Genomic DNA, 56161 nt, shown 5'->3' on the forward strand with positions numbered 1-56161 from the left:
CTCGTCCCCGCGCACACCGGCGCCTCCCGGGCCGTGCTCGCGCTGGTGCCGCGCGAGCAGGAGGGGCTGGTGCTCGCCGAGCAGGTCTCCACCAGTGGGGAGCGGCTGGCCGAGCTGCGCCTGCACTCCGCGCGGATCGCGGCGGGCGACGTCATCGAGGCCGAGGGCGCCTGGGAGTGGCTGCGTGCGCTGCTGGCCACCGGCACCTGTGCGCTGGCGCTCGGCCTGGGCGAGCGCGTCCTGAGGATGACCGGCGAGTACACCGGCAAGCGGGAGCAGTTCGGGTACCCGATCGCGACCTTCCAGGCGGTCGCCGTCCAGGCCGCGGACCGGTACATCGATCTGCGCGCCATGGAGGCCACTCTCTGGCAGGCGGCCTGGCGGATCGCCTCGGGCGCACCGGGGGCGCTGCCCGCCGCGGGTGATGTCGCCGTGGCGAAGATCTGGGCCGCGGAGGGCGTGCGTCGCGTCGTGCAGACGGCCCAGCATCTGCACGGCGGGTTCGGCGCGGACACCGACTATCCGCTGCACCGCTACCACGCCTGGGCCAAGCACCTGGAGCTGGCGCTCGGCCCGGCGGCGGCGTACGAGGAGACGCTCGGGGATCTGCTGGCGGCGTACCCGCTCAGCTGACCGCGCCCCCGGCGGGGCTAGACGATCGCGCCCGGCGCCCCGGCGTCGGTGACCACTGGCCGGCCTGCGGCCTCCCAGGCCTGCATGCCGCCGGCCACGTTCGCGGCGTCGATGCCCTGCTGGGCCAGGTACATCGTGACCTGGGCCGAGCGGCCGCCGGAGCGGCAGATCACGTTGACCCGGCCGTCCTGCGGGGCGGCCTCGGTCAGCTCGCCGTACCGGGCCACGAACTCGCTCATGGGGATGTGCAGCGCCGCTGCAGCGTGACCCGCCTCCCACTCGTCGTCCTCGCGGACGTCCAGCAGGAAGTCGTCGTCCTTGAGGTCCGCGACCTCGACCGTGGGCACACCAGATCCGAATTGCATGTCTCCGACGCTACCTGACAGGCGGCCTGGTTCACCCGTGCCCGAGCAGGCCCGCCAGCTCGGCCTCCCGCTGCTCGATGTCGGCGCGCAGCCGGCCGGCGATCTCTTCGAGCAGGGCGTCGGGGTCGTCCGGGGCCAGGCGCAGCATGCCGGCGATCGCGCCCTCCTCCAGTTCGCGGGCGACCAGCGTGAGCAGTTCCTTGCGCTGGGCGAGCCATTCGAGGCGGGCGTAGAGCTCCTCGGCGGGGCTCGGGCGCCGCTCGGGCGGGACCGGGCCCGCCGCCCATTCCTCGGCCAGTTCCTTGAGCAGTGTCTCGTCGCCGCGGGCGTAGGCCGCGTTGACCCGGGTGATGAACTCCTCGCGGCGCCGGCGCTCGTCCTCCTCCTGTGCGAGGTCGGGGTGCGCTTTTCGGGCCAGCTCGCGGTAGAGCCTGCGGGCCTCGTCGCTGGGCCGCACCCGCTCGGGGGGCCGTACCGCCTGGTCGGTGAGCATTGCGGCGGACTCCGGGAACAGGCCGTTCCCGTCCATCCAGCCGTGCAGCAGCTCCTCGACGCCGGGGATCGGCAGCACGCGGGCGCGGGCCTCCTCGGCGCGGCGGATGTCCTCGGGGTCGCCGGTGCGGGCGGCCTGCGCCTCGGCGATCTGCGCGTCCAGTTCTTCGATGCGGGCGTAGAGCGGGCCGAGCTTCTGCTCGTGCAGCCGGGAGAAGTTCTCGACCTCGACCCGGAACGTCTCCACGGCGATCTCGTACTCGATCAACGCCTGCTCGGCGGCCCGTACGGCCTGCTCCAGCCGTTCCTCGGGCCGCGGTGCCTGGGACTGATCGGCTTCCGGGGTCGTCACGCGACCAGCGTAGGCCACGGCGGGTACCCGGCGCCCGGGGCGGCCCGGCTCAGCCGGCCGGCCGCGCGTCCGGGCAGTCGGCGGGTATCCACTCGGCCTCCAGGTCCCGGCAGGCGACCACGAGGGTGCCGGGCCGGCAGGCCAGCTCGTGGGTGCAGCCGCCGGGGTGCGGAAGGATCTCGTCGAGGATCACGTCGCCGAGGGAGGCCGGATCGCAGACGTCCAGGACGTCCGACTGGAAACGGGAGACGCCCGTGTAGCGGACGAGCAGGTCCTCGTCGTGCTTGAAGCAGTTGTGCCTGAAGCGGATCTCGAGGTCACCGTCGCCGGTGCGGCGCACCTGCTCGGGCTGGAGGTCCTTCACGCACCGTTTGCCGCCGAAGTCGTAGTGTCCGGGGTCGGTGGCGAACGCGCGGGCGCCCGGCGGCAGTTCGGCTGCGAGTCCGGGCAGCCGGTCGAGGTAGGGCCGGGGGTCGATGAACCCCGATTCCTCGCCTTCGCCGCCGGTCAGTTCGACGTACTTCACCTCAGCACCGCCTCTGCCCTCGCCCTGCCGGCACCCGCCCTCACACCCCCGTCTCGGCCGCGATCCGGCCCGACCGCACCCCCGCCACCAGGTGCGCGTGGTCCGCCTCGGTGCGGTCGGCGTAGGCGAGGGCGAAGCCGGCTATCGCCTCGTCCAGCTCCTCGCTCTTGCCGCAGTAGCCGGCGAGCAGGCGCGGGTCCGCGCTGTGGGTGTGGGCGCGGGCCAGCAGGGCGCCGGTCATGCGGCCGTAGTCGTCGATCTGGTCGGCGGCGAGCGCGGCCGGGTCGACGCTGCCCTTGCGGTTGCGGAACTGGCGCACCTGGAACGGCCGCCCGTCGACCGTCGTCCAGCCCAGCAGGATGTCGCTGACCACCTGCATCCGCTTCTGGCCGAGGACCACCCGCTGTCCCTCGTGCGCCACCGGCGGTGCCTCGAACCCGGCCGTGGCCAGGTGCGGGACCAGCGCGGACGGGCGGGCCTCCTTCACCTGGAGCACCAGGGGCTGCCCGCGGTGGTCGAGGAGCAGCACGACGTACGACCGTGTGCCCACGCTGCCCGTGCCGACGACCCGGAAGGCCACGTCATGCACGGCGTGCCGGGACAGCAGGGGCAGCCGGTCCTCGGAGAGCGTCGCCACGTACGGCTCCAGGGAGGCGGCCACGGCGGCTGCCTCGGCGTCCGGTATCCGGCGCAGCACCGGCGGCGCGTCGACGAAGCGCCGTCCGCCGCCCGCCGCCTCCTCGGTGGACTTCGCCGCGAACCGGCCGCTGGTGTTGGCGCGGGCCTTCTCCGAGACCCGTTCCAGCGTGCCGAGCAGGTCGTGGGCGTCGGTGTGGGAGACCAGTTCCTCGTCCGCGATGGCGTTCCAGGCGTCCAGCACCGACAGCTTGGCCAGCAGCCGCATGGTGCGCCGGTAGGCGCCGGCCGCGTCCTGGGCGGCCTTGCGGCAGGTGTCCTCGTCGGCGCCCGCCTCCCGCCCGGCCAGCACCAGCGAGGCTGCGAGCCGCTTGAGGTCCCACTCCCAGGGGCCGTGCACCGTCTCGTCGAAGTCGTTGAGGTCGATGACGAGGCCGCCGCGGGGGTCGCCGTACAGACCGAAGTTGGCCGCGTGCGCGTCGCCGCACAGCTGGGTGCCGATCCTGGTCATGGGGGTGCGCGCCAGGTCGTACGCCATGAGCCCGGCCGAACCGCGCAGGAAGGCGAAGGGGGTGGCGGCCATCCGGCCGACCCGTATCGGTGTCAGCTCGGGGATGCGGCCGGCGTTGGACTCCTCCACCGCGCTGATCGCGTCGGGGCGGGAGCCGTCCAGGTCGAGGGTGCTGTGCGCACTGCGCGGCACGCTGGTCCTGAGTGCCTTGCCCTCTTCCTTGGGCGAGCCCGGCGGCGGCCAGTGGGCGAACCCGCGCACCCGGGGCAGTCTGGGCGCCACCGCCTGCTCCGCCGCTTCCACACCAGCCTCGGTCACCGCGACCGCCTCCCCCGAACACCCGCTCGCACGAAGATCGACTCGAACATCGACTCGTGCAGACGGTACAGCCGGTGCCGGAAGGACGTCATACCCTGTGGACAACTCGGCATCTGTGGAAAACTCCACGCCGCGGGACCGCGTGGCCGCAGCCTCACGCCCGCAGAAACGCAAGCACCGCCGGAGCGTCTCCTCGGCAGGCGGCAGGCGGCAGGCGGCAGGCGGCAGGCGGCAGGCGGCAGGTCGAGCTTGGTCAGGATGTTCCCGATGTGCTTGCCGACGGCCGCCTCGGAGACCACCAGTTGGCGGGCGATGGCCGCGTTCGACCTGCCCTCAGGGACCGGCGCCGGCACCTCCCGCTCGCGCGGGGTGAGCCGCTCCAGCGGGTCGCGGCGGCAGCGCAGCAACTGCCGTACGTCTTCGGGGTCGTCGACCGTGCCGCCGGAGGCGACCTCGTCCAGCGCGGCCATGAACTCCTCGACCTGGCCGACCCGGTCCTTGAGCAGACAGCCGACGCCGGTGCCGTCGCCGGAGTCCAGTAGGTCGGAGGCGTGGGCGCGCTGCACGTACTGGCTGAGGAGCAGCACGCGCAGTGGGGGCCGGCGGACGGCGGCGTGCGGCGGCCACCTGGTGCCCGATCCGGCCGAGCAGCCCGGTCAGGCCCGCCCGCAGCGGCACGCTGTCCTCGGCAAGGACTACGCGGAGCGTCCGGCCTGATCCCGGGGCTGGCCAGGCCGGCAAGGGAACTCCACACACAGCAGGGTCGGTCCGCCCACCGGGCTGGACAGGGAGGGTGTGCCATCGAGCACCGACACCTGGTCGGCGAGCCCGGTGAGCGCGGCGAGCCCGCTGTCCGCACCGGCCCGCGCACCGCTCGGCCGGAGATCGGCGGCACCGTCGCCGCCTGCACGGTGCTCGCCGTGACCGCCGCCACCGTCCCGGCCGCACGCGCGCTGCGCCGCCGTATCCCCTGAGACCTTCCTCACAAAAGAGACATGCCAAAACGACTACGGGCCCATCGTCTTCACGATGGGCCCGTAGCCTCTGTGTGCGCGAGGGGGGAGTTGAACCCCCACGCCCTTGCGGGCACTGGAACCTGAATCCAGCGCGTCTGCCTATTCCGCCACCCGCGCATTGGGTGTGTCTTCCGGCTTCGGCCCTTTCGGGCTGGCCCCTTCCGACATCCAGAACATTAGCACGTCGTACGGGGTGGGTTCACATCCCTTACCGGCCGCCGGGGGCCCCACGCCTACCCACCCACGTATCAGCCAGTCCCTGTTCACGTATCAACCTCGTACCGGTCCCGCTCATCTCCCCAGGAGGCGGACCGGGTCCACAGCCAGGTGCGGGACACTGGTCTTCGACCGCCTCTACGATCCATGCCAGGAAGAGTTCGAAGGGGAGCCGCTGGGGGAACCGGCTGATTGCCGGGCGCGTAGATACGATCAGTAAGCAGTACCAGGCAAGACAGCGGCACAGAGCAGGGCAAGACACAGCGGCAGCGATGGAGGAGGTGCCCCATGGGAGTCCTGAAGAAGTTCGAGCAGCGTCTCGAAGGTCTGGTCAACGGCACCTTCGCCAAGGTCTTCAAGTCCGAGGTCCAGCCGGTCGAGATCGCCGGTGCACTCCAGCGGGAGTGCGACAACAACGCCACCATCTGGAACCGCGACCGCACCGTGGTCCCCAACGACTTCATCGTGGAGCTGAGCACCCCGGACTTCGAGCGGCTCAGCCCCTACTCCGGGCAGCTCGGCGACGAGCTGGCCGGCATGGTGCGCGACTACGCCAAGCAGCAGCGCTACACCTTCATGGGCCCGATCAAGGTCAACCTGGAGAAGGCGGACGACCTCGACACCGGTCTGTACCGGGTGCGCTCGCGCACCCTCGCCTCCTCCGCCGACCAGCAGGGCGCCGCCCCCGCGGCACCGTCCGGCCGGCCCGGCCAGGGCGCCCCCGGCGGCTACGGCTACCCGCCCGCCGCTCCCGCAGGAGCGCCCCCGATGCCTTCCGCGCCGCCGCCCGGCGCCCGCCCCGGCTACCCGCAGCCCGCCGCCCAGCGGCCTGCTGCCGCCCCGGCGAGCGGCGGACGCACCCGCTACTGGATCGAGATCAACGGCACCCGCCACCAGATCTCCCGCCCGACGCTGGTGCTGGGCCGCAGCACCGACGCCGACGTGCGGATCGACGACCCCGGCGTCTCGCGCCGGCACTGCGAGATCCGGACCGGAACGCCCTCGACGATCCAGGATCTCGGCTCCACCAACGGCATCGTGGTGGACGGGCAGCACACCACCCGCGCTACGCTCCGCGACGGCTCGCGGATCGTCGTGGGCAGCAGCACCATCATTTACCGGCAAGCCGAAGGGTGAAGCGGGGGCAATGTCAGAGCTGACCCTCACGGTCATGCGGCTGGGTTTCCTGGCCGTACTGTGGCTGTTCGTGATCGTGGCCGTGCAGGTCATCCGGAGCGACCTGTTCGGTACGCGCGTCACCCAGCGCGGATCGCGTAGGGAGGCCGCGCGCCCGCAGCAGGCGGCCCGGCAGCAGCCCGCGCCGCCGCAGCAGCGCGGCCAGCAGGGCGGTGGCGGCCGGCGCGGCCGTAACGCCCCCACCAAACTGGTCGTGACCGAAGGCACACTGACCGGTACCACCGTCGCGCTGCAGGGCCAGACCATCTCCCTGGGCCGGGCGCACGACTCCACGATCGTGCTGGACGACGACTACGCCTCCAGTCGCCATGCCAGGATCTACCCGGACCGCGACGGCCAGTGGATCGTCGAGGATCTCGGCTCCACCAACGGCACCTACCTGGACCGTTCCCGGCTGACGACTCCCACACCGATCCCGCTGGGCGCGCCGATCCGCATCGGCAAGACCGTCATCGAGCTGCGGAAGTAGTACGACAATGAGCGAGCGGAGCGAGCACGCAGCGGCAGGCCGCACCCCGGTCTCCGGCGCGCTCCCGACCGGAGGGTGGGCAGTGTGGCTCGACACGACCGGCTGTACCCGGAACCGACGGGCGAGGTGCGCATGAGTCTGTCACTGCGCTTCGCCGCCGGATCGCACAAAGGCATGATCCGGGAAGGCAACGAGGACTCCGGTTACGCCGGTCCGCGCCTGCTCGCCATCGCCGACGGCATGGGCGGCCAGGCGGCCGGCGAGGTCGCCTCCTCCGAGGTCATCTCCACCCTGGTCACGCTCGACGACGACGTGCCCGGCTCCGACATCCTCACCTCCCTCGGCACCGCCGTGCAGCGCGCCAACGACCAGCTGCGCGCGATGGTGGAAGAGGACCCGCAGCTGGAGGGCATGGGCACCACCCTCACCGCCCTGCTGTGGACCGGCCAGCGGCTCGGTCTCGTGCACGTCGGCGACTCGCGCGCCTATCTGCTCCGTGACGGCGTGCTCACGCAGATCACCCAGGACCACACCTGGGTGCAGCGGCTCGTCGACGAGGGCCGGATCACCGAGGAAGAGGCCACCACCCACCCGCAGCGCTCCCTGCTGATGCGCGCCCTCGGCAGCGGCGACCACGTCGAGCCCGACCTGTCCATCCGCGAGGTGCGGGCTGGCGACCGCTATCTGATCTGCTCCGACGGTCTGTCCGCCGTCGTCTCCCACCAGACGATCGAGGAGACCCTCGCCAGCTACCAGGGCCCGCAGGAGACCGTGCAGGAGCTGATCCAGCTCGCGCTGCGCGGCGGCGGCCCCGACAACATCACGGTGATCGTCGCCGACGTCCTCGACCTGGACACCGGTGACACCCTCGCCGCACAGCTGTCCGACACCCCGGTCGTGGTCGGCGCCGTCGCCGAGAACCAGCACCATCTGCACGACAACGGCATCATGCAGACCCCGGCCGGCCGCGCCTCCCACCTCGGCCGCCAGGGCCACCGGGCCGGCGGCGGCGAGTTCGGCCCGCCCGGCTCCGGCGACACCACCGGCTACGTCCCCGCCGGCAGCTTCGGCGACTACACCGACGACGACTTCGTCAAGCCGCGCAAGAACCGCGCGTGGCTGAAGAGATCGCTGTACGGCGGCCTCGCCCTGGCGGTGATCGGCGGCGGCCTGTACGGCGGTTACCGCTGGACGCAGACGCAGTACTACGTCGGCGCCAGCGGCGAGCACGTCGCGCTGTACCGCGGCATCAGCCAGGACCTGGCCTGGGTGTCGCTGTCGAAGGTGGAGAAGGACCACCCCGAGATCGAACTCAAGTACCTGCCGCCCTACCAGCAGAAGCAGGTCAAGAACACGATCGCCGCAGGTGGTCTGCAGCAGGCCCAGACGAAGATCGAGGCACTGGCCCTGCAGGCTTCGGCGTGCAGGAAGCAGGCGGAGCGCACGGCCGCCGAGAGCCAGAAGAACGCCAAGACGGGCCAGGGCGAGGCCGGAGGGACCACGGGAACCACCCGCGCCTCCTTCACGTCCAAGGCATCACCGACGCCCAACCCGTCGGGCTCGGCGTCCTCTTCGACGTCCCCCTCGAAGCCGTCGAAGCCCTCGACCCCGTCCACGACCGCCACGCCCCACCCCGGCCCGAGCCTCTCCGAGAATGAGCAGAAGGTCGTCGATCAGTGCGGCAAGCAGTAGGCAAGCCGTGAGAGGCCCTGTCACACGATGAGCAGTACTACGAATTCGACGCACCACACGTCCACGATCGGCGCGATCGGCGCGCCGAGCCGCCGCAACACCGAGCTGGCCCTGCTGGTCTTCGCCGTGGTCATCCCGGTGTTCGCCTACGCCAACGTGGGCCTGGCCATCAACGACCAGGTGCCCGCGGGCCTGCTGAGCTACGGCCTGGGCCTCGGTCTGATGGCCGGCGTCGGCCATCTCGGCGTGCGGAAGTTCGCCCCGTACGCCGACCCGCTGCTGCTGCCGCTGGCCACCCTGCTCAACGGGCTCGGGCTCGTCATCATCTACCGCCTCGACCAGTCGAAGCTGCTCCAGTCGCTGCCCAACTTCGCCCCGGCCGCGCCCCGACAGCTGCTGTACACCGCGCTGGGCATCGCCATGTTCGTCGCCGTGCTGATCTTCCTCAAGGACCACCGCGTCCTGCAGCGCTACACGTACATCTCCATGTTCGCCGCCCTGGTCCTGCTCCTGCTGCCGCTGGTGCCGGGCCTCGGCGCCGACGTTTTCGGCGCCAAGATCTGGATCCGGGTCCCCGGCCTGGGCACGCTCCAGCCCGGAGAGTTCGCGAAGATCGTCCTCGCCGTCTTCTTCGCCGGCTACCTGATGGTGAAGCGCGACGCACTCGCCCTCGCCAGCCGCCGCTTCATGGGCCTCTACCTGCCGCGCGGCCGCGACCTCGGCCCCATTCTGGTCGTCTGGGCGATCTCGATCCTGATCCTGGTCTTCGAGACCGACCTCGGTACGTCGCTGCTGTTCTTCGGCATGTTCGTGATCATGCTGTACGTCGCCACCGAGCGGACCAGCTGGATCGTCTTCGGTCTGCTGATGTCCGCGGTCGGCGCCGTCGGTGTGGCGAGCTTCGAGCCGCACATCCAGACCCGTGTGCAGGCCTGGCTCAACCCGATGCGCGAGTACAAGCTCAGCCGCCAGATCACCCACGACGGCATCCTCCACTCCGACCAGCTGCAGCAGGCCCTGTGGGCCTTCGGCTCCGGCGGCACCCTCGGCACCGGCCTCGGCCAGGGCCACTCGGACCTGATCAAGTTCGCCGCCAACTCCGACTTCGTCCTCGCCACCTTCGGCGAGGAGCTGGGCCTGGCAGGCGTCATGGCGATCCTGCTGATCTACGGCCTGATCGTGGAGCGCGGCGTGCGCACCGCCCTCGCCGCCCGCGACCCGTTCGGCAAGCTGCTCGCCATCGGACTGTCCGGCGCCTTCGCGCTGCAGGTGTTCGTCGTGGCCGGCGGTGTGATGGGCCTCATCCCGCTCACCGGTATGACGCTGCCGTTCGTCGCGTACGGCGGTTCTTCCGTGCTCGCCAACTGGGCGCTGATCGGCATCCTGATCCGCATCAGCGACACCGCCCGCCGCCCCGCGCCCACGCCCGCCAGCAACCCCGACGCCGAGATGACCCAGGTGGTCCGCCCGTCATGAACAAGCCCCTGCGCCGGATCGCGATCTTCTGCGGACTCCTCGTCCTGGCCCTGCTGATCCGTGACAACTGGCTCCAGTACGTCAAGGCCGACGAGCTGCGCACCCAGACGGAGAACCGCCGGGTCGCCATCGAGCGGTACGCGAACCCGCGGGGCGACATCATCGTCGACGGCGAACCCATAACCGGGTCCGTCGTGGCCAAGAACGGCGACTTCAAGTACAAGCGCACCTACAAGAACGGGCCCATGTGGGCACCGGTCACCGGCTACTCCTCGCAGGCCTTCGACGGCAGCCAGCTCGAGAAGATCAACGACGGCATCCTCACCGGCAACGACGACCGGCTCTTCTTCCGCAACACCCTCGACATGATCACGGGCAAGCAGAAGCAGGGCGGCAACGTCGTCACCACGCTCAACGCGGCCGCGCAGAAGGCGGCGTACAACGGCCTCAAGGAAAGGGGCGGCAAGGGCGCCGTGGTCGCGCTCGAGCCGTCCACCGGCAAGATCCTCGCGCTGGCCTCCTACCCGTCGTACGACCCCTCGTCCTTCGCGGGCAACACCAACAAGGACGCCAAGGCCTGGAACAGCCTGCAGAAGAACAACAACCCCGCTGACCCGATGCAGAACCGGGCGCTGCGCGAGACCTACCCGCCGGGCTCCACCTTCAAGGTGGTCACCGCGGCGGCCGCGCTGGAGAACGGCAAGTACACCTCGGCCGACCAGCCGACCGACTCGCCGCTGCCGTGGACCATGCCGGGCACCACCACCCAGCTGAAGAACGAGGGCAGCATCCCCTGCAAGAACGCGACCATGCGGGTCGCGCTGCAGTACTCCTGCAACACCGTCTTCGGCAAGATCGGCTCCGACCTCGGCAACGACAAGATGCTGGCCGAGGCGAAGAAGTTCGGCTTCGCCGCCGAGCAGTTCACCCCGATCCGCTCCAACGCCTCGGTCTTCTCCTCCGGCATGAACCAGTCGCAGACCGCGCTGTCCTCCATCGGCCAGTACAACACCGCGGCCACCCCGCTGCAGATGGCCATGGTCGCCTCGGCGGTCGCCAACGACGGCAAGCTGATGAAGCCGTACATGGTCAGCGAGCTGAGTACCCACAATCTGGACGTCATCGAGCAGACCAAGCCGCAGGAGCTGAGCCAGCCGCTCTCCACGCAGAACGCGCAGATCCTCCAGCAGATGATGGAGACGGTCGTCGAGAAGGGCACCGGCACCAACGCGCAGATCGGCGGCGGCGTCACGGTCGGCGGCAAGACCGGTACCGCCCAGCACGGTGTGGCGAACAGTGCGAACCCGTACGCGTGGTTCATCTCCTTCGCCAAGCTCAGCGACGGCAGCTCGCCGGTCGCCGTGGCCGTGGTGATCGAGGACGAGAGCGCGAACCGCGACGACATCTCCGGTGGCGGCCTGGCCGCGCCGATCGCGAAGGACGTCATGAAGGCGGTCATCGACGCCAAAAAGTGACCCTGCACACGTCCCCTTCACATCGCTGCACGTTGCGATACCGGTCCTGTATCGGGTTACGGGCTTGGCCAGGTCACACACAGCGAGCCGGGTACGGTAGGCCCGGACGGCAGCCTCCGGCCGCACGCACACGGCGGCCGGGACCGACGGAGAGGGCTGGTAGGTAGCTATGGAAGAGCCGCGTCGCCTCGGCGGCCGGTACGAGCTGGGCCAGGTGCTCGGCCGTGGTGGCATGGCGGAGGTCTACCTCGCGCATGACACCCGGCTCGGCCGCACCGTGGCAGTGAAGACGCTGCGCGCGGACCTCGCGCGTGATCCGTCCTTCCAGGCCCGCTTCCGCCGGGAGGCCCAGTCGGCCGCCTCGCTCAACCATCCCGCGATCGTCGCTGTTTACGACACGGGCGAGGACTACATCGACGGGGTTTCGATCCCGTACATCGTCATGGAGTACGTAGACGGCTCCACGCTCCGTGAACTGCTCCACTCCGGCCGCAAGCTCCTGCCCGAGCGCGCGATGGAGATGACCATCGGCATCCTCCAGGGCCTGGAGTACGCCCACCGCAGCGGCATCGTCCACCGTGACATCAAGCCGGCGAACGTCATGCTGACCCGCAACGGTCAGGTCAAGGTGATGGACTTCGGTATCGCCCGCGCGATGGGCGACTCCGGCATGACCATGACCCAGACGGCCGCGGTGATCGGCACGGCCCAGTACCTGTCCCCGGAGCAGGCGAAGGGCGAGCAGGTCGACGCCCGCTCGGACCTGTATTCGACGGGCTGCCTCCTCTACGAGCTGCTGACGGTACGCCCGCCGTTCGTCGGCGACTCCCCCGTGGCGGTCGCTTACCAGCACGTGCGCGAGGAACCGCAGGCGCCCAGCGTCTTCGACCCCGAGATCACCCCCGAAATGGACGCCATCGTCCTGAAGGCGCTGGTCAAGGACCCGAACTACCGCTACCAGTCGGCCGACGAGATGCGCGCCGACATCGAGGCCTGCCTCGACGGCCAGCCGGTCGCGGCGACGGCCGCGATGGGCACGGTGGGCTACGGCGGCTACCCCGACGACCAGCCGACGACGGCGCTGCGTCCGGACGCCGGCGCGGGAGCGACGACCATGCTCCCGCCGATGAACCCGGACGACGGCGGCTACGGCTACGACGACCGCACCGACCGGCGCCGCCCGCAGAAGAAGAACACCACCTCCACGATCCTCCTCGTCGTCGCCGGCCTCCTGGTCCTGGTCGGCGCGATCCTGATCGGGAAGTGGGTGGTCAGCGCGAAGAACACGGACGGGACCATCTCGGCCCCGAACTTCGTCGGCAACAGCTACACCACCGCCCAGAAGATGGCCGAGAACTCGGACCTGAAACTGGCACAGCCCACGCGCAAGCCGTGCGCCGCCCAGCCCAAGGGCAACGTCTGCTCCCAGGACCCCAAGCCGGGCGCGGACGTCAAGAAGGGCGACACGATCAACCTGGTGGTGTCGACCGGCGCGCCCAAGGTCGTGGTGCCGAGCGTCGTCGGCAAGAGCTTCGCCGACGCCGAGGCGACGCTCGGGAGCGACAAATACCAGTTCGACGTCGTGAAAAAGGAAGAGGTGTCCCCAGAGCAGGCAGGCACCGTCCTGAAGCAGGACCCGGTGCTGGGCACGGAGGTCCAGAAGGGCTCCAAGATCACCCTCACGGTCGCCAAGGCCGAGGAGAAGGTCACGGTTCCCGGCGACCTCGTCGGCAAGTCCTGCGACGACGCGAAGGCCGAGCTGCAGAACCTGGGCCTGGCACCGAACTGCGCCGACACGCCGACCAACGACCCCAACCAGGACGGCAAGGTCATCTCGACCAACCCGGCAGCGGGCCAGCAGCTCTCCAAGAACACGCCCATCGTGATCAACGTCGGCAAGGCCCAGGGCCAGCAGCAGACGCAGGTGCCGAACATCCAGGGCCGCAAGCTCAAGGACGCCAAGGCCATGCTGCAGCAGGCCGGCCTGCAGGTCGGCAACATCACGGGCTCGCAGGACGACAACGCCATCGTCTTCTCGTCCAACCCGGGCCAGGGCAGCGCGGTCCAGACGGGCTCGCCGGTCGACCTGGTCACCATCGGCCAGGGCGGCAACGGGAACAACGGCGGCAACGACGGCGGCACCCTCTTCGGTGGCACCAACGGCTGACACTCGCCTCTACCAGCCCTGCCCGGCCCCCTTCCCGGGGCCGGGTTCCGCCTTATGGCCACCCTGACGGCCAGCGAAGCTGGTCGTCAGCTTGCCTTCCGTCATGCGACAGGGACAGCAGCGGATTAGGGATCTCCGCCGCAGCCTTTCTATCTCCCTCAAGCTGCGCCACCGAGAAGTCCTGACGCCGAAGAATAAGTTCGGCCAGGGCAAATAGGAAATGCGCAGCCCGTCCAATCCGCCAGTACACACTCCGATCATCAGCTTTGTCCGTCCAATCAAGCCCCCCTGGCGCACGGGGCATGACTACCGCGATTCAGGCACGACTCGGTTCTGGACACTTCGCAGGCTGCCTCTGACCGGTCTAGATGTCGCCGCCATGCCAGCACCGTGACCGCCATCCACACCTTCCCCACCGAGCAGCATCCGGCTCCAAGCGACCGCACCGGTCTTGCCCGATGCCATCTCTCGAGGTCCTCCAACGTTTTGAGGTACCGGACTGAGATCTGCACCACTACTTGCCGCCGATCACTGCAGAGCAGAACAGCCACTGCATCAAGATTGAAACAAGCTCAACAAGACCATATCGGGCAAATATCACATTTTAGGCATTCTTGAAGTTGGCGAGATCATGTCGCCCGCATAATCGATAAATCTTGACACGCTTTCGATCATTTATGACACTGAGCATCAGTTCCTAGAGGAACCGCGGGGAAGAGCCCTTGACCAGGGAGAAGAATGAATAAGAAGCTAGCCACCGCACTGCTCGCCAGCACATTCTCAAGCATATTGCTGGTTAGCGTCCCGAATTCTGCCTATGCTGCATCCCCGTCATGCACGCTGCCTGAGATGTGCACCTGGACAGGGAAGAACTACACGGGCCACAAGTATTCGTCGGGCCTGCTCAAGAATTTGTGCTATCTGAACAACAGGGTCCGTTCAACGAAGCACAACACCAACATAGAGGTGCGTTACTACCCCGACAAGAATTGCGCATCCAAGAAATATTACGACTCATCTTGGGACTTCATCAACCTCGACGGCGAAACGGGTTGGGCAGTGTATAGCTACAAACGGATTTCCTGATATTTAAGGAAGTTCGCAGGAACCATCAAAATGGAAGCCCGGAGTCGTTGACAGCTCCGGGCTTCCACTTTGTGGAACTTCGCGCGGTGGCTGTACTGCAGTGCCCCTGTCGATCGTGTCTTCGCATGTCACGAGTCGTTGACGGGTGGGGTGGGGTATCGAGCCTCTGCCCTGGCTGTACGGCCACGACACAAGCCGAAGGGGCAGAACGTGATCAACGAATCGGCGCTGCTGGAATCGAAGACCCTGCGCGACAGCGTGCTGGAGCGGACTGACGTACTCGACAGAGTCAAGGCACTGTCGCTGCTGCCGGACGGGATGCATGTGACGACGGCGATGGTGGCGGCGTACTTCGGAGTCACCGTAGAGGCGATCCGGCAGCTCAAGGCACGGCACCGCGAAGAGCTCACCTGCAACGGCATGGTGACGCTCCAGGGCCGTGACCTCGCAGAATTTAAGCGTGACGTCTTGTCACGCTATCCGGGAAGTTATCCACAGCCTCGATCGAGCCTGACTCTCTACTCCCGTCGAGCCATCCTCAACGTCGCCATGCTCCTCCGCGACAGCGAGGTCGCACGCCAGGTACGCACGTACCTGCTCGACATGGAGCACCTGGCACGGACCCAGCCCATGGAAAGTCCAGCGCAACCGGACGCCGTCTCCCTCGACGACCGCATCGACCAGCGCATCACCCACATCCTCGGCAAGACCGTCGTGCCGATGTTCAACGCCCTGATCGAAACCTCGGGCGAACACCGCAAGGAGCTGATCGCCCTGCGGGCGGGAGTCCAGCGCATCGAGCGCCGGCTCCATCAGCACCACGCACGGCTGCAGAGGCTCGAAGGGACGCGAGACGACCGGCCCGCCATCGGGGTCATGGCCGCCATGGATGCCATGAACGGCCGCACGTTCGAGCAGCACATCGCCAAACTGCTGCGCCGCGACGGCTGCACCAACGTCGTCGTACAGGGCGGGCACGGAGACCGGGGCGTCGACATCATCGGGCTCACGGCCGACGGGCGGCGCCTCGTCGTCCAGTGCAAAAGGTTCGCGCCCTACCTCTCCATCACCAGCCCCGACGTCCAGAAGTTCGTCGGGGCGGCCAAGGTGCTGTACTCCGCGGACGTGGCGCTCTTCGTCGCGACGTGCCCCTTCACCCCTGAGGCCCTGCACATCGCCGCCGAGGGCGGGATCACCGCCGTACACCGTGGGGTGCTGGAGGAGTGGAGCGCAGGGGAACCGCTGAAGATCCTGGAGTAGGTACGGCCTGACGCAAAAAGGCCCGAAGCCGCAAGAGCAAGTTGCGGCTTCGGGCCTTCGCCATGCTAGGTGGCTGAGCTCCCGCAAAGAGCTCAGTCACCGCAGCTCCTTCGGCAGAGTCCGCTTGCTGTCCACCTTCTCCACGCGGACCAGCTCGCCCCACACCACGTACCGGTACTCGCTCGTGTAGACCGGCGTGCACGTCGTCAGCGTGATGTAGTGGCCCGGCTCCTTCTTGCCGGACTCCTTGGGGACCGACGTCAGCACCTTGACGTTGTACTTCGAGGTCTCGGGGAGGATCGAGTACACCTTGTAGACGTACCAGTCGTCCCTCGTCTCGAAGACGATCGGGTCGCCCATCTTCAGCTTGTCGATGTTGTGGAACTTCGCGCCGTGGCCGTCGCGGTGGGCGGCGAGGGCGAAGTTGCCGTCCTTGCCCGTTATGGGGAGGGCCGCCTTGACCGGGTCCGTGTAGTAGCCGGCCACGCCGTCGTTCAGGACATCGGTGCCCGTGCCCTTCTCGACCAGGACCTCGCCGTTCTTCATCGCCGGGACGTGCAGGAAGCCGATGCCGTCCTTGGTGTCCAGCGCGCCGGGACCCGCGTCGGCGGCGTGGGCCCAGTGCTCGCGGACCTTGTCGGCTTCCTTGTTCGCCTTGCGGTCCGCTATCACGTTCGTCCACCACAGGGAGTAGACGACGAACAGGGCGAGCAACAGGCCCACCGTGATCAGGAGTTCACCGAAGACGCTGACCGCCATGGCGATCCGGCCGGGGCGCCGGCGGTGCGGGCCGGGCCCGGCGCCGGACGTGTCCGTGTGCTCTTCGGTGTCGTCGGCGGTCGCTGCCACTGTTTCTTAGCCCCTACTCGATGAGCGCGTCCGGTTTGCCCTTGCTGCGCGGGCGATCCTCGACCATCTTGCCCCAGACGATCAACCGGTACTTGCTGGTGAACTCCGGCGTACAGGTGGTGAGGGTGATGTAGCGGCCCGGCTCGGTGAAACCGGAGCCCCTGGGGATCGGGTTGAGCACACCGGTGTTGGACGGCGGGGTCACCGGCAGCGTCGAGGTCACCTTGTACACGAAGTACGTGTCCTGTGTCTCGACCACGACCGCGTCGCCGGGCTTGAGCTTGTTGATGTACCGGAACGGCTCACCGTGCGTGTTGCGGTGCGCGGCCAGTCCGAAGTTGCCCGTCCTGGCACTCGGCATCGCCGTCTTCAGCGCGCCCTCGCCGTAGTGCCCGACCATGCCCTTGTCGAGCACCTGCTTGTTGCTGACGCCCTCCGCGATCGGCGCCACCACGTCCAGCGTGGGGATGTGCAGGATGGCGAAGCCCTGCCCCGGCTCGAACACCCCCGGCGCCCGCTTGCCGCTCGCCCAGTCGTCCTGCAGCTGATGTGTCTCGCTGCCCGCCTGCGCATGCGCGCGGACGTTCGTCCACCACAGCTGGTAGGTGACGAACAGCAGCATCAGCACGCCGGTGGTGATGAACACCTCACCGATCGCCCGGCTCGCGATGACGCCCGGGCCCGGCTTGCGCAGCCGCGCCTGACGCCGGGCCTCGACACGGGAGAGCGGCCGCCGCGGCTCGGACGCCGGCGAGGTGTCCGGCGGACCCGCCGGCTCCCGCCCGCCGCCATGGCGTCCGCCGCGCCGCTTGGCGGCCTTTCTGCGGGCCGCACGGCCGCCCGGTGTGGCTCCAGGTGAGGAAGACGCCGAAGTGGCTCCAGAGGCGCGTATGGGCTCCCTCTGGGGGCCCAGCGGCGGATCGGGGACCCGCAGCGCCATCGTCTCCTCGTCCGCCGACGGCAGCAGCGTGGTCGCTTGCTCGTCCGTCGGCGGGACCGTGGGCATGTGCGCCGTGGGAGCTTCGCCCGCGCTCGCGTACGGCGCAGGGCCGTAGGACTCGTACGGTCTCTCGCCGTACAAGTCCTTGCGCTCGGGGCGCAGCGCGGTCACGCCGTGGCCCTGCCCACCACCGGGGCGAGCCCCGCCGACCTCGCCACGGCACCCTGGTCGCCGCACTCCACCAGCCAGTTGGCCAGCATCCGGTGCCCGTGCTCGGTCAGCACCGACTCGGGATGGAACTGCACGCCCTCGACCGGGAGTTCACGGTGGCGCAGGCCCATGATGATGCCGTCGTGCGTGCGGGCCGTGACCTCCAGCTCCGGCGGGACGGTGGCCGGCTCGGCGGCCAGCGAGTGGTAGCGGGTCGCCGTGAAGGGAGAAGGCAGCCCGGCGAAGACACCCTTGCCCTCGTGCTCCACCAGGGAGGTCTTGCCGTGCAGCAGTTCGGGCGCCCGGTCGACCACACCGCCGTACGCCACCTGCATCGACTGCATGCCGAGGCAGACCCCGAAGACCGGCACTCCGGTCGAGGCGCAGTGCCGGACCATGTCCACGCACACGCCCGCCTCCTCCGGCGTACCCGGGCCGGGCGAGAGCAGCACGCCGTCGAAGCCGTCCTGGGCGTGCGCCGTCGACACCTCGTCGTTGCGCAGCACCTCGCACTCGGCACCCAGCTGGTACAGGTACTGGACGAGGTTGAAGACGAAGCTGTCGTAGTTGTCGACGACGAGAATCCGCGCACTCACTGGTTGTCCACCGTCACATCGTTGAAGGGCAGCAGCGGCTCGGCCCACGGGAAGACGTACTGGAACAGGACGTAGACCACGGCCAGGATCAGTAGGAGTGAGAGGAGCGCCCTCACCCACGCGTTCCCCGGCAGATGCCGCCAGATCCAGCCGTACATGCCGTTCCTTCCGTATCCCCACGGCACCTGACTCACGCCGTACCGCACCAGACTAGCGGCGCAGAGCCTTCGGTTCGCCTGCCTCCACAGGCTGTGTGGAGTCCAGGTGCGCCCAGACGATCAGCCGGTGACTGTGCCCCCATTCGGGATCGCACGTGGTCAGCGTCAGATACCGGCCCGGACGTGTGTATCCCGACGTACGTGGCACAGGGTCGATCACCTCAACGTCGGTCGGAACGGTTTTGTAGGGCCCTTTGTCGATCCGATACGTGAACCAGGTGGTTCCGTCGGTGAGCACCACCGCATCGCCCGGCCGCAGCCGCGGGAAGTCCTTGAAGGGATCGCCGTAGGTGCGCCGGTGGCCGGCGACCGCGAAGTTGCCCTCCTGGCCGAGGCGGGCCGTCCCGGCGTAGTGGGCGAGGCCCTTCTTCAGCACGTCCGTGCCGGTGCCCTCCAGCACCGGCTTGTTCCACGTGAAACCGAGCCGCGGGATGTACATGATCGCGAAGGCCTTGCCGTAGTGGTACGCGGCCGGCTTCGGCGCGCCCGCCGAGGCCCCGGTGCTCCCTGCCGTGGCCCCTGCGCTGCCCTTCGACCACTGCTCGTGCAGCTGGTCGATCTGGTCGCTCATGACGCTGTCGGCCTGCACGCCCGTCCAGAACAGCACGTAGACGACGAAGAGCACGATCAGGGTGCCGACGGTGATGCACAGTTCGCTGACGGTCCTGACGATCACGCGCACCGGCGGCTCCTGACGGGGGACCTACTCCACTGGCTTCGCGTAGTGCAGATCCACTGTGCCCGAGTAGCCCGGCAGAGTCACCGTCCCGTCCTCGGTGACTTTCCAGCCGAGGCCGTAGACGTTGACGTACACCATGTAGGTCTGGATCGCCTTGCTCGCGGCGAGCGCCTGCTGGAGCCTGCCCGGGTCCCCGACCGCGGTGATCTTGTACGGCGGTGAGTAGACGCGGCCCTGGAGGATCAGGGTGTTGCCGACGCAGCGGACGGCGCTGGTGGAGATCAGCCGCTGGTCCATGACCTTGATGCCCTGGGCGCCGCCCTGCCACAGGGCGTTCACCACGGCCTGCAGGTCCTGCTGGTGGATGACCAGGTAGTCGGGCTGCGGCTCCGGGTAGCCGGGGAGCTTGGCGGTGGCGTTCGGCGGGGCGTCGTTGAGCGTGACGGTGATCGCCCTGCCCGTGAGCTTCTGGGTGCCGGCGCTCTCCTCCAGCCCGGTGAGCCTCTTGTCCTGGGCCTTGGTGCGGCCGTCGTCGCTCTCCGCGAGCGACTCCACGCTGTCGCGCAGGGCCGCGCTGGACTCGTCCAGCTCCTTGTTCTTGCGGCTGCGCTCCTGGATCAGGTCGGACAGCTTCAGCAGGGAGGAGTCCTTGCGGATGTCGGTGCCCTTGGCCGTGTTGAAGCTGGTGAAGAAGATGAGACCCGCCAGCGCGAAGACGGCCGCCGTGAGAATGCGCACCGGACGGAGGCGGGGGCCACGCGCGGGGCCGGGACCCGTTGATCCCGTCCCGGGGGAGTCGGCAGAATTGCTCAACGTACCCTTATCTCCTTCGGCGCCGCGGAAGCACTACGCTAACGGACGCCCGGGGGAGAGCTAAGTGTCCCCTTGTACGCTGCCCCGGACCGACCCAGTTACCTGCGCGGCCACGCAGCGCATCGACAGGAGAGACCCTCGTGCCGAAGTCACGTATCCGCAAGAAGGCCGACTACACGCCGCCGCCCGCGAAGCAGGCGCAGGCCATCAAGCTGACCAACCGCGCCTGGGTCGCACCCGTCATGCTGGCCATGTTCCTCATCGGCCTGGCGTGGATCGTGGTCTTCTACGTGACCGACGGGTCGCTGCCGATCGACAGCCTGGACAACTGGAACATCGTGGTCGGCTTCGGCTTCATCGCCGCCGGGTTCGGTGTCTCCACGCAGTGGAAGTAGCGCGGGCCCGGGCAGCTCTGCCCAGGGCTGTTCGCTGAGTTATCCACAGCCTTGACGCCCTGTCCACACCCCCCTGGGGAAAAGACTACGATCTGTGGATAACTCATCGGCCGTTGACGCCGGTGTGACTGCCCTACCGGGCCCATACACTCGTTCGCCCCCTGTCCGACCTGCGGAAATACATCCGAGCGACAGGGGGCACAGCTGTTCCCGCACAGCGTGCACAAGATCCGGCACACGCTGTGGACAACGGTTCGGTATCAGGTGAGCTGAGCGGTCCTGACCAGCGTCAGGACCACCACCACGACCAGGACGAGCGCACAGGTGCCGTACTGGATCAGCGTCCGCTTCTCGCGCGGGGCGTGGACCATGGCATAGCCGGTGACGACACCGGCGACAAGACCGCCGACGTGGGCTTCCCAGGCGATGTTCATCCCCGGGCTGAAGGTGATGATCAGGTTGATCACCAGCAGGGCGATGATCGGCCGCATGTCGTAGTTGAGCCGGCGCATGAGCACGGCGGTGGCGCCGAAGAGCCCGAAGATCGCTCCGGAGGCGCCCAGCGAGGGCTGGTTGGGCGCGGCGATCAGGTAGGTGAACGCGCTGCCGGCCAGGCCCGAGACGAAGTACAGGGCGAGATAGCGGGCGCGGCCGAGGGCGGCTTCCAGGGGGCCGCCGATCCACCACAGGCTGAGCATGTTGAACGCGATGTGGGCGTAGCCGCCGTGCAGGAACATCGCGGTCAGCAGGCGGTAGTACTGGCCCTCGGCGATGCCCTGCACGCCCGGGAGGAAGTAGGTGTAGGCCTGGCCGATGAGCTCGAAGCGGTTGGTGAAGCGGTCGCCCACGGACAGCTGCAGCAGGAAGACCGCCAGGTTGATCCCGATGAGGATCTTGGTGAACAGCCGGGGGTCCGCCGCCACCGTGCCGCCCGCGACGGTACGCGGCCGGGACGCGGCCGGGGGGTGGCCCGTGCCGGAGCCGCCGCGCACGCACTCGGGGCACTGGAAGCCGACCGAGGCGCTGACCATGCACTCGGGGCAGATGGGGCGCTCGCAGCGGGTGCAGCGCACGCCCGTCTCGCGGTCCGGGTGCCGGTAGCACACGGGCAGGCTTTGGGCGTCCTGCGCGCTGCCTGCGGCCTGTTCCATGAGATCCCCTTGCTGGTCGTGGGCTGTCCCCCCGGCAATACCCCGCCCCGCTCTTCCTTACGGACGAGCGGGGCGTTTGGTTCCCTGGGGAGGATTCCGGAGCGCGGGGGGACTCAGCCCTGGCGCTTGTCGACGACGACCGTCTCGATGACGACGTCGTTGACCGGACGGTGGTTCGGGAGGGTGATGGGCTCGGCGGCGATGGAGTCCACGACCTTCCGGCCGGCCGGGTCGGTGACCTCGCCGAAGATGGTGTGCTTGCGGTTCAGGTGAGGGGTGGGGCTGACCGTGATGAAGAACTGGGAGCCGTTGGTGCCCGGGCCCGCGTTGGCCATGGCGAGCAGATAGGGCCGGTCGAAGCGCAGGTCCGGGTGGAACTCGTCCTCGAACTCGTAGCCGGGGCCGCCGAGGCCGTTGCCCAGCGGGTCGCCGCCCTGGATCATGAAGCCGCTGATGACCCGGTGGAAGATCGTGCCGTCGAAGAGCTTGTCCTTGCTCACCACGCCGGTACCCGGGTTCGTCCACTCACGCTCCCCCTGCGCGAGTTCGACGAAGTTTCTGACCGTCTTGGGCGCGTGGTTCGGGAACAGCCGGACCTCGATGTCGCCGTGGTTGGTCTTCAGGGTGGCGTAGAGCTGCTCGGCCACGATCCGCCTTCCGTTGTCCTCGTGTGCCCCCAGATCCTCGCACGGCCGGGGGCGGGCGGCGCCCGACGGGAGTGAGTTCCTCCGTGAGGGAGCGCACGGCGGCGATTCGTGGGAGTGTCGTCAGGAAGCTCCCGTTGCACCCATATGCCCGCCCTCGCATGCCACGCAGGCTGTTGGCAGGCATGATCCGTAAAAGGGTGGAAAGTCGAATTACCGTACGCCACCGAGGAGGAGGAACCAGTGACCCGCATCGACAGCGTGCGCGCCGCGACCGGCTCGGCGAAGGACAGCGTGCTGCACGCCGCGGAAGTGGTGGCGCCCTACGCCGACACGGCCAAGGAGCGTGCCGCGTATTACGCGCAGGAGGCACGCGTACGGCTGGCGCCCGTGGTGTCGCAGGCCGCTGAGCAGGCCCGCGAGCAGTACGACGCCCGGCTCGCCCCGCGTCTGGAGCAGGCCCTTGCGCATGTGCCGCCGAAGGTGGACCTGGCCGCGCACGAGGCTGCCGTCCGTACCCGCAAGGCGGCCCGGCAGGCCGCCGAGTATTCGCGTCCGAGGATCGAGCAGGCGGTGGCCGCGGCCGCTCCGGTGGCGGACGAGGCCGCCGTGCGCAGTGCCGCCGCGCTGGCCGCGCTGCGCGGTCATGTCACGGCGCAGGAGATCCAGAAGCTGGCCCGCAAGAACGAGCGGCGGTCCCGGGCCGGCCGCGCCGTGAAGGTGCTGGCGCTGCTGGGCCTGGTGGCGGGCGGTGCCTTCGTGGCCTGGAAGTGGTGGGACAAGCAGGCCAACCCGGACTGGCTGGTGGAGCCGCCCGCCGCGACGGAGGTGCCCGAGTCCGGCCGGTTGAGTGCGGTGGACGGCAGCGGTACCTCGGCGCTGGATCCGGAGGTCCAGGCGAAGCAGGCCGAGGAGGATGCCGCCGACCGCGACGAGCAGGAGTGAGGCGGCCGCGTCCGTACGACGCCCGACCGAGCCGTGTGCAGGGCGAGGTGACCAGCGCCCGGCCCACGGCTCGTTTCACGTGAAACGACGAAGCCGAGCACCCTCCCCCGGCTTGTCGAGCGACGCTTCCGGCGGCCGGCCGGGCAACAGCCGAAGCCCGAACTGCCGTGCAGCACACCAGAGATGGCCGACTGTCCGGATCCCGACGGCCGTCTCGTCCTCAAGGACGACCCGTTCTTCGACACTGTGATCGACCAGGGCAAGATCGTGCTGCTGGGCGGCCCCGGGCTGGGCGCCCGCCCGTGCACCGACAGCGAGCAGCCCTGGGAGGAATCACATGCAATTCCGTTGTGCCGTACTGGACGACTTCCAGAACGTGGCGGCCACGTCCGCCGACTGGTCGGTCCTGGGCGACCGCGTGGAGGTCGTCTCCTTCACCGAGCACTTCGCCACCGAGGACGACCTCGCCGCCGCCCTCGCCGGGTTCGACTGCGTGGTCACCCTGCGCGAACGGGTGCCGTTCCCGGCCTCCCTGCTGAACAGGCTGCCCCGCCTGAAGCTGCTGATCGCCTCCGGCATGCGCAACTCGGTGATCGACTACGCGGCGGCAAGGGCCAACGCCGTGACCGTGTGCGGGACCCAGAGCTCCTCCACCCCGCCGGTCGAGCTCACCTGGGCCCTGCTCCTCGGCCTCGCCCGCGGCATCGTCCAGGAGAACAACGCCCTGCGCGACGGCGGCCCCTGGCAGTCCACGGTCGGTGCCGACCTGCACGGCCGCACGCTCGGGCTGCTCGGCCTGGGCAGGATCGGCAGCCTGGTGGCCCGGGTCGGGCTCGCCTTCGGCATGGAGGTCACCGCCTGGAGCCAGAACCTCACCAAGGAGCGCGCCGACGAGATCGGCGTACGCCTGGCCCCCTCCAAGGAGGAGCTGCTCGCGAGCAGCGACGTCGTCTCCGTGCATCTCGCGCTGAGCGACCGCACCCGGGGCCTGGTCGGGGCCGCCGAACTCGCCCTGCTCAAGCCGACCGCGTACCTGGTCAACACCTCACGGGCCGCGATCATCGACCAGGACGCGCTGCTCGCCGCGCTGCACGAGGGCCGTATCGCCGGCGCCGGCGTCGACGTCCACGACGTCGAACCGCTGCCCGCCGACCACCCGATGCGTACCGCGCCGCGCCTGCTCGCCACTCCGCACCTGGGCTATGTGTCCCGCGCCAACTACGAGCGCTACTACGGCCAGGCCGTGGAGGACATCCAGGCCTACCTCGACGGCGCCCCGGTCCGCGTCCTCGGCTGACCTGCGCAGCACGGGAAACCGGCACAAAAAGACCCCTCCAACCACGTTTCCGCAGGTCAGAGGGGTCTGATGAAGTGGAGCCTAGGGGAGTCGAACCCCTGACATCCGCCATGCAAAGACGGCGCTCTACCAACTGAGCTAAGGCCCCGGAAAGGGAGCGTCTGCCGGAGATCCAGCGTTCCGGCGGGCGCCGCAGACCAGAGTACCGGGTCACCCCCCGTATCCCGCAAAAAGATTGGGGGTCCCCGCGGATGACCACTCTCCGTAAGATGCTCGACATGGTTCGCTACAGCGAACCGCGGTTTTTCAGGGGAAGCGATGGGGAGACGCAATGGACGCCGCACAGCAGGAAGCCACCGCCAGAGCGCGGGAGCTCCAGCGGAACTGGTACGGGGAGCCGCTGGGGGCGCTCTTCCGTAAGCTCATCGAAGATCTCGGGCTCAACCAGGCCCGTCTCGCGGCGGTACTGGGCCTGTCGGCTCCGATGCTGTCGCAGCTGATGAGCGGCCAGCGGGCCAAGATCGGCAATCCTGCCGTGGTCCAGCGGGTGCAGCTGCTGCAGGAGCTGGCGGCACAGGTCGCGGACGGCAGCGTCAGCGCGGCCGAGGCCACCGACCGCATGGAGGAGATCAAGAAGTCACAGGGGGGATCCGTGCTCAGCAACACCACACAGACGACGAGTAATTCGGGGGCGCCGACGGTCAAGCGCGTGGTGCGCGAGATCCAGTCGCTGCTGCGCTCGGTGGCCGCCGCCGGCGACATCATCGACGCCGCCGACACCCTCGCCCCGACCCATCCGGAGCTGGCAGAGTTCCTCCGGGTCTACGGCGCCGGCCGCACCTCCGACGCGGTCGCGCACTACCAGTCCCACCAGAACTGACCCCAGGGCCCGGTTCACGGAGGGGGTCCGGGGGCCGGGCCGAGGGGGCAGCCCGTTTCAGGGCATGCGGGAGGGGCATGCGGGAGGGGTCGTATCGCTCGTCCGGGGGAAGCTCGTCCGGGGGAAAGAGGGGGAAACGAGGGGCTAGGGGGAGGAGCGACGGACTGTCATGGGTGAGGTCTTCGCCGGCCGGTACGAGCTGGCCGACCCGATCGGGCGTGGCGGCGTGGGTGCCGTATGGCGTGCCTGGGACCATCGTCGGCGGCGTTATGTGGCCGCCAAGGTGCTCCAGCAGCGCGACGCCCACGCGCTGTTGCGCTTCGTACGGGAACAGGCCCTGCGCATCGACCACCCCCATGTCCTCGCTCCGGCCAGCTGGGCCGCCGACGACGACCAGGTCCTGTTCACCATGGACCTGGTCGGGGGCGGCTCGCTGGTCCACCTCGTCGGCGACTACGGCCCGCTGCCGCCGGTGTTCGTGTGCACCCTGCTCGACCAGCTCCTGTCGGGGCTTGCTGCGGTGCACGCGGAAGGTGTCGTACACCGGGACATCAAGCCCGCCAACGTGCTGCTCGAAGCCACCGGCACCGGCCGGCCGCGGCTCAGGCTGTCCGACTTCGGCATCGCCATGCGGTTCGGCGAGCCCCGCCTGACGGAGACCAACCTCGTGGTGGGCACGCCCGGTTATCTGGCGCCCGAACAACTCCTGGGGTCCGAGCCGGACTTCCCGGCCGACCTGTTCGCCGTGGGGCTGGTCGCCCTGTATCTGCTGGAGGGCGCCAAGCCCGACGCCAAGGCACTCGTGCAGTACTTCATGGAGCACGGAACGCCCGGCCCGCCCAAGGGCGTTCCCGAGCCGCTGTGGCAGGTGGTCGCCACCCTGCTCCAGCCCGATCCGGCGGCCCGGTTCCGTACGGCCACGGGAGCGCGCAAGGCACTCGCCTCGGCCGCGGAACTCCTGCCGGAGCCCGGCCCCGACGACGAGCTGATCGAGATCTTCGACCAACTCGGGCCGCTGCCGCCCGGGTTCGGGGCCGACGGCCCGCTCAGGCGCGCCTCCGGAGTACGGGAGGGACAGCCGGCCACGGGCACCCGCGAAGCCGGCGCAGACGGCACAGGGAGCACGGCGAGGCCGGCCTCCGCCGCCGTACCCCTCGATCCCCGCCTCGGCGACGGCGGGACGCAGCACTCCGTGCCGTCCTCCATGTCGGACACCGGAAGCTTCCATCTCCCGCCCCCGCAGCCGACCCCGAGCCCCCAGCCGTACGCCCCTTACCACCCGCACGAGGGAAGCGGTCAGGCACAGCACGGCGTGCATCCCGCCGAGCAGCCGCCCGCCCCCGCCACCGGGCCTGCCGCCTCCTCCCCGCACGCCCCCACGCATCCGCAGCCGTACACCGGCGGGCGTCCCGCACCGGCGGCCCCGCCGCTCCCGGTCCAGGTCCCGGAAGCGCGCGGCGATGCCTCCACCGCTTCGTACACCGCCCGTGACCAGCGGTTTCCCGCTCCGGCGCAGCCCGTCGAGCCGCGCCCCGCCCCCGGCCACGGCCGCCGGGCCCGCCGGGCGAGCCGCCGCCCGGGCCCGCCGGCGAAGGCGGCGATCCCGATCCTGCTCCTCGCGCTGGCCTGCTACGCCGTGGGCTTCTGGGCGCTGACCCGCGTCTGAGCGCGCCGGGCCGCCACCGTCCATCCGCCCAGCACGAGCAGCAGTGCGGTCCCGGCGCCGATCCCGCCGACCGCGAGGGCCTCCATCGCGGTGTCACCGCCCCCACCGCTCCCGGTGACCGCCGCCTCCCGGTCCTGTTCCGTGACCGTGAAGACGCCGTCGGGCACGGGCCGCCCGGCGTACCCGGGCGCGCCGTGCGCCTGGCCGCCGACCCGCACCCGCAGTGTCACCGCGAACGGCCCGGTCCCGAACGTCCTGGCCAGCTGCTCGCTGAGGTGCATCACCAGGTAGTAGTCGCCGGCGAACCGCACCGCGCTCTGCCCGCTGAACACGGTGTACCGGTTGGCGTACTCCACGGGCGGCAGCGGGGCGAGGGCGGCGGACTTCTCGGTGCCGGTGTAGCCGAGGGAGGTGTCGTCGACGAATCCGCGGACGGGGTTGTAGAGCGACAGGTTCAGGGCGCCGCCGACGTATCCCCGGCCCGTGGCGGAACTGCCGAGTTCGGCGACGGCGTGCACCCGGCGGCCCCAGTCGACCGGCACCTTGTAGAAGAGGGTCTGGCCGGGGGCCATGCCGGTCCGCCAGACCCCTTCGCCCAGCGGGCGGGCCGTGGCGAACCCGGCGCCGCCCGAGCGACGGCGGGGCTCTCCGGAAAGAGGCTCGGGGGAGGCGGAGTCCCAGGTCCCGGGCGCGGTGGTGGGCCCGGCCTCGGCCAGACGCGGTTCCGCGACGGGCGCGATCTCCAGGTCCCAGCCCTGCGCCGAGCCCGAGCCCGCCGTACCGGAGCCCGCCGAAGCCTCGGAGTCGACGCGCTCCACCAGGACGTAGTACGCCCCCGATCCCTGGCACTGCGTCCCGCCCGCCTCGCGCTTGCCGAGAGCGGTGACGGGGCGGGGGCTCAGTCCGGCGCCGAAGCGTGCGGAGGCGTAGCCGCAGGGGCTGCCGTGTGCGTCCCGGACCGAGACGCGGATGCCGTCGGTGGCGGAGACGGTGGCGTGGGCCGGGGGCACGGCGGTGACGGGGACGTAGGCCGTGGTGGTGGCCGCGAGGTCCAGGCGGTAGTAGAGCTTGCCGTTCCTCGGGAGGGAGCTCCGGTAGGTCCGGCCGGGCTCCAGCCGTGCGGCGCCGGTGGTGTCCGTCGTGCCCGTGACCTGCCGGGCGTCCGGCGCGAACGCGTACGTCCCGTCCTGGATGCCGGCCGCTGTCCCGCCCGGCAGGACGGCCAGGGCGCACAGTACGGCGGCCACGGCCGCGGCCCGGGCTCCGGCACCGGCCGGCCGGCGGCCCCGCCACCACGTCGTACGCCCTCGCCCCCGCACGTGCCACCCCTCTGTCGCTGCGCACCCGGCCGTGGCTCATCCTGCCCCGAGCGCCCCTGCGCCATCCGTGGAATCCGTACGGCCGTCCGAAACGCCCCTCCGGCCCGTCCTCATCCCTCCGGTACCGGCCGGAGCGCGTACATCACCCGCCGGGAACCGGCAACACGACGCGGGGCCACGCAAGCGCCCCGGCCGTCCGGACAACACAAAACCCCGACCGCAAGGGCGGTCGGGGTCTGATCAGATTCTGGATCGGTACTCACGAACCCGTGGGCACGGAGTCAGTCGCCTCCGTCCACAGGTCCTGCTCGGCGCGATCCGCCTGGATCTGGCGGTACACGAGGAGCCCGCCGATGGCGGCCAGTGCGACCAGGAGCAGCTTCTTCACCGCGCGACCTCGTCTTTCCTTGACGTAAGGGGACCTCTGGCGCCCGACTATACACACCGACCGATATCGATCGGTGACCTGCGTCGGGCCCCAACTCCGGCCTCCGGAAGCGCAATAGGCGAGGTCGGGAACCGTTCCGATCGGAGGGTGATCAGACCCCCACGGACGGTGACTTTGCTCCCTCTTCGCTCACCCTCACCTGCCTTTGAGGGTTTTCCGACCTTCTTGCACCCATCCGAGTGGTGTTGATCTGAACATCGCCGCGCCACGGGCGTCGGTCCACCACTTCGCGACCCACATACACATCATGAGGAAAGTACGCAAATCGCCCAACCCGAAAGTGAGGGGACATGACCCAGAACAAGGTCATGAAGCTGTGGACCGCCATCGTCACCGCCTTCCTCGCGCTGTGCACGGCGCTCGGACTCGTCACCGCCACCCACGCGGCGGCCGCCACCCGGCCCGAGACCCCGAGCCAGAGCACCGCGCACCGCACGGCCCAGACGATCCCGGCGATGAACCACTGGGCCTGGTCCAATGCCACGGCCTTGCTGCCCCCCACGATGAAACAGCGGATCCGGGCCGAGGCCCACGGAAAGTCCCCCAGCTGCCGGCACCGCCCCCTCGCCGAGACACCGGCCGAGCCGGATACGGCGGACCAGTCCACAGCCCCCCTCGACTGCTAGCACGGCAGCAGGACGCAGGACCGCGGACGTTTCGACACCAAGGCGACTTGCGTACGCACCAGTCGACACGGACAAAGACCCCCGGCCGGACGCGGCCGGGGGTCTCGCGCTGTCCGGGGGGAGCCTGCGCCCGCCGCATCCGTCCCGATTCGTCAGCTCCACACGGCGAGTCGTAGCCTGGACGGGTGCCCAAGGCCTACGAGGAGATCGCGGACGACGGGCAGCACGGGCGCGACACGTCCGTACGGCGTCCTCGCACCCGGGTGGTGCGCGACAGCCGGCGCCACCAGTGGGAGAAGAACCGGGCCCTGCAGCCTTCGGACACGCGCGCCGGGACCGGCGCCACGGAGCACGACACCGGTCTGGCACCGGCCGACCTCGTCTTCTTCGCGCGCTACCGCACGCTCGAGGCGCCCGGCGCGCTGGCCGAAGCCTTCGGCGTGCCCGAGGGCACGGCACTCCTGGAACGCAGCTACCGCACCCGGTACGCGGCGGAGACGGCCCCCTTCAGCCTCGCGACCTCGTATCTCCTGCACGCCATGGTGGCGGCCAACCCCGCACTCCTGGACGAGTCCGAGGAGCCCTGGCCCGGCGGCACACCCCACCAGCTCTCCACCGTGGGCGTCGAGATCGACCGCATCGAGGAACGGTTCACCGCGCGCCCGCCGACCCCGCAGGAGGTGCGGGAGCTGGGGCTGCCGGCCGGGACGGCGGTGATCCTGCTCCGCAAGACGTCGTACGCCACCGACGGCCGGGTCGTGGACGTCTGTGACGTCGTGCTGCCCGGCGACCGTACGGAGTTGTTCTTCACCACGTGTCTGGAAAGGTGGTGAATGCTGCCGTGAGCCGGCGCGTCACCGTGATCACCGCTGTCCATGCCCCGTCCGCCCGTTTCCTGCCGGAGGCCTACGCGTCCCTGTGCGGGCAGCGGCTTCCGGACGGCTGGGACTGGCAGTGGGTGATCCAGGAGGACGGCAGGACGGACGCGGTGCGCCCCTACGTCCCCGACGACGCGCGGGTGAGTTTCCGTCAGGGGCGGCCGGGCGGACCCGGCATCGCCCGCACGATCGCGCTGGCGCACGCCGACGGCGCGTACGTGAAGGTCCTGGACGCCGACGACCAGCTCCCGCCCGGCACGCTCGCCCGCGACCTGGCCGTGCTGGAGGCCGACCGCACGCTCGGCTGGACGACGTCCCGGGTGCTGGATCTGCTGCCCGACGGCTCCACGGCCGGCTTTCCCGGCGACCCGGACGACGGCCCCGTCGAGCGCGGGGCCGTCCTGCGCTTCTGGAAGGAGAACGGGTACCGGGCCCAGGTCCACCCGGCCACGCTCTTCGTCCGCCGGGAGCTGCTGACGGCCCTGGGCGGCTGGATGGCTCTGCCGGCGTCCGAGGACACGGGTCTGCTGCTGGCGCTGAACGCGGTCAGCCGCGGGTGGTTCTGCGCGGAGGTCGGGCTTCTGTACCGCAAGTGGGACGGGCAGGTGACGGGACAGGCCTCGCACGTCGATCCGGCGGAGCGGGAGGCACGCATGGCGGTCGCGGAGGCCAGGGCCCGGGCGCTGGCCGCACTCGAGTGGGCCTATCCCGCCGGGCACTGAGCTCACCCCGTGCTCATTCCGTGAGGACGACGGCCTGTGAGGGGCACTTCTCGGCCGCTTCCCGCACCTGTGGATCGTCCCCGGCCCCCTCCTGTCCGGGCCGGACGACGCCGTATCCGTCCTCGAACGCGAACACGGACGGGGCCCGGTGCGCACACTCGGCCGAGCCGTAGCACACGCCGCGGTCGACGGACACCTTCATACGTCCTCCAGTCGTCGGTGACTTCCAGGACGTGACTGCCCGGCGAACCGCCCGCTGAACCGGCCGGGCCCTGTGCGGTGCGCTAGCGGGCCTGGCTCTCGCCGCCTGCCGCCGAGAGCCAGTGGGCGACGCGGCGGACCGTGGGCTCGTCGAGCCCCTCGACCAGGGCGCGCACCGCCTCCTCGTCCTCGGGGGAGAGGTCGTACAGACCTGCCTTGCTCAGACCGGCCATGAGCACCTGGTGCCGGCGGTCCGACATGCGTTCCGCGAGCCTGACCGGCTCCTCGGGGCGCTGCGGGGACGGCTGCGCAGAGGGGGCGGCCGCCTTGCCGGCCGGGGTGTCGAACCGCTGCCAGGTGCCGTCCCGCGGGCCCCACAGAGCGACCGTCACCTCGTCGCCCCGCGCCCGTACCGTCTGGGCCATGTCTCCTACGGCGTACAGCACGGGGGCCCGGTCGGGGGACTCCGCGCCCACCCGCCAGGAGGCCTGCGCCGGCTGGTAGAACATCGCGACCCAGCGGGGCACACCGGGCGGTTGCGGGCATTGGGGACGCTTCACCATGACACTCACCCCTTCGGGAACGACCGGGGAGCAGACCATATCTGACGTACCGTCAGCTTTCCAGGCGGCCGGTACCCCTGGCCTCTTCATGGCCGGCGTGGCACCCTGCCCGCGCCCGGCCCCGGACACCCCGCAGGGAGACCGAAGATGAGCGGACTCGAAGAGGCAGTGGCAGGCCCGTCAACAGCGGTGGCAGCGGCTCTGCGGAAGATCCACGCCGACCGTGCGCGCAGTGCGTACGACCGCGCCGCCGCCACCTGCCGGCATGCCGGAGTCGGCCAGGACGACGCCCAGCTCGTGCCGACCAGTCCCGTCGGCAGGGCCGCGGGCGCGCTGCGCCTGTCGGCCGGGTCCATCGCCGCGCTGGCCTCCAGCGCGCCCGATCCCGCGGCGGACGCGCGCTGCGCCCGCAACGCCGCCGCGGCGGCTGCTCTGGCGGCCCAGGTGGCCGCGGCGCGGGACGCCGGATCCGAAACCGCCGCCCCGGACTCTGCCGCCGCCTCGGCCCTGCGGGCCGCTCTGGCCGCTTCCCAGGCCGCCGCGACCGCCGCGGGCGGGACGGCACTGGGCAGGGACGGGTCGTTGAACGCCTGTGCCGACGAGGCCGAGCGACGCGCCGTCGCTGCGGCGCGCGCGGCAGGGTGGGTCTCCGAGGACCGCGAGGCGTAGGGGTCACCGGCCCGTCCGGTACCGGTCCCTCCCCTCGTGGGGACCGGTACCGGACGGGGCAGGTGGTCTCGATCCGTGCCGTGTCGGCAGATCGGCACGGATTCTGCGACGGCTCCGACGCCTGCGATGTCTCTGACGTCTTCGGCGGAAGTTGTCCGAGAACCTTCGACGCCACCTGCTGCTCTTCGCGCACTGAGCCGGTGGCTTGCCCGGACGGCATGTGAGGGGCTCGCCCCCCGACGTGATCCTGCCACCTGTGGCCCCGGACGAGGAGATTCCCGTCTCCGGTCCGGGGCTTATCCGCAGGTCAGCCGTATAGGGTGAGTTTTCCGGTCCGGACGTCCAGATACGGGGGGAAGTTAGGGGTGGGACCTTGGGTTCCGACTCAGGGGCACGCACAGCTTTCGCCGAGCGCCTCGCGCTGCTGTACAAGGAGGCCGGAAATCCTCCCCTGAAGAGCGTGTCCGAGGCGGTCGTACGACTGCAACGGGTGGACGAGCGCGGCAGGCCCGTGCGGGTGTCCGCCCAGCGCATCAGCGACTGGCGACGTGCCAAGAACGTGCCGGCCCAGTTCGCCGCCCTCGCGGCCGTCCTGCAGATCCTGATCCCCGAGGCGCGCCGTTCGCGGCCGGTTCCGGTCTCCGGCGGCCTGTACGACCTCGTGCAGTGGCAGCGTCTGTGGGAGCGTGCGCTGGCCGATCCGGCCGGCGACCGCCCGGCGGTGCCCGCGCAGGAGGACGACCGGCAGCCGCCGGCCCAGGCCCCGCCCGTCGCCGGCGGTGTGTGCCCGTACCGGGGGCTGGCTCCGTACCGCGAGGAGGACGCCCGGTGGTTCTTCGGCCGGGAGCGGAGCACGGATGCCCTGGTCACCCAGTTGCGCGCCGCGGAGAAGACGGGCGGGCTGATCATGCTGGTCGGCGCCTCGGGCGCGGGCAAGTCGTCGCTGCTCAACGCCGGCCTGGTGCCCGCGGTGCAGGACGGTGCACTCGGGGACGGGAACAGCCGGCCGAGCGCCGTGCTCCAGCTGGTGCCGGGCGTCGATCCGCTCGGCGAGCTGACCCGCCGTATCCCGGAACTCGCCTCGCTCGCCGCCGACGCGCGGGGCGCCGAGGAGGAGGCGGCGCAGAACCCGGCGGCGCCGGGGGCCGACGCCGCGCACTTCGCCCACGGCGTGCGGGAGGCCGTTGCGGCATGGGCGCTGCGGGAGGCTTCCCCGGACGAGCGCCCGGCCGGGCAACCGCCCCGCGAGGAGGCCGCGGACACCGGCCTCGCGGGCATCGGGGCACCGTCGGCCACCGATCCGGCCGCCGTCCCCTCCCCGACCGCCCGGCCGGTCCTCATCGTGGACCAGTTCGAGGAGACCTTCACCCTCTGCGCCGACGAGGCGGACCGGCGCACCTTCCTCCAGTTCCTGCACGCGGCCTGCACGCCGCCCGCAGACGGGGGCGGTCCCGCCCCGGTGCTGGTGGTCCTCGGCATCCGCGCCGACTTCTACGAGCAGTGCCTGCGCTATCCCGAGCTGGCCGACGCGCTGCAGCACCGGCACATGGTGCTCGGGCCGCTGACCACGGCGGAGCTGCGCGAGGCGGTGACCGGCCCCGCCAAGGCCGTGGGCCTGGAGCTGGAACCGGGGCTTGCCGAGCTGATCGTGCGGGAGGTGAGCGCAGACGGCCCGCGCGGGACGCATGACGCCGGAGTGCTGCCGCTCCTCTCCCACGCCCTGCTCGCCACCTGGCAGCGCCGGAAGGCGGGCCGGCTGACCCTGGCGGGCTACCGCGCGGCGGGCGGCATCCAGGGCGCGGTGGCGGCGACCGCCGAGCGCGCCTGGTCCAGCCTCGACCCCGCCGCCCGCGCGGCCGCCCGGCTGCTCCTGCTGCGCCTGGTCCGGCTGGGCGAGGACACCCAGACCACGCGCCGGCGGGGCACCCGGCGCCAGCTGGCGCAGGAGTCGGCGGACCCCGGCAAGACCGAGGAGTCCTTGGAAGCCCTGGTGCGCGCCCGTCTGGTGACCCTCGACGCGGAGACCGTGGAGATCACCCACGAGGCGCTGCTGCACGCCTGGCCCCGGCTGCGCCACTGGATCGACGACAACCGCAACGACCATCTGCTGCGCCAGCGGCTGGAGGAGGACGGCCGGGCCTGGGAGGCCTCGGACCGGGACAGCTCGCTCCTGTACCGCGGCTCCCGCCTCGAACAGGCCCGCGGCTGGGCGAAGTCGGCGGGGGACATCTATCTGACCCGCAGTGCGGTGCAGTTCCTGGCCGCCTCGGTCCGGCTGCGCAAGCGCACGGTCCTGATCAGCCGCGCCGCGGTGACGGCTCTGGTCGTGCTCGCCGTACTGGCCGCCGGTTCGGCCGTGATCGCATGGCAGCAGCGGGACGACGCCGTGTTCGAACAGGTGCTCGCGGAGGCGGACCGGGCCCAGCACACGGATCCGTCACTGGCCGCCCAGCTCGACCTGGTGGCCCACGATCTGCGCCCGCACGACCAGGGGGCGTACAGCCGTCTGATCTCGATCGTCAACGCGCCGCTGGCCACCCCGCTGCTCGGCCACACCGGCGCCGTCTACCTCACGTCCTTCAGCCCCGACGGCAAGACCCTGGCCACGGCCAGCTACGACCGGACCGTCCGGCTGTGGAACGTGGCCGACCGCAGCCACCCGAGACCGCTGGGCAAGCCCCTCACCGGCCACACGAGCTGGGTGAGCAGCGCGGTCTTCAGCCCGGACGGACACACCCTGGCCAGCGCCGGCGACGACGGCACGATCCGGCTGTGGGACGTGACCGACCCCGCGCACCCCTCCCGGCTCGGCTCGCCGCTGACCGGCCACAAGGGCACGATCTACCTGGTCGCCTTCAGCCCGGACGGGCGCACGCTGGCCTCCGCGAGCGAGGACCGCACCGTGCGCCTGTGGGACGTGGCCGACCCGCACAGGCCCAAGCCGCTCGGCGTGCTGGGCGGCCACACCGCCGCGGTGCGCTGCGTCGCGTTCAGCCCCGACGGGCGCACCCTCGCGGCCGGCAGCGACGACGACACCATCCGGCTGTGGAACACCGCCGACCCGCGCCACCCCGAGCCCCTGCGCACGGTGCTGACCGGCCACACGGACATCGTGCACTCGGTGGCCTTCAGCCCCGACGGGCGCACCCTCGCCAGCGGCAGCGCGGACGACACCATCCGCCTGTGGAACACCGCCGACCCGGCGCACGCGGCCTCGATCGGCTCGCCGCTGACCGGACACACCGGCCCGGTCTGGTCCGTGGCCTTCAGCCCCGACGGCGGCCGGCTCGCAGCCGCCAGCGCGGACAGCACGGCCAGCCTGTGGAACGTCGCCGATCCCCTGTCCCCCTCCCAGGTCGGCGAGCCGCTGGTGGGCAGCAGCGGCGAGATGTTCGCCCTGGGGTTCAGCCCCGACGGGCGCACCCTCGCCACCGGCAGCGGTGACAGCAAGGTCCGTCTGTGGTCGGTCCCGACGTCGGACATGATCGGCCGCAGCGGAGCGTTCCGGCCGGACGGCAAGGTGCTCGCCACGGCCGCGCGCGACGGCAGGGTCCGGCTGTGGAACGTGGCGGCGCCCGAACGGCCCGTGGCGCTGGGCAAGCCGTTCATGGGCACGGACGGCGGCCACCGTTCGATGATGTTCTCCCCCGACGGCCGTACCCTCGCCGTGCTGAACGGGACAGGGACGCTGTACCTGTGGAACGTCACCGTCCCGTCCCGTCCCGTCCCCGCCGGGCCCCCCGTCGCCCTGCGCACCCGCTTCGCGGGCTTCCACACGCTGGCGTACAGCCCGGACGGCCACACCATGGCCACCGCCTACCAGGACCGCACCATCCAGCTGTGGAACGTCACCGACCCCTCCCGTGCCGTCCCGCTCGGCAAGCCGCTCACCGGGCACCGGGGCTACGTCAACGCCCTGGTCTTCAGCCGGGACGGGCACACCCTGGCCAGCGGCAGCGCGGACCGCACCATCCGGCTGTGGAACGTGACCGACCCCCGCCACGTCACCCTGCGCGAGCAGCCGCTCACCGGGCACTCCGGCCCCGTCAACGCCCTCGCCTACAGCCCCGACGGCCGCACCCTGGCCAGCGGCAGCGACGACGACACCGTACGGCTCTGGAACGTCACCGACCCCCGGGCGACGACCGCGCTCGGCGCCCCCCTGACCGGCCACACCGAGGCGGTCACCTCGCTGACCTTCACCACGGACGGCCAGGCCCTGGCCAGCGGCGGGGACGACACCACGGTCCGGCTCTGGAACGTCACCCACCCTTCGTCGGCCAAACCCATCGGCCAGTCGATGAGCCCCTACGCCAAGACGGGCAACTTCCTGTCCTTCAGCCCCAACAGCCGTGTGCTCGGGGTGTCGAGCGGCGCGGACACGGTCCGGCTGTGGCGTCTGAACGCCGACGAGGCCATCCGGCACATCTGCGCGGTCACCAACGGCGTACTGACCCCGCAGAAGTGGCACGAGTACCTGACCCGCCTGTCGTACGACCCCCCGTGCCCCCGCTGACCGATCAAGATCAGCCAACTACCCAGCCGGACTGTGCTGTTGCCTCCCCCAGACCCCACAACCTTGTTACCCTTGGCCATAGCCCGATCGCTGGTGCATCCCCCGTCGCCAGCGGTCGGGCCTTTTTTCGTGTCGTGAAGCGGAATCCCTGCATGCGTTCGCACCCGGACACATGCACGCAAAAGACCCCCGGTCCAAGTGGGCCGAGGGTCTTCGTTCTGTGGGGCTAACAGGATTTGAACCTGTGGCCTCATCCTTATCAGGTCGATCACGGCCCTCCGAGGACTGGAGGAATCCGAGCCTCACGACGGTCTATCGACCGCTGGGGGCCGCGCTCGTCCGGTCTTGTTCGCCGCTGTTGGTGTCAGCGGCTGGTGTCAGACATCAACGACGGGCTTGACACGCGGCCGTGGGAGGTACGTCGCGATCATCTGCACAGCAATCAGAACGATCACTGCGACCACCAGCCACGTAGCCTGGCGCAGAACACCGGTCATCGTGTCGCCGTTGATCACGCAGGCCAGCACGACGGCCATAGCGATCACGGGTTCCTTGCCACTGTCAGTGGCTCGTGCGAGAGTACGAAACAGGTGGTGGTCCGGCAGCGGAGCGCCACCGAGAGCCGGGAAGGGCATAAGTCCTCCAGGGTCGAAGTTGGGGCGCGCCTGATTTCCTTCGCCAAGGGTGGGCGCGCCCTTCCTGTTACCTGGACAAGCTACGGCACGGCACTGACAGATGTGACGCCCGCAGAGTGCAGCAACTCGACCTGGGCTTTTGTCAGTTGGGATCGCTCTGTGGAAGCCCCTGTGGAGACTGGTCCATTTTCTGTGGACAGGGGGGTGTCTACGCAGCGTGAGCCATCCACACCCCCCTGCACGTTGCGTGACTAGTTTCCACAAGGCCTGTGGATAACTCTGCGTAGTGACTTGGAACACACCCCTTCCTGCACCCACCACCCTCCCCAGCTCCCATCCCGTCCGCCGTCGACCCACACACCGTGGAGCGGACGTGGTTCAGGGGCGTCAAGGTGGAGCGCGCCACTGTACGAACGACCTTGACGCCCCTGGGCCGCGTCTGCTCGGCTCTGCCTGGGTCGACGGTGGACGGGATGGGAGCCCCCGCGCACGCCACAATGGACCCGCGGGCGGAAACGGCGCCCCCTCCTCCCGGTGCCGGCCGATCCCCCGCCGGAGGCATGGTCTTGACCGTGGTCGCGCTGTGCGGTGATCGACTCATGGCCTCCGGCCCTATCCACAGTGGGCGCGCGTCGGCGCAGCGTGCGCGGAGCGGGCCGGAGGCAGGAGCGCAGCGCGCAGCGGAGCCGGGAAGCGCGCCCGGCGGAGCGGAGCGCAGCCGGGGCTTGATGAGGTAGAGAAACCTGTAACAGGTCCCGGGTCCCGGTCGAAAATCACTTGCCGAGTAGCGGTGTCAGCTCACGGTCGTCACGCATTCGGATGTGCGGCGCCTCGTCGCGCGAAGCGTCCGTGATGCGCGCCGCGTAGGCCTCGCTCATCGCCGCTCCTCCTTCATACCGGCTGAGCCATGCAACAGCGTCATCAGGCAGAGTGCTGGTCCGTGGCGAGAAGTCGGCTGGTGAAACCCTCGCGGCATAGCCGCTCGTACGCCTCCAACACGTCATCCGGTACGGGCTGGCTGATCATGTACCCCTGCTCCGGGTAGATCAGGAGTCGCTGAAGTGCCCCCACCAGCATGTCAATGACCAACCGGGCGTCCTGGATGGAGTCCGCGTACTCCTCCAACGTCATCGGAGTGGACGCGCTGACGATCTCGACTTCGGGCCACAGCTTGCGCGCCGTGGCGTAGGCGCGCTTCTCCTCGTACGGCTTGCTGATGAGGAGCACGGAGGAGACCTCCACTCCGGCCGCCTCAAGCACGGCTCTGGAAAGGCGGATGTTCTCGCCGGTATTGCGGGCGTTGGGTTCTACGAGTACGGCTGAGCTGGGAACACCGAGTTCGAGAGCTCGTTCGCGGTAGTGGACAGCTTCACCGCGAGGCATGCGTTCCCGCGTCGTAGGGCTGGTGGCTCCCGTGAACACAAGCAGGGGAGCCATGCCGCGCTTGTACAGGTCGACGGCCGTATCGGCCACACCCAGGTCATGGCTACCCAACCCGATCGCGACTGAGCACGGCCGCAAGGCATGGCCCATCTGATGGTAGTCCCACAGTCGCCGTGCGTCGGTCCATGCCTGAGTGGAGATCATTACTGCCCCTTCTCGCCCTTCGCCGAGTCCGGCACCTTGAAGTCGTATTCCCAGGCGAAGCGCGAAGCCGCGTGCACACCAATGGCGAACTCCACCACTGTGCCAGAGGCCGTGTACGTCGTCCGGTGCAGCTCGACAACAGGTTCGCCCGGCGGCAACTGCAAGAGCTTCACTTCGTCGGCCGTGGCCGCCCTGGCGAAGATCTCCTCTTTCATGTGGTCGATCTCGTATCCCGCGTCGTACAGCACGCGGAATCCGCCGCCGCGACCGGCGGGCCCCGGCGTCGGGTCCACCAGTCGTGTGCCCTCGACGTGTTCGGGCCGGTAGTAGCTGGTGAGGGTGTGGGTCGGCTGATCGCCTTCCTTAACCAGCCGCGCTCGTGCGTACACCTCCGCCCCCTCGTGCAGACCGTGCGCAGCGGCGACCGCGGGCGGGGCTTCCACGCGGCTGACGGTCTGGGTCTGCTCGTTGCGGCGATAGCTGCGACCAGAGGCCACGCGGTCCGCGATGAAGGCGACCTCGTCGCCATCGCGCCACTTGGCCTTGTCGTACCTGCCGATGCCGAGCCGCTTCAGCGGAACTCGTTGCCGTACGACGGTGCCGTGCCCGCGGGACGAGGTCACCAGGCCCTCGGCCTCAAGAGCCTTGTATGCCTGGTGGACGGTGGACTTGGAGCCCTCGCCTGCCGCAACAAGCTCCCTGATCTGCGGAAGCTGCTGGCCAGGCGCATACTCACCCCTCTTGATCTGCTCAGCCAGCTTGTCGGCCAGCTCCCGCCACTTCGGCGTCATCTCACGACTCCTCTCGATGAGACAAGTCAAGCACAGTCCCAGGACTGTTGACAGTCCCAGGACTGCGTGCCACAGTCTCCTTAAGCCGCTCGCAGTCCTAGGACAGCGAGTCTGGAGGGCCTTCTTTGGGCTGCTCCAAAGCATCGACTCAAGGAGTGCTTCATGCCGTCCTTCAAGATCGACACGTCGACCGCCGTGGTGTTCGTCGCGACCACGCCGGAACCGAAGATGGTCAACAAGAAGACCGGTGAGCGGGCCGTGGACCGGGAGACCAACGCGAGCCTCTCGACCGTGGGCCTGCTGGTCTCGGACGAGGGAGAGGGCAACCTCTACCAGGTGACCGTGCCGGAGACCGGCCTTCCCGAGGGGCTTCAGCCGGGTATGCCGGTCAAGGTCATCGGCCTGAAGGCGCGTGACTGGGAGAACGAGTTCAACGGCCAGAAGCGGCACGGGATCTCGTTCCGCGCGGTCGCGATCACCCCGGCGGCCTGACCATGACCGACCTGACGATGTGGCTGGAGGCTACGGGCGCCCTGGCGGGTGGCGGTGGTCTCGGCTATGCGAAGGTGCGCGCGCCGCGTGTGTACTGGTCCCTGGTCGGGATGCCGATTACCTGGGGCCGCTTCACCCTCTCGTACCGCTCCACGATGGATGTGTGCGGGCTGACGGTGCACCCGTCGGGCCTGCGGGCGTTCTTCACCCGCAGCGTCGCTCGTCGTGAGGTTCAGCCGGTTCCGCCGAAGATCCGCCGGGTGCGCGGCACGTCGACCGGGCTGCGGGTGACCCTGCGGCTTCCCGCTGGCCTGGAGCCCGCCGACGTGATCGCCTCCTCGGAGCGGCTCCGGCACGCCTGGGGTGTCCACTCGGTGACTGTGGTCGAGACGAAGCCCGGTTTCGTCGAACTGCGGATGACCGGCTATGACGTGCTGCGCCGGGTGAAGATGCCCCGCAAGGCCCGCCCGCACGACATGGCCGTTCCGGTCGCAGTGCGGGAAGACGGGACCGCGTTCGAGCGGGACTACCGCAAGGCACCGATGGCACTCACCCTGGGCGCCAACCACTCCGGCAAGTCCATGTATCAGCGCAACCTGATCAAGGGACTGGCGCAACTGCCGGTGGCCCTGGTCGGCGTCGACTGCAAGCGCGGGGTGGAACAGTCCGCCTTCGCGCCCCGCCTGTCGGCGCTGGTCACCAACCCCGACGATGCCGCCTCACTGCTGGGCGTCCTGGTCGCGGAGATGGAAGACCGCTTCGACCTGCTGAGCCGAAACGGCGTCTCCGACCTGTGGGAACTCCCCTCAGAGCTGCGCCCGGTGCCGGTGGTCGTCTTGGTCGACGAGGTGGCGGAACTGTTCCTGATCTCCTCCAAGAAGGATGAGGAGCGCCGGGAACGGATCGTCACCGCGTTGATCCGGCTGGCGCAGATGGCCCGTGCCATCGGCATCTACCTGGAGATCTGCGGGCAGCGCTTCGGTTCCGACCTGGGCAAGGGCGCCACCATGCTCCGCGCTCAGCTCACCGGCCGCGTGGTGCACCGCGTCAACGACAAGCAGACCGCCGAGATGGGTCTCGCCGACGTGGCCCCGGACGCTGTCCCGGCGGCGAGCCTGATCCCGATGAACCGGCCCGGAACCGCTGTCGCGGCGGACTCCTCCGGCGGCTGGTCGAAGATCCGTACCCCGAACACCTCGCGCGATGAAGTCGTGGCGGTCTGCCGGGAGTTCGCCCACCTGGTCCCGGAGCTGCCGTTCCTCGACCCGTTCCGCCCCTACGTTCCCGCCCCCGTGCCGGCGGCCGGTCCGTCGCTGGTCAAGCCCCGGCCCGTCACCGAATAACACCCGCTCCACCCCGGACGGCGCGACCGCATCGCGCCAGGTCCCTACCCGAGCCATGCCCGAACGCAGGGAGGTACGCCCCATGTCCGCCTCGATGTCCTTCCACCCGGAGCCCTCCACCTGGGTCCACGTTCACGACTACGGCACCGTCCACCCGCCCATCCTGGCCCTCGACGGAGACGGCTACCACCTGACTATCTCGGTCTTCGAGAGCCGCTCGCCCGCCGACCACAAGGCGTTCGCCGAGAGCTTCGCCCAGACGGTGACCGGCTACCTCGCGGCCGTGGACCGCTGGGCCGCCGCGCAGACCGCCGACACCGCGACCACGCAGGACGCGTGATCGCCGTGGCCGCACGGAAGACCCCCGCCCCGGTGACCGCCGACCCGGAGCCCGCGAAGTGCCCGACGTGCCACGGATCCGGGGAGGTCTCCCGCACCGTCCGCGTCGGACGCAAGCGCCGCACCGTCGGCCAGCAGACCGGCTTGTGCCTGGCCTGCCTCGGGTCCGGCGAAGCCCCCACCGACTGAATCCCGCCGGGGCTGGGCGGCCGGACACCGTTCCCCGCCCGCCCCTGGCCCGACTCCCCTGAAGGGAGGTGCCCCGCATGTCCCGACCGATCCGCCCGGATGCCGTACTCGTGCAGGCCGTCATCGCTGGCGCGCTGTCCTTCGCCCACCTGCACGACTTGGCCGAAGCGGCCGGACAGACCGGCTGGAAGGCATGGGCCTACCCGGTCTCGGTCGACCTGCTGTTGGTCGCTGCCTGGCGTCGGCTGCGCACGGCCCGCCGTGATCGCTCCGCGTGGACCTGGTTCGTGATCGCCTTGTTCGCCTCGCTCGGCGCAAACATCGCGACCGCCGGACTCCTCGACTTGGCCCACGTGCCCGCCTGGCTGTGCATCCTCGTCGCTGGCTGGCCCGCGCTGGCCTTCCTCGGCGGAACCCTCCTGGTCCACTCGCCCGCCGAACCGCCCGCTCCTGCACAGGCTGTGGACGAACCGGCGGCGCCGGAAGTCGAGATGCACCGCACCGACGAACCCGCCCCCGACCCGGCCCCCGTCGCGACCGTGACGGAGCTGGCTCCCGCCCGGCCCCAGCCCGCGCCCGGTGCCCCCGCTGTTCCGGTCGCGCTGCTCGACCACGCCCGGAAGATCGCTGATGCCCACCGTGCCTCCACGGGCTCCCCAATGCCTGCTGACGCCCTGTCCGCCCGGCTTCAACTGCCCGCCTCGATGGCCGACGCCATCGCCGCCGACCTCCAACTCACCTGACCAGGAAGGAGAGACCGCCCGTGACTGCCTACCGCCGCTTCCGCAACGTGATCCGCATCGGCCCCGTGCAGGTCGCCACGTCCTACGACGGCCGTGGCCGCGACAAGCACACCGCCGCCTGCACCGCCCCCGGCTGCGGCTTCGCCGCCGACTACGACACCCGCGCCGGTGCCGAACTCGCCGCCCGCACCCACCGCTGCAAGGCATGAGAGGAGATCGCGCCATGGACGTACCGCTCTGGCTCGCCCTGCTCGTCGTCGGATGGCTCGGCGTCAAGCTCGCCCGCCCGCCGTGGTGGCTGGTCGCCGTGCTCCTGATCGGTGGCTACCTCGTCGCCGGAAGCTTCCTCGCCCCCGCCCTCGGCACCGTCCTCAAGTAGAAGGGAACCACCTCGTGTTCACGCCGAAGTACCCGCCTCAGGACACCGCACCGCGCGCCACGGCCACCGCCCCGACCGCCTACACCCCGGCGCCCGTCCAGCCGTCGGCCCCGGCGCCGGTCCCGGTCGCCCCGGTCTCGAACCGGCCCACCGTCCAGCTCACCCCCGGTAGCGCTCTCGCCCTCGCCGCTGGCGGCGGCGCCGTGGTCCTCGTCGTCGGCGCGGTCCTGGTCTCGCTGCTGCTCGCGGTCGCCATCACCGGCGTCTCCGTCGCCGTGGTCGCGGTCGTCCTGCGCCTGCTCATCAAGGACCTGCACAAGCCCTGAACGGCCCCGGGGCGGCTCTCTCGCCAAAGATCCGCCGCCCCGGCGCCTGCACACCTTCCAGACCCATCGGACCCGAAAGGGAAGCCCCATGATGCCCCAGCACGCCCAGAACACGCGCGTCTGCCGCGACTGCGACGGCTTCGCCACCGCCGCCATCACCACCGGCACCCGCCACGCCGACGGCACCCGCGCCACCCTCCGCGTCACCTGCCCGACCTGCAAGGGCACCGGCCACACCGCCCCCGCCTCCACGCTCGCCCGCGCCGGGCGGTGACCGCCATGGCTGACCTCACCCCGACCCCGGACCGCCCTGGCCTGCACGTCAGCAAGCCGTCCCCGTCCGCCCCCGCCACCGCGTCGGCCGTCTGCCACTGCGGCGCCCGCGCCACCGCCACGGGTGACGCCCAGGTCAAGGCGCTGGTCGACGGCTGGGACGCCAACCACGGCCGCGCACACGGAAGGAAGTAACCGCGTGACCACCGCCGCCACCATGGCGGGCCTGGACCCGGCCACCCTCGCCGACGTGCTGAGGCTGGCCGGGTCTTCGGACCTCGACCGCATCCAAGACCAGATCCGCCGTACCGGCGGCTGCTCCGACCCGATCCACCTGCAAGGCTCCACCGTCACCCGCGACGCTGCCACCGGCTACGTGCTGCACTCGTACTCGACCGACACCGAACCCGGCGGCCGACTCCGTATCGCTTGCGGCAACCGCCGTGCCTCGCGCTGCCCGTCCTGCGCCTGGACCTACGCGGGCGATACCTACCACCTGATGCGCGCCGGACTTGTCGGCGACCCGGCCAAGGGCACCCCGCACACCATCCGCGATCACCCCCGGGTCTTCGCCACGCTCACCGCGCCCTCGTTCGGCCCCGTCCACAACCGCCCCGGTAACCGGCCGTGCCGTTGCGGCGTCCGTCACGCTGAGGACGCGCCCGAACTCGGCACCCCGCTTGACCCCGCCTCGTACGACTATGCGGGCGCGGTGCTGTGGAACAACCACGCCTCCGACCTGTGGCGCTACTTCACGATCTACCTGCGCCGCGAGATCGCCCGCCGGGCCGGACTCACGCAGAAGGAAGCCCGTGAACAGTCCCGCGTCTCCTTCGGCAAGGTCGCCGAGTATCAGAAGCGCGGGGCCGTGCACTTCCATGCCGTGATCCGCTTCGACGGTCCCGACGGGCCCGACAGCCTGCCGCCGGGCTGGGCCACCCTCGACGTTCTCACCGATTCGATCCGCGCTGCCGCTGCCCGCGTCGCTGTCGACGTACCGCCCGCGGGAGACGAGCCCGCTCGCACCCTGGGCTGGGGCACACAGCTCGATGTCCAGCCGATCGGCGCTTTCGGCCACGGTGAGGAGATCACTGAACAGGCCGTGGCTTCCTACGTCGCCAAGTACGCGACCAAGGCCGCTGAGACGACCGGCACTGTTGACCGCCGCATCGGCAACAAAGAGGCCCTGGTTCTGCTCGGCGTGCCCGACCACCCCGCCCGGCTCATCGCCGCGTGCCTCGACCTGCACGCGCTCTACCCGGACCGCAAGCTTCGGGACTGGGCTCACATGCTCGGCTTCCGCGGCCACTTCTCCACCAAGTCCCGCCGCTACTCCACCACCCTCGGCGCTCTGCGCCAGGTCCGAGCCGACTACCGCGCCGCCCAGCAACGCACCGCCCTGGGCCTGCCCGAACCCGACGACGCCCCGGAGGCAACCACGCTCACCCTCGCCCACTGGACCTACGCCGGACACGGCCACACTCCCGGCGAATCCTGGCTCGCCGCCAACATCCGCCGCGAGATCCAGCACAACCGCGAAACCGCCCGCGAGGAACTACCCGCCCTGCTCGACCTGGAAGGAGCCGCCGCATGACCACCGCCGCCCCCGAGCTGCTGACCGTGCCGGAGGTCATGGCGAGCCTCAAGGTCGGCCGGACCAAGGTCTACGACCTGATCCGCACTCACCGTCTGGTCTCGATCAAAGTCGACGGCTGCCGTCGCATCCCGGCTGACTCGGTCGGGGACTTCATCCGCGGGCAGATCGAGAGGGGGGCCTGATGACCAAGAGGCGCCCTAACGGCGGCGGCACGATCTCAAAGCGAGCGGACGGCCGATACATGGGCCGCGCGTACGTCACCGACACGGACGGCAACCGCGTCCGCAAGACCGTGTACGGAGCCACCTGGGACGAAGCCAATGAGAAGCTCGGCAAGCTCCAGGACCAGGAACGCAACGGCGTCCCGGTGCCCGCGCGCTCCTGGACCCTTGGCGAGTGGCTGGCGTACTGGCTGGAGCACATCGTCGAGCCGGAGCGCGAGCACAACACGTACGTCAAGTACGAGTCCAAGGTGAGGCTGTACCTGCTGCCGCACCTCGGTAAGAAGCCGCTGGTCAAGCTCACCCCCGCCCTGATCCGTACGTTCATGGCGGCCCTGAAGCGCGACAAGGTCGGCTCGTCCACCCGCTTTGAGGTGCTCCGCGTCCTCCGAAACGCGCTCAACCGGGCCATCCGAGAGGAGATCCTGACGCGCAACGTCGCGCTCCTGGTCGACATGCCCAAGGTCAGCAAGGACAAGGGCAAGGCGTGGAACGCCCGTGAGGCGATCACGTTCCTTCGCGCGGCCCGCGCTCACCGCCTCTACGCGGCCTGCGTCCTCGTCCTGGTGCTCGGTCTGCGGCGCAGTGAGCTTCTGGGCCTGCGCTGGCAAGACATCGACTTCGAGGCTCGACAGTTCACCCCGGTCAAGCAGGTGCAGCGGGTCAAGGGCGTCGGCCTGGTCCTCAAGGACCTCAAGACCGAGTCGTCACAGGCGGTGCTCCCCCTGCCGGAGTTCTGTGCTCGCGTCCTGGAAGAGCGCCGGGAGCTGCAAGAGCTGGAACGGAAGATCGCGGGTGAGCACTGGTCGCAGGATCCGGACCATGACCTGATCTTCTCCTCGGAGCATGGCGGCATGATCGACCCGGTGGGTTTCTCCCGCACCTTCGATCGGCTCGTCAAGCGGGCTGGCGTCCGTCGCATCACGGTCCGGCTCGCCCGGCACACCTGCGGGACCCTGCTCGCCTTCCTGAAGGTGCACCCCAAGGTGGCTCAGGCGATCCTCCGGCACAGTCAGATCAGCATGACCATGGACGTGTACACGCACGTCGTCGGCGACAGTGAGCGTGAAGCGGTCGGCATGCTCGCGGAGCTGCTGGAAGATCCGCTCATCGGCTGACCGCCGCTGTTGGTGTCAATCACTGGTGTCAAAAGACCCCCGGACCAATGATCCGGGGGTCTTTTCGCTGGTGGGGCTAACAGGATTTGAACCTGTGGCCTCATCCTTATCAGGGATGCGCTCTAACCAACTGAGCTATAGCCCCGCCGCGCTCTTGCGGGGTGTGTCCCGCGCGCTGACTCCTGAAGATTAGCGCACGAGGGGGGCAGTCCCAAAATCGGTTGTCGGGGACCGTCAGCGCACGGCGGCAGGTGAGGTCACTCGTCCTCGGCCAGCGTCAGCTCGATGCCGCCCACGAAGCCCGCGGACAGGTTGTAGATGAACGCGCCGAGGGTCGCGAGCGCCGTCGCGAGGACCACGTCGATCACCGCGATGATCGTCGTGAAGGTCAGGACGTGCGGGAGGGAGAGGAAGGCCTGGAGGTCGAAGCCGTTCGCCTCGTTGGAGCCGGTCGCCTCCGAGATGGTGCCGCCGACCGTCGAGAACACGCCCATCGCGTCCATGACCATCCACAGCACCGCCGAGGCGACGACCGTGCAGATGCCGAGCGCGATGGAGAGCAGGAAGCTGACCTTCATGACCGACCACGGGTCGGCCTTGGCCACGCGCAGCCGGGCCTTGCGGGTGCGCGGCGCGGTCTTCGCGCCGGTGCGCGGCCGGCGTACGGCACCGTCCGGGGCCTGCGCCGGATAGGCCTGCGGCGGGTGGTAGGGCGCGGCGGTCTCGGGGCGCCGCTCGCCGGGCAGCGGGGATGCCTGCTGCCCCTCGGCCGGGCCGGGCTGGGTCTGCGGGCCGCGGGTGTCCGTCACAGTTCCCCCCTGGGGTCCGTGCGTATCGGGCGAGGGTGAGCCGTCCGTGCCTGCGTCGATCTTGCGCAGCTGGGTCGTGTGCGGGTCCGCCGCACGCGCGGCGGAGCCACGGCCGCCGCCGTCCGTTTCCGTACCCGTGGAGGTACCGGCCGATCCGGCGCCCGTGGCTCCGCTCACGATGACTCACTCCTCGTGCCTACTCGGCCGAGGGCGCCTCACCCTCGTCCGTGCCGGTGGTCGCGGCACCCTCGGCGGTCTCGTCCACGGCCACGTCGCCGTCGACTTCCTCCGCCTCGCGCCCCGCCTCGGCGTTACGTGCGATACCGACCACGGCATCGCGCTTGCCCAGGTTGATCAGTTGGACGCCCATGGTGTCACGGCCCGTCTCCCTGATCTCGTTGACTCGCGTACGAATCACACCGCCGGACAGGGTGATGGCGAGGATCTCGTCGTTCTCCTCGACAATCAGCGCGCCGACGAGAGAACCACGGTCCTCCACGATCTTGGCGGCCTTGATGCCGAGGCCGCCGCGACCCTGGACGCGGTACTCGTCGACGCCGGTCCGCTTGGCGTACCCGCCGTCCGTCGCAGTGAACACGAACGTACCGGGTCGAACAACATTCATCGACAGAAGTTCATCGCCTTCGCGGAAACTCATCCCCTTGACACCGGAGGTGGCGCGGCCCATCGGGCGCAGGGTGTCGTCCGAGGCGGTGAACCTGATCGACTGTGCCTTCTTGCTGATCAGAAGGAGATCGTCGTCGGCCGAGACCAGTTCGGCGCCGATCAGCTCGTCGTCCGTACCGTCCTCGCGCTCCCGCAGATTGATCGCGATGACACCGCCGGAACGGGGCGAATCGTAATCCTTCAGAGGCGTCTTCTTGACCAGACCGGCCTTGGTGGCCAGGACCAAGTAGGGCGCCGCCTCGTAGTCACGGATCGCGAGGATCTCGGCGATCGCCTCGTCCGGCTGGAAGGCGAGCAGGTTCGCCACGTGCTGGCCGCGCGCGTCCCGGCCCGCGTCCGGAAGCTCGTACGCCTTCGCCCGGTACACCCGGCCCTTGTTGGTGAAGAACAGCAGCCAGTGGTGCGTGGTGGAGACGAAGAAGTGGTCGACGATGTCGTCTTCCTTCAGCTTCGTACCGCGCACGCCCTTGCCGCCGCGCTTCTGCGCCCGGTAGTCGACCGTCTTGGTGCGCTTGACGTAACCGCCGCGCGAGACGGTGACGACGATGTCCTCCTCGGCGATCAGGTCCTCGATGGACATGTCACCGTCGTAGGGCACCAGCATCGTCTTGCGGTCGTCGCCGTACTTCTCGACGATCGCGGCGAGCTCCGCACTGACGATCCCGCGCTGGCGGACCGGGGAGGCGAGGATCGCGTTGTACTCGGTGATCTTCGCCTGGAGTTCGTCGTGCTCCTGGACGATCTTCTGGCGCTCCAGGGCGGCCAGGCGGCGCAGCTGCATCTCGAGGATGGCGTTCGCCTGGATCTCGTCGATCTCCAGGAGGTCCATCAGGCCCCCGCGCGCGATCTCGACGGTCTCACTGCGCCGGATCAGCGCGATGACCTCGTCGATGGCGTCCAGGGCCTTCAGCAGACCGCGCAGGATGTGGGCGCGCTCCTCGGCCTTGCGCAGACGGAAGCGGGTCCGGCGGACGATGACCTCGATCTGGTGCGTCACCCAGTGGCGGATGAACGCGTCCAGGGACAGCGTGCGCGGCACCCCGTCCACCAGCGCCAGCATGTTGGCGCCGAAGTTCGTCTGCAGGTCCGTGTGCTTGTAGAGGTTGTTCAGGACGACCTTGGCGACCGCGTCCCGCTTGAGGACGATCACCAGGCGCTGGCCGGTACGGGACGACGTCTCGTCGCGCACGTCCGCGATGCCGCCGATCTTGCCGTCCTTCACCAGGTCAGCGATCTTCTGCGCCAGGTTGTCCGGGTTCACCTGGTACGGCAGCTCAGTGACCACCAGGCACTGGCGGTTCTGGATCTCCTCGACCTCGACCACCGCGCGCATCGTGATGGAGCCGCGGCCGGTGCGGTACGCCTCCTCGATGCCCTTGCGGCCGACGACGAGCGCGCCGGTCGGGAAGTCCGGGCCCTTGATGCGCTCGATGAGCGCGTCCAGCAGCTCCTCGTGGCTCGCTTCCGGGTTCTCCAGGTACCACTGGGCGCCGGCCGCGACCTCGCGCAGGTTGTGCGGCGGGATGTTGGTCGCCATGCCGACCGCGATACCGGCCGAGCCGTTGATCAGCAGGTTCGGGAAGCGGGAGGGCAGGACGGTCGGCTCCTGGGAGCGGCCGTCGTAGTTGTCCGTGAAGTCGACGGTCTCCTCGTCGATGTCGCGGACCATCTCCATCGACAGCGGCGCCATCTTGCACTCGGTATAGCGCATCGCCGCCGCCGGGTCGTTGCCCGGGGAGCCGAAGTTGCCGTTGGAGTCCACCAGCGGCATCCGCATCGACCACGGCTGCGCGAGGCGGACCAGCGCGTCGTAGATCGAGGAGTCGCCGTGCGGGTGGTAGTTGCCCATGACGTCGCCGACGACACGGGCGCACTTGTAGAAGCCGCGCTCGGGGCGGTAGCCGCCGTCGTACATGGCGTACAGGACGCGGCGGTGGACGGGCTTGAGGCCGTCCCGGACGTCGGGCAGCGCACGGGACACGATGACGGACATCGCGTAGTCCAGGTACGAGCGCTGCATCTCCGTCTCGAGCCCGACGGGCTCGACGCGCAGGGTGACCTCGCCGCCCTCGGTCTCAGGAGTGTCTGGAGTGTTCTCGTCGGCCATTGCTGGTGAAGATCCTTCCTGGTGCGGTCAGCTGAGACCGACTCAGATGTCGAGGAAGCGGACGTCCTTGGCGTTGCGCTGGATGAACTGGCGACGCGCCTCGACGTCCTCGCCCATCAGGACCGAGAACAGGTCGTCGGCCTGGGCGGCGTCGTCCAGGGTGACCTGGCCGAGGACCCGGTGCTCCTGGTCCATGGTCGTCACGCGCAGCTCCTCGGCGTTCATCTCGCCGAGGCCCTTGAAGCGCTGGATCGAGTCCTCCTTGACGCGCTTGCCGCGCTGACGGCCCATCTCCAGCAGCGCGTCGCGCTCGCGGTCGGAGTAGGCGTACTCGACCTCGTCCCGACCCCACTTGATCTTGTACAGCGGCGGACGGGACAGGTACACGTGCCCCTTCTCCACCAGGTCCCGCATGAAGCGGAACAGGAAGGTCAGCAGCAGGGTGTTGATGTGCTGGCCGTCGACGTCGGCGTCCGCCATCAGGATGATCTTGTGATAGCGCAGCTTCTCGATGTCGAAGTCCTCGTGCACACCCGTGCCGAAGGCGGAGATCAGCGCCTGGATCTCCTGGTTCTGCAGGATCTTGTCGATCCTGGCCTTCTCGACGTTGAGGATCTTGCCGCGGATCGGGAGGATCGCCTGGTACTGCGGGTTGCGGCCGGACTTGGCCGAGCCGCCGGCGGAGTCACCCTCGACGATGAAGATCTCGCACTTGGTGGGGTCGTTGGACTGGCAGTCCGACAGCTTGCCCGGCAGGGACGCCGTCTCCAGCAGGCCCTTGCGGCGCGTGAGGTCGCGGGCCTTGCGGGCCGCCACGCGCGCGGTGGCCGCCTGGATGCCCTTGCGGACGATGTCCGCGGCCTCGAGCGGGTTGCGGTCCAGCCAGTCGTTGAGGTGTTCGTAGACCGCCTTCTGCACGAAGGTCTTGGCCTCCGTGTTGCCCAGCTTGGTCTTCGTCTGGCCCTCGAACTGCGGCTCGCTCAGCTTGACCGAGATGATCGCGGTCAGACCCTCACGGATGTCGTCACCGGTGAGGTTGTCGTCCTTCTCGCGCAGCAGCTTCTTGTCGCGCGCGTACTTGTTGATCAGCGAGGTCAGCGCGGCGCGGAAGCCCTCTTCGTGGGTACCGCCCTCGTGGGTGTGGATGATGTTCGCGAACGAGTACACACCCTCGCTGTAGCCGCTGTTCCACTGCATCGCGACCTCGAGGGACAGGCTCTTGTCCTTGTCCTCGGCGTCCAGGTCGATGACGGTGTTGTGTACCACGTCTCCCTTGCGGGAGTTGAGGTACTTCACGAAGTCGACGATGCCGCCCTCGTAGTGGTACGTGACGGTCTTGACTTCGTCCTTCTCGTCGGCGCCCGCCTCGTCCGCCCCCGAGGTCGCCTTCGCCGACTCGCGCTCGTCAGTGAGTTTGATCGTCAAACCCTTGTTGAGGAACGCCATCTCCTGGAAGCGCCGCGACAGCGTCTCGAAGGAGTACTCGGTGGTCTCGAAGATGTCCGCATCGGCCCAGAAGGTCACCGAGGTGCCGGTCTCCTCGATCGCCTCGTGCTGGGCGAGCGGGGCCGTCGGGACGCCCAGCTTGTAGTCCTGCGTCCAGCGGTGGCCGTCGGTCCTGACCTCGACCGACACCTTGCTGGACAGGGCGTTCACGACGGAGACACCGACACCGTGCAGACCGCCGGAGACGGCGTAGCCGCCGCCGCCGAACTTGCCGCCCGCGTGCAGCACGGTCAGCACGACCTCGACGGCCGGCTTGCCCTCGGAGGGCACGATGCCCACCGGGATGCCACGGCCATTGTCGACGACGCGCACGCCGCCGTCGGCGAGGATCGTCACGTCGATGGTGTCCGCGTAGCCGGCCAGCGCCTCGTCGACCGAGTTGTCGACGACCTCGTACACCAGGTGGTGCAGACCGCGCTCGCCGGTGGAGCCGATGTACATGCCGGGCCGCTTGCGGACCGCGTCCAGCCCTTCGAGCACGGTGATGGCACTGGCGTCGTAGGAGGCCGTGACCTCGGCGTTCACGCCGGCGTCGGTGGACGGGATGTTCTCGTTGGGGTTGCCGGAATCGGCCACGAAGCGCCCTTTCTGGCACAGCACGAGCCAGGCTCGTCGGCGGGTTGCCGGAGCGGCTGCGGCATGTTGCGTTGGTAAGCCTTGATCAGCGTTGCTCAGCTTTTCCCGGGCGGTCCCCACGTTTGGGGCGGGATTGGCTTCCAGTCTACCGGTAGCGCCGACAGTGATGGGGGTTTGCCGGTACCTGAGTCCTCATGTGCCGCCCTCAACCGGTCTCGGCCGGGTCCCGATATACGGAAGGGGGCTCCAAGCGGCTCACAGCGCCACTCAGCGCTTCGGGCCGTCAACCCTTGGCTACTGGGGGGTCAGCTCGTGATCCACACCTGGGCACGGGGGTGCGACAGGGGGCACGACGAGACCGCGCCTCGGCCGCAAGACGTGAGGTACGTCACCCATAGGTATCGCCGGGGCCCGTGCTCCCCGGGGCGCGCAGGGGGCCGTAGCGGCGGGCGGGGCCGCCGGGGCCGTTGACCTTGATCAGCCGGACCGTGCCGTGCCCGAGGTCCTCGTTGAGGCGGGCGACCAGGGTCGGGGCGAGCAGGCGCAGCTGGGTCGCCCACGCCGTCGAATCGCACTGCACCGACAGCACGCGCTCGTCCTCGTCGTACCTCTGCGGCACGCAGTGCTTGGCCAGGTCCTCGCCGACGATCTCCGGCCAGCGGCCCATGACGCCGCCCACCGCGGCCGGAGTCTCCCAGCCGCGCTCGTTGATCAGCCGGTTGATCGCGGCGCCGAGCGCCATCGGGTCGCGTCCGTCGGCCCGCGCGCCGGAGCGCAGACCGCCGCCGCGCCGCGCCTGCTTCTTCTGCCGCGCCGCGTCCCCACGCGCGCGTGCCTGCTCCTTCGCGGCGCGCAACGCCACGCGCGCGAGGTCGACACCGGAGGGTTCCGGAGACTTCCCGGGGTTCTTCGGGGTGGGTTCGTCGGTGCTCATACGCGCTCCACCGTCCCGTCGGCCACCGTATACCGGGCGCCGACCAGCACCTGCGGTACGTCGTCGTCCACAGCGGCGGTGACCAGCACCTGCTCGCCGGGCGCGACCAGCTCGGCCAGCCGCTCACGGCGGCGGGCGTCCAGTTCCGCGAAGACGTCGTCCAGGATCAGCACCGGCTCGTTGCCCTCCGCGCGCAGCAGGTCGTACGAGGCCAGGCGCAGCGCGAGGGCGTAGGACCAGGACTCGCCGTGGGAGGCGTATCCCTTGGCGGGCAGCTGACCGAGTTTGAGAACCAGATCGTCCCGGTGAGGGCCTATGAGGGTGACGCCCCGCTCGATCTCCTGCTTGCGCGCCTCCGCCAGGGCGGCCATCAGCTGGGCGTAGAGGTCCTCGCGCGTGTGCGCCTCGCCGGGCGCGGACGGCTTGTACTCCAGCGCGAGGGGACCGCCGCCGGGCGCCAGCTGCTCGTACGCCTTGTCGGCCAGCGGCTGGAGCGCGGCGATCAGGTCCAGGCGCCGGGCGAGCAGCTCGGCGCCCGCGTGCGCGAGGTGCTGGTCCCACACGTCGAGCGTGGACAGGTCCATGGAGCGCCCGCCGTGCCTGCGGGCGAGGGCGGCGGACTTCAGGAGCGTGTTGCGCTGCTTGAGCACCCGCTCGTAGTCGGACCGCACGCCCGCCATGCGTGGGGAACGCGCGGTGATCAACTCGTCCAGGAACCGGCGCCGCTCACCGGGATCCCCCTTGACCAGCGCGAGATCCTCCGGCGCGAACAGCACCGTCCGTACGATCCCCAGCACGTCCCTCGGTCTGACCTGCGAGGAGCGGTTGATGCGGGCACGGTTGGCCTTGCCGGGGTTCAGCTCCAGCTCCACCAGCTGCTGCCGCTCGCCCTGCCTGACCTGCGCCCGGATGACGGCCCGCTCGGCGCCCATACGGACCAGGGGGGCGTCGGAGGCGACGCGGTGGCTGCCGAGGGTGGAGAGATAGCCGACCGCCTCGACCAGGTTGGTCTTGCCCTGGCCGTTGGGGCCGACGAAGGCGGTGACGCCCGGGTCGAGCGGGACCTCGACCCGGACGTACGAGCGGAAGTCGGCCAGCGAAAGATGCGTGACGTGCATGGTCGTTCGCCGACCTCCCCCAGGGTTGTGGATCGCGGGGCGACCCTGTGGATTACTTCTTCTCTACGGCGTGGCCGCCGAACTGGTTGCGCAGCGCGGCGATCATCTTCATCTGCGGCGAGTCCTCCTGGCGGGAGGCGAACCGCGCGAACAGCGACGCGGTGATCGCGGGCAGCGGCACCGCGTGGTCGATGGCGGCTTCCACAGTCCAGCGTCCCTCACCGGAGTCCTGTGCATAACCGCGCAGCTGGTGGAGGTGCTCGTCCTCGTCGAGGGCGTTCACCGCGAGGTCCAGCAGCCAGGAGCGGATGACCGTGCCCTCCTGCCAGGAGCGGAAGACCTCGCGGACGTTCTCCACGGAGTCGACCTTCTCCAGCAGCTCCCAGCCCTCGGCATAAGCCTGCATCATCGCGTACTCGATGCCGTTGTGGACCATCTTCGCGAAGTGGCCCGCGCCGACCTTGCCGGCGTGCACCGAGCCGAAGTCGCCCTCCGGCTTGAGCGCGTCGAAGACCGGCTGCACCTTGGCGACGTTCTCGGCGTCGCCGCCGTACATCAGCGCGTACCCGTTCTCCAGGCCCCAGACGCCGCCGGAGACACCGCAGTCCACGAAGCCAATGCCCTTGGCGGCCAGCTCCTCGGCGTGCTTCTCGTCGTCCGTCCAGCGGGAGTTGCCGCCGTCCACGACCACGTCGCCGGGCTCCAGCAGCTCGGCGAGCTGGTCGATCGTGGTCTGGGTGGGCTCGCCGGCCGGGACCATCACCCAGACCACGCGCGGACCGCTGAGCTTGCCCACAAGCTCTTCCAGGCTGTGGACATCCGCGAGGTCGGCGTTGCGGTCGTATCCGAGGACGGTGTGGCCCGCGCGGCGGATCCGCTCGCGCATGTTGCCGCCCATCTTGCCGAGGCCGACGAGACCGAGCTCCATCAGTTGTGTTCCTTAGGTTGCTGTGTGGCGTGTGGGGCACCTGCGTACCCGGGTCCGAGCCTAGTCCCGGCCCCTCACGCACAGCTGTGGGCATACGCGCTCATACGTATGCCCTCACCTGGGAGTTTGTCCTGTGGATACCGGCGGCTGAGCTCAGCCGCTCAACCGCACCGGCATGATCAGGTACTTGTACGCGTCGTCGGCCTCGGCGTCCAGCGCCGGCTTGCCGCTGAGCAGCGCGGGCTTGGTGGACGTCGTGAACGACAGCTGGGCCACCGGGGAGTCGATGGCGCTCAGGCCGTCCAGCAGGAACGTCGGGTTGAAGGCGATCGAGATGTCGTCGCCCTCCAG

General features: G+C 69.8%; 58 protein-coding genes, 3 tRNA genes and 1 pseudogene (2 of these 62 only partly in view). 32 read left to right on the forward strand and 30 right to left on the reverse strand.

Annotated features, from left to right (window positions below):
- Nucleotides 1-633, forward strand: partial view of an acyl-CoA dehydrogenase family protein gene (locus AQI88_RS18640; protein ID WP_067000249.1) — the 3' portion only. Its footprint begins 501 nt before the window's first position; the window shows 633 of its 1134 coding nt (coding positions 502-1134); its start codon lies off the left edge, out of view; it ends in the stop codon at nt 631-633.
- 17 nt (nt 634-650) lie between these two features.
- Here the strand turns inward: AQI88_RS18640 and AQI88_RS18645 are convergent, their stop codons facing one another.
- The 6 genes and pseudogenes from AQI88_RS18645 to AQI88_RS18670 all read right to left on the reverse strand — a co-directional run bounded on the left by AQI88_RS18645 (nt 651) and on the right by AQI88_RS18670 (nt 4966).
- Nucleotides 651-980, reverse strand: a complete 330-nt coding sequence (locus AQI88_RS18645) for a rhodanese-like domain-containing protein (RefSeq protein WP_067000252.1) — start codon at nt 978-980, stop codon at nt 651-653.
- 49 nt (nt 981-1029) lie between these two features.
- Nucleotides 1030-1842: a hypothetical protein gene (locus tag AQI88_RS18650; protein ID WP_067000255.1), complete on the reverse strand. Its 813-nt coding sequence runs from the start codon at nt 1840-1842 to the stop codon at nt 1030-1032.
- Nucleotides 1843-1891: 49 nt separating this feature from the next.
- Nucleotides 1892-2368, reverse strand: coding sequence for a hypothetical protein (locus AQI88_RS18655; RefSeq protein ID WP_067000258.1), 477 nt, complete (start codon nt 2366-2368; stop codon nt 1892-1894).
- A 40-nt stretch (nt 2369-2408) separates the two neighbouring features.
- Nucleotides 2409-3833 carry a DUF2252 domain-containing protein gene (locus AQI88_RS18660; RefSeq protein WP_067000261.1) on the reverse strand — a complete coding sequence of 475 codons (1425 nt, stop codon included), beginning with the start codon at nt 3831-3833 and terminating at the stop codon, nt 2409-2411.
- A 230-nt stretch (nt 3834-4063) separates the two neighbouring features.
- Nucleotides 4064-4505: pseudogene (locus AQI88_RS18665) on the reverse strand (LuxR C-terminal-related transcriptional regulator); the annotation flags it as partial.
- A gap of 377 nt (nt 4506-4882) precedes the next feature.
- Nucleotides 4883-4966: transfer RNA gene (locus AQI88_RS18670), tRNA-Leu, on the reverse strand.
- Between the two features lie 387 nt (nt 4967-5353).
- On the opposite strand from AQI88_RS18670, the gene AQI88_RS18675 reads away from it, so the two are divergent.
- The 8 genes from AQI88_RS18675 to AQI88_RS18705 all read left to right on the forward strand — a co-directional run bounded on the left by AQI88_RS18675 (nt 5354) and on the right by AQI88_RS18705 (nt 15887).
- A complete protein-coding gene (locus tag AQI88_RS18675) occupies nt 5354-6202 on the forward strand; it encodes an FhaA domain-containing protein (RefSeq protein ID WP_067000264.1) in 849 nt (282 codons plus the stop codon).
- Nucleotides 6203-6212: 10 nt separating this feature from the next.
- Nucleotides 6213-6731 carry an FHA domain-containing protein FhaB/FipA gene (locus AQI88_RS18680; RefSeq protein WP_067000267.1) on the forward strand — a complete coding sequence of 173 codons (519 nt, stop codon included), beginning with the start codon at nt 6213-6215 and terminating at the stop codon, nt 6729-6731.
- 132 nt (nt 6732-6863) lie between these two features.
- Entirely contained in the window at nt 6864-8423 is a 1560-nt protein-coding gene (locus AQI88_RS18685) for a Stp1/IreP family PP2C-type Ser/Thr phosphatase (RefSeq protein ID WP_079057671.1), read from the forward strand.
- A gap of 27 nt (nt 8424-8450) precedes the next feature.
- Nucleotides 8451-9899: an FtsW/RodA/SpoVE family cell cycle protein gene (locus tag AQI88_RS18690; RefSeq protein WP_067000272.1), complete on the forward strand. Its 1449-nt coding sequence runs from the start codon at nt 8451-8453 to the stop codon at nt 9897-9899.
- Nucleotides 9896-11374 carry a peptidoglycan D,D-transpeptidase FtsI family protein gene (locus AQI88_RS18695; protein WP_067000275.1) on the forward strand — a complete coding sequence of 493 codons (1479 nt, stop codon included), beginning with the start codon at nt 9896-9898 and terminating at the stop codon, nt 11372-11374. The genes AQI88_RS18690 and AQI88_RS18695 overlap by 4 nt, the downstream gene beginning before the upstream one ends.
- Nucleotides 11375-11543: 169 nt before the next feature.
- Nucleotides 11544-13541 carry a Stk1 family PASTA domain-containing Ser/Thr kinase gene (gene pknB / locus AQI88_RS18700; RefSeq protein WP_067000278.1) on the forward strand — a complete coding sequence of 666 codons (1998 nt, stop codon included), beginning with the start codon at nt 11544-11546 and terminating at the stop codon, nt 13539-13541.
- Between the two features lie 738 nt (nt 13542-14279).
- Nucleotides 14280-14627 carry a peptidase inhibitor family I36 protein gene (locus AQI88_RS43220; protein ID WP_079057652.1) on the forward strand — a complete coding sequence of 116 codons (348 nt, stop codon included), beginning with the start codon at nt 14280-14282 and terminating at the stop codon, nt 14625-14627.
- 210 nt (nt 14628-14837) lie between these two features.
- Nucleotides 14838-15887 carry a restriction endonuclease gene (locus AQI88_RS18705; protein WP_067000281.1) on the forward strand — a complete coding sequence of 350 codons (1050 nt, stop codon included), beginning with the start codon at nt 14838-14840 and terminating at the stop codon, nt 15885-15887.
- A gap of 96 nt (nt 15888-15983) precedes the next feature.
- On the opposite strand, the gene AQI88_RS18710 is transcribed toward AQI88_RS18705, so the two are convergent.
- The 6 genes from AQI88_RS18710 to AQI88_RS18730 are packed head-to-tail and all read right to left on the reverse strand — an operon-like array spanning nt 15984 to nt 20192.
- Complete coding sequence (locus AQI88_RS18710) at nt 15984-16736, reverse strand: class E sortase (protein WP_067000284.1); 753 nt, start codon at nt 16734-16736, stop codon at nt 15984-15986.
- Nucleotides 16737-16749: 13 nt separating this feature from the next.
- The gene (locus AQI88_RS18715) at nt 16750-17847 is read right to left on the reverse strand and encodes a class E sortase (protein ID WP_067000287.1); all 1098 of its coding nucleotides are present in this window, start codon (nt 17845-17847) and stop codon (nt 16750-16752) included.
- Nucleotides 17844-18482 (reverse strand): aminodeoxychorismate/anthranilate synthase component II, encoded by a 639-nt coding sequence (locus AQI88_RS18720; protein ID WP_067000291.1) that lies wholly within the window; start codon nt 18480-18482, stop codon nt 17844-17846. The genes AQI88_RS18715 and AQI88_RS18720 overlap by 4 nt, the downstream gene beginning before the upstream one ends.
- The gene (locus AQI88_RS43225) at nt 18479-18640 is read right to left on the reverse strand and encodes a hypothetical protein (protein WP_208615828.1); all 162 of its coding nucleotides are present in this window, start codon (nt 18638-18640) and stop codon (nt 18479-18481) included. The genes AQI88_RS18720 and AQI88_RS43225 overlap by 4 nt, the downstream gene beginning before the upstream one ends.
- A 52-nt stretch (nt 18641-18692) precedes the next feature.
- Complete coding sequence (locus AQI88_RS18725) at nt 18693-19382, reverse strand: class E sortase (RefSeq protein WP_067000294.1); 690 nt, start codon at nt 19380-19382, stop codon at nt 18693-18695.
- Nucleotides 19383-19403: 21 nt separating this feature from the next.
- Complete coding sequence (locus AQI88_RS18730) at nt 19404-20192, reverse strand: DUF881 domain-containing protein (RefSeq protein WP_067000297.1); 789 nt, start codon at nt 20190-20192, stop codon at nt 19404-19406.
- A gap of 140 nt (nt 20193-20332) precedes the next feature.
- Here AQI88_RS18730 and crgA point away from each other — a divergent pair, with 140 nt between their 5' ends.
- Entirely contained in the window at nt 20333-20587 is a 255-nt protein-coding gene (gene crgA, locus AQI88_RS18735) for a cell division protein CrgA (RefSeq protein ID WP_053711550.1), read from the forward strand.
- A 260-nt stretch (nt 20588-20847) separates the two neighbouring features.
- Here the strand turns inward: crgA and AQI88_RS18740 are convergent, their stop codons facing one another.
- Nucleotides 20848-21738 carry a rhomboid family intramembrane serine protease gene (locus AQI88_RS18740; protein ID WP_067000300.1) on the reverse strand — a complete coding sequence of 297 codons (891 nt, stop codon included), beginning with the start codon at nt 21736-21738 and terminating at the stop codon, nt 20848-20850.
- Between the two features lie 113 nt (nt 21739-21851).
- Complete coding sequence (locus tag AQI88_RS18745) at nt 21852-22385, reverse strand: peptidylprolyl isomerase (RefSeq protein WP_067000303.1); 534 nt, start codon at nt 22383-22385, stop codon at nt 21852-21854.
- A gap of 240 nt (nt 22386-22625) precedes the next feature.
- Between AQI88_RS18745 and AQI88_RS18750 the strand changes: the two genes are divergently transcribed.
- Together AQI88_RS18750 and AQI88_RS18755 are read left to right on the forward strand one after the other, a co-directional pair.
- Nucleotides 22626-23327 carry a DUF5324 family protein gene (locus AQI88_RS18750; protein ID WP_067000306.1) on the forward strand — a complete coding sequence of 234 codons (702 nt, stop codon included), beginning with the start codon at nt 22626-22628 and terminating at the stop codon, nt 23325-23327.
- A gap of 337 nt (nt 23328-23664) precedes the next feature.
- Complete coding sequence (locus AQI88_RS18755) at nt 23665-24624, forward strand: D-2-hydroxyacid dehydrogenase family protein (protein ID WP_067000309.1); 960 nt, start codon at nt 23665-23667, stop codon at nt 24622-24624.
- Nucleotides 24625-24699: 75 nt separating this feature from the next.
- Here the strand turns inward: AQI88_RS18755 and AQI88_RS18760 are convergent.
- Nucleotides 24700-24772 (reverse strand) — tRNA-Ala (locus tag AQI88_RS18760).
- Between the two features lie 183 nt (nt 24773-24955).
- Between AQI88_RS18760 and AQI88_RS18765 the strand changes: the two genes are divergently transcribed.
- Nucleotides 24956-25504: a helix-turn-helix domain-containing protein gene (locus tag AQI88_RS18765; protein WP_067000312.1), complete on the forward strand. Its 549-nt coding sequence runs from the start codon at nt 24956-24958 to the stop codon at nt 25502-25504.
- 169 nt (nt 25505-25673) lie between these two features.
- Entirely contained in the window at nt 25674-27170 is a 1497-nt protein-coding gene (locus tag AQI88_RS18770) for a serine/threonine-protein kinase (protein ID WP_067000315.1), read from the forward strand.
- Here AQI88_RS18770 and AQI88_RS18775 read toward each other — a convergent pair.
- Nucleotides 27134-28489, reverse strand: coding sequence for a hypothetical protein (locus tag AQI88_RS18775; RefSeq protein WP_079057654.1), 1356 nt, complete (start codon nt 28487-28489; stop codon nt 27134-27136). The two genes, AQI88_RS18770 and AQI88_RS18775, sit on opposite strands and share 37 nt — an antisense overlap.
- A gap of 259 nt (nt 28490-28748) precedes the next feature.
- On the reverse strand, nt 28749-28877 hold the full coding sequence (locus AQI88_RS47770) for a DLW-39 family protein (protein WP_003999697.1): 129 nt from the start codon (nt 28875-28877) through the stop codon (nt 28749-28751).
- Between the two features lie 350 nt (nt 28878-29227).
- On the opposite strand from AQI88_RS47770, the gene AQI88_RS18780 reads away from it, so the two are divergent.
- The 3 genes from AQI88_RS18780 to AQI88_RS18790 all read left to right on the forward strand — a co-directional run bounded on the left by AQI88_RS18780 (nt 29228) and on the right by AQI88_RS18790 (nt 31163).
- The gene (locus AQI88_RS18780) at nt 29228-29563 is read left to right on the forward strand and encodes a DUF6344 domain-containing protein (RefSeq protein ID WP_067000321.1); all 336 of its coding nucleotides are present in this window, start codon (nt 29228-29230) and stop codon (nt 29561-29563) included.
- Between the two features lie 185 nt (nt 29564-29748).
- A complete protein-coding gene (locus AQI88_RS18785; RefSeq protein WP_067000323.1) occupies nt 29749-30396 on the forward strand; it encodes a UTRA domain-containing protein in 648 nt (215 codons plus the stop codon).
- A gap of 8 nt (nt 30397-30404) precedes the next feature.
- The gene (locus AQI88_RS18790) at nt 30405-31163 is read left to right on the forward strand and encodes a glycosyltransferase family 2 protein (protein ID WP_067000326.1); all 759 of its coding nucleotides are present in this window, start codon (nt 30405-30407) and stop codon (nt 31161-31163) included.
- Nucleotides 31164-31176: 13 nt separating this feature from the next.
- Here AQI88_RS18790 and AQI88_RS18795 read toward each other — a convergent pair whose 3' ends face one another.
- Nucleotides 31177-31365 carry a ferredoxin gene (locus tag AQI88_RS18795; RefSeq protein ID WP_067000329.1) on the reverse strand — a complete coding sequence of 63 codons (189 nt, stop codon included), beginning with the start codon at nt 31363-31365 and terminating at the stop codon, nt 31177-31179.
- An 82-nt stretch (nt 31366-31447) separates the two neighbouring features.
- Nucleotides 31448-31927, reverse strand: coding sequence for a hypothetical protein (locus AQI88_RS18800; protein WP_067000883.1), 480 nt, complete (start codon nt 31925-31927; stop codon nt 31448-31450).
- A gap of 147 nt (nt 31928-32074) precedes the next feature.
- Here AQI88_RS18800 and AQI88_RS18805 point away from each other — a divergent pair, with 147 nt between their 5' ends.
- Together AQI88_RS18805 and AQI88_RS18810 are read left to right on the forward strand one after the other, a co-directional pair.
- Nucleotides 32075-32596, forward strand: a complete 522-nt coding sequence (locus tag AQI88_RS18805; RefSeq protein ID WP_159050363.1) for a hypothetical protein — start codon at nt 32075-32077, stop codon at nt 32594-32596.
- A 373-nt stretch (nt 32597-32969) separates the two neighbouring features.
- Complete coding sequence (locus tag AQI88_RS18810; protein ID WP_067000336.1) at nt 32970-37112, forward strand: WD40 repeat domain-containing protein; 4143 nt, start codon at nt 32970-32972, stop codon at nt 37110-37112.
- A 377-nt stretch (nt 37113-37489) separates the two neighbouring features.
- Here the strand turns inward: AQI88_RS18810 and AQI88_RS47775 are convergent, their stop codons facing one another.
- The 3 genes from AQI88_RS47775 to AQI88_RS18825 form a co-directional block, all read right to left on the reverse strand.
- Nucleotides 37490-37648, reverse strand: a complete 159-nt coding sequence (locus tag AQI88_RS47775; RefSeq protein ID WP_244184216.1) for a hypothetical protein — start codon at nt 37646-37648, stop codon at nt 37490-37492.
- A 1020-nt stretch (nt 37649-38668) separates the two neighbouring features.
- Nucleotides 38669-39334, reverse strand: coding sequence for a YdcF family protein (locus tag AQI88_RS18820; protein WP_067000342.1), 666 nt, complete (start codon nt 39332-39334; stop codon nt 38669-38671).
- A complete protein-coding gene (locus AQI88_RS18825; RefSeq protein ID WP_067000345.1) occupies nt 39334-40125 on the reverse strand; it encodes a GntR family transcriptional regulator in 792 nt (263 codons plus the stop codon). The genes AQI88_RS18820 and AQI88_RS18825 overlap by 1 nt, the downstream gene beginning before the upstream one ends.
- A gap of 162 nt (nt 40126-40287) precedes the next feature.
- On the opposite strand from AQI88_RS18825, the gene AQI88_RS18830 reads away from it, so the two are divergent.
- The 13 genes from AQI88_RS18830 (at nt 40288) to AQI88_RS18885 (ending at nt 47145) form a co-directional block, all read left to right on the forward strand.
- Nucleotides 40288-40617: an SCO3933 family regulatory protein gene (locus tag AQI88_RS18830; protein ID WP_067000348.1), complete on the forward strand. Its 330-nt coding sequence runs from the start codon at nt 40288-40290 to the stop codon at nt 40615-40617.
- A 2-nt stretch (nt 40618-40619) separates the two neighbouring features.
- Nucleotides 40620-41960 (forward strand): FtsK/SpoIIIE domain-containing protein, encoded by a 1341-nt coding sequence (locus AQI88_RS18835; protein WP_067000351.1) that lies wholly within the window; start codon nt 40620-40622, stop codon nt 41958-41960.
- A gap of 82 nt (nt 41961-42042) precedes the next feature.
- Nucleotides 42043-42300: a hypothetical protein gene (locus AQI88_RS18840; protein WP_067000354.1), complete on the forward strand. Its 258-nt coding sequence runs from the start codon at nt 42043-42045 to the stop codon at nt 42298-42300.
- On the forward strand, nt 42297-42488 hold the full coding sequence (locus tag AQI88_RS18845) for a hypothetical protein (protein WP_079057657.1): 192 nt from the start codon (nt 42297-42299) through the stop codon (nt 42486-42488). The genes AQI88_RS18840 and AQI88_RS18845 overlap by 4 nt, the downstream gene beginning before the upstream one ends.
- A gap of 77 nt (nt 42489-42565) precedes the next feature.
- Nucleotides 42566-43231, forward strand: a complete 666-nt coding sequence (locus AQI88_RS18850) for a DUF2637 domain-containing protein (protein WP_067000357.1) — start codon at nt 42566-42568, stop codon at nt 43229-43231.
- A 20-nt stretch (nt 43232-43251) separates the two neighbouring features.
- Nucleotides 43252-43440, forward strand: coding sequence for a mobile element transfer protein (locus tag AQI88_RS18855; RefSeq protein WP_030067617.1), 189 nt, complete (start codon nt 43252-43254; stop codon nt 43438-43440).
- Nucleotides 43441-43454: 14 nt separating this feature from the next.
- A complete protein-coding gene (locus AQI88_RS45100; protein WP_107118600.1) occupies nt 43455-43610 on the forward strand; it encodes a hypothetical protein in 156 nt (51 codons plus the stop codon).
- Between the two features lie 14 nt (nt 43611-43624).
- Entirely contained in the window at nt 43625-43936 is a 312-nt protein-coding gene (locus AQI88_RS18860) for a SpdD protein (protein ID WP_067000360.1), read from the forward strand.
- A 91-nt stretch (nt 43937-44027) separates the two neighbouring features.
- Nucleotides 44028-44210: a hypothetical protein gene (locus AQI88_RS18865; RefSeq protein ID WP_067000889.1), complete on the forward strand. Its 183-nt coding sequence runs from the start codon at nt 44028-44030 to the stop codon at nt 44208-44210.
- A 5-nt stretch (nt 44211-44215) separates the two neighbouring features.
- Nucleotides 44216-44404, forward strand: coding sequence for a hypothetical protein (locus AQI88_RS18870; RefSeq protein WP_067000363.1), 189 nt, complete (start codon nt 44216-44218; stop codon nt 44402-44404).
- 4 nt (nt 44405-44408) lie between these two features.
- Nucleotides 44409-45803 (forward strand): replication initiator protein RepSA, encoded by a 1395-nt coding sequence (repSA, locus tag AQI88_RS18875; RefSeq protein WP_067000366.1) that lies wholly within the window; start codon nt 44409-44411, stop codon nt 45801-45803.
- Nucleotides 45800-45988 (forward strand): helix-turn-helix domain-containing protein, encoded by a 189-nt coding sequence (locus AQI88_RS18880; protein WP_067000369.1) that lies wholly within the window; start codon nt 45800-45802, stop codon nt 45986-45988. The genes repSA and AQI88_RS18880 overlap by 4 nt, the downstream gene beginning before the upstream one ends.
- A complete protein-coding gene (locus tag AQI88_RS18885) occupies nt 45988-47145 on the forward strand; it encodes a tyrosine-type recombinase/integrase (protein WP_067000372.1) in 1158 nt (385 codons plus the stop codon). Before AQI88_RS18880 ends, AQI88_RS18885 begins: the two co-directional genes overlap by 1 nt.
- A 68-nt stretch (nt 47146-47213) precedes the next feature.
- Here AQI88_RS18885 and AQI88_RS18890 read toward each other — a convergent pair.
- From AQI88_RS18890 to dnaN, 8 genes are all read right to left on the reverse strand, one after another.
- Nucleotides 47214-47290: transfer RNA gene (locus AQI88_RS18890), tRNA-Ile, on the reverse strand.
- 112 nt (nt 47291-47402) lie between these two features.
- Nucleotides 47403-48131: a DUF3566 domain-containing protein gene (locus AQI88_RS18895; RefSeq protein ID WP_067000375.1), complete on the reverse strand. Its 729-nt coding sequence runs from the start codon at nt 48129-48131 to the stop codon at nt 47403-47405.
- Between the two features lie 19 nt (nt 48132-48150).
- Complete coding sequence (gene gyrA, locus AQI88_RS18900; RefSeq protein ID WP_067000378.1) at nt 48151-50748, reverse strand: DNA gyrase subunit A; 2598 nt, start codon at nt 50746-50748, stop codon at nt 48151-48153.
- Between the two features lie 42 nt (nt 50749-50790).
- A complete protein-coding gene (gene gyrB / locus AQI88_RS18905) occupies nt 50791-52854 on the reverse strand; it encodes a DNA topoisomerase (ATP-hydrolyzing) subunit B (protein WP_067000381.1) in 2064 nt (687 codons plus the stop codon).
- Nucleotides 52855-53218: 364 nt separating this feature from the next.
- Entirely contained in the window at nt 53219-53764 is a 546-nt protein-coding gene (locus tag AQI88_RS18910; RefSeq protein ID WP_067000384.1) for a DciA family protein, read from the reverse strand.
- Nucleotides 53761-54882 carry a DNA replication/repair protein RecF gene (recF, locus tag AQI88_RS18915; RefSeq protein ID WP_067000386.1) on the reverse strand — a complete coding sequence of 374 codons (1122 nt, stop codon included), beginning with the start codon at nt 54880-54882 and terminating at the stop codon, nt 53761-53763. The genes AQI88_RS18910 and recF overlap by 4 nt, the downstream gene beginning before the upstream one ends.
- 52 nt (nt 54883-54934) lie before the next feature.
- Entirely contained in the window at nt 54935-55810 is an 876-nt protein-coding gene (gene gnd / locus AQI88_RS18920; RefSeq protein ID WP_067000388.1) for a phosphogluconate dehydrogenase (NAD(+)-dependent, decarboxylating), read from the reverse strand.
- A 153-nt stretch (nt 55811-55963) separates the two neighbouring features.
- Nucleotides 55964-56161, reverse strand: partial view of a DNA polymerase III subunit beta gene (gene dnaN / locus AQI88_RS18925; protein ID WP_067000391.1) — the 3' portion only. 933 nt of this gene lie beyond the right edge of the window; the window shows 198 of its 1131 coding nt (coding positions 934-1131); its start codon lies beyond the right edge, outside the window; the stop codon is at nt 55964-55966.

This window comes from Streptomyces cellostaticus, from assembly GCF_001513965.1.
Classification (GTDB): Bacteria; Actinomycetota; Actinomycetes; order Streptomycetales; family Streptomycetaceae; genus Streptomyces; species Streptomyces cellostaticus.

Coding starts and splice junctions, on each gene's coding strand:
- AQI88_RS18675 (WP_067000264.1), top strand. CDS start 5,354: ATGGGAGTCCTGAAGAAGTTCGAGCAGCGTCTCGAAGGTCTGGTCAAC.
- AQI88_RS18680 (WP_067000267.1), top strand. CDS start 6,213: ATGTCAGAGCTGACCCTCACGGTCATGCGGCTGGGTTTCCTGGCCGTA.
- AQI88_RS18685 (WP_079057671.1), top strand. CDS start 6,864: ATGAGTCTGTCACTGCGCTTCGCCGCCGGATCGCACAAAGGCATGATC.
- AQI88_RS18690 (WP_067000272.1), top strand. CDS start 8,451: ATGAGCAGTACTACGAATTCGACGCACCACACGTCCACGATCGGCGCG.
- AQI88_RS18695 (WP_067000275.1), top strand. CDS start 9,896: ATGAACAAGCCCCTGCGCCGGATCGCGATCTTCTGCGGACTCCTCGTC.
- pknB (WP_067000278.1), top strand. CDS start 11,544: ATGGAAGAGCCGCGTCGCCTCGGCGGCCGGTACGAGCTGGGCCAGGTG.
- AQI88_RS43220 (WP_079057652.1), top strand. CDS start 14,280: ATGAATAAGAAGCTAGCCACCGCACTGCTCGCCAGCACATTCTCAAGC.
- AQI88_RS43225 (WP_208615828.1), bottom strand. CDS start 18,640: ATGTACGGCTGGATCTGGCGGCATCTGCCGGGGAACGCGTGGGTGAGG.
- AQI88_RS18740 (WP_067000300.1), bottom strand. CDS start 21,738: ATGGAACAGGCCGCAGGCAGCGCGCAGGACGCCCAAAGCCTGCCCGTG.
- AQI88_RS18755 (WP_067000309.1), top strand. CDS start 23,665: ATGCAATTCCGTTGTGCCGTACTGGACGACTTCCAGAACGTGGCGGCC.
- AQI88_RS18765 (WP_067000312.1), top strand. CDS start 24,956: ATGGACGCCGCACAGCAGGAAGCCACCGCCAGAGCGCGGGAGCTCCAG.
- AQI88_RS18770 (WP_067000315.1), top strand. CDS start 25,674: ATGGGTGAGGTCTTCGCCGGCCGGTACGAGCTGGCCGACCCGATCGGG.
- AQI88_RS18780 (WP_067000321.1), top strand. CDS start 29,228: ATGACCCAGAACAAGGTCATGAAGCTGTGGACCGCCATCGTCACCGCC.
- AQI88_RS18795 (WP_067000329.1), bottom strand. CDS start 31,365: ATGAAGGTGTCCGTCGACCGCGGCGTGTGCTACGGCTCGGCCGAGTGT.
- AQI88_RS18800 (WP_067000883.1), bottom strand. CDS start 31,927: ATGGTGAAGCGTCCCCAATGCCCGCAACCGCCCGGTGTGCCCCGCTGG.
- AQI88_RS18805 (WP_159050363.1), top strand. CDS start 32,075: ATGAGCGGACTCGAAGAGGCAGTGGCAGGCCCGTCAACAGCGGTGGCA.
- AQI88_RS47775 (WP_244184216.1), bottom strand. CDS start 37,648: ATGGCCGTCGTGCTGGCCTGCGTGATCAACGGCGACACGATGACCGGT.
- AQI88_RS18820 (WP_067000342.1), bottom strand. CDS start 39,334: ATGATCTCCACTCAGGCATGGACCGACGCACGGCGACTGTGGGACTAC.
- AQI88_RS18825 (WP_067000345.1), bottom strand. CDS start 40,125: ATGACGCCGAAGTGGCGGGAGCTGGCCGACAAGCTGGCTGAGCAGATC.
- AQI88_RS18830 (WP_067000348.1), top strand. CDS start 40,288: ATGCCGTCCTTCAAGATCGACACGTCGACCGCCGTGGTGTTCGTCGCG.
- AQI88_RS18835 (WP_067000351.1), top strand. CDS start 40,620: ATGACCGACCTGACGATGTGGCTGGAGGCTACGGGCGCCCTGGCGGGT.
- AQI88_RS18840 (WP_067000354.1), top strand. CDS start 42,043: ATGTCCGCCTCGATGTCCTTCCACCCGGAGCCCTCCACCTGGGTCCAC.
- AQI88_RS18850 (WP_067000357.1), top strand. CDS start 42,566: ATGTCCCGACCGATCCGCCCGGATGCCGTACTCGTGCAGGCCGTCATC.
- AQI88_RS45100 (WP_107118600.1), top strand. CDS start 43,455: ATGGACGTACCGCTCTGGCTCGCCCTGCTCGTCGTCGGATGGCTCGGC.
- AQI88_RS18865 (WP_067000889.1), top strand. CDS start 44,028: ATGCCCCAGCACGCCCAGAACACGCGCGTCTGCCGCGACTGCGACGGC.
- AQI88_RS18870 (WP_067000363.1), top strand. CDS start 44,216: ATGGCTGACCTCACCCCGACCCCGGACCGCCCTGGCCTGCACGTCAGC.
- AQI88_RS18880 (WP_067000369.1), top strand. CDS start 45,800: ATGACCACCGCCGCCCCCGAGCTGCTGACCGTGCCGGAGGTCATGGCG.
- AQI88_RS18885 (WP_067000372.1), top strand. CDS start 45,988: ATGACCAAGAGGCGCCCTAACGGCGGCGGCACGATCTCAAAGCGAGCG.
- gyrA (WP_067000378.1), bottom strand. CDS start 50,748: ATGGCCGACGAGAACACTCCAGACACTCCTGAGACCGAGGGCGGCGAG.
- AQI88_RS18910 (WP_067000384.1), bottom strand. CDS start 53,764: ATGAGCACCGACGAACCCACCCCGAAGAACCCCGGGAAGTCTCCGGAA.
- recF (WP_067000386.1), bottom strand. CDS start 54,882: ATGCACGTCACGCATCTTTCGCTGGCCGACTTCCGCTCGTACGTCCGG.
- gnd (WP_067000388.1), bottom strand. CDS start 55,810: ATGGAGCTCGGTCTCGTCGGCCTCGGCAAGATGGGCGGCAACATGCGC.